This is a genomic window from Brevundimonas sp. NPDC055812, assembly GCF_053616535.1.
Map to the genome: position 1 here is coordinate 55,993 of NZ_JBSHDX010000003.1, position 56,632 is coordinate 112,624.

49 protein-coding genes (2 of these 49 running past the window's edge) are annotated in these 56,632 nt (G+C 68.4%); 22 read left to right on the forward strand and 27 right to left on the reverse strand.

Features of this window, described 5'->3' with window-relative positions; translation table 11 throughout:
- Together ACWGL1_RS05775 and pth are read left to right on the forward strand one after the other, a co-directional pair.
- Window positions 1-527: the 3' portion of a 50S ribosomal protein L25/general stress protein Ctc gene (locus ACWGL1_RS05775; RefSeq protein WP_343831250.1), read on the forward strand. It extends 91 nt beyond the left edge of the window; only the last 527 of its 618 coding nucleotides appear in the window; its start codon lies off the left edge, out of view; the stop codon is at window positions 525-527.
- A 127-nt stretch (window positions 528-654) separates the two neighbouring features.
- Window positions 655-1,260: an aminoacyl-tRNA hydrolase gene (pth, locus tag ACWGL1_RS05780; protein WP_452111436.1), complete on the forward strand. Its 606-nt coding sequence runs from the start codon at window positions 655-657 to the stop codon at window positions 1,258-1,260.
- Between the two features lie 25 nt (window positions 1,261-1,285).
- Here pth and ACWGL1_RS05785 read toward each other — a convergent pair whose 3' ends face one another.
- The gene (locus ACWGL1_RS05785) at window positions 1,286-2,890 is read right to left on the reverse strand and encodes a DUF4139 domain-containing protein (protein ID WP_452111437.1); all 1,605 of its coding nucleotides are present in this window, start codon (window positions 2,888-2,890) and stop codon (window positions 1,286-1,288) included.
- A 4-nt stretch (window positions 2,891-2,894) separates the two neighbouring features.
- Window positions 2,895-4,310: a DUF4139 domain-containing protein gene (locus tag ACWGL1_RS05790; protein WP_291776256.1), complete on the reverse strand. Its 1,416-nt coding sequence runs from the start codon at window positions 4,308-4,310 to the stop codon at window positions 2,895-2,897.
- A 131-nt stretch (window positions 4,311-4,441) separates the two neighbouring features.
- Between ACWGL1_RS05790 and ACWGL1_RS05795 the strand changes: the two genes are divergently transcribed.
- The 9 genes from ACWGL1_RS05795 (at window position 4,442) to ACWGL1_RS05835 (ending at window position 15,461) form a co-directional block, all read left to right on the forward strand.
- On the forward strand, window positions 4,442-4,828 hold the full coding sequence (locus ACWGL1_RS05795; RefSeq protein ID WP_452111438.1) for a DUF2946 family protein: 387 nt from the start codon (window positions 4,442-4,444) through the stop codon (window positions 4,826-4,828).
- Window positions 4,829-4,904: 76 nt separating this feature from the next.
- Window positions 4,905-6,974, forward strand: a complete 2,070-nt coding sequence (locus ACWGL1_RS05800; protein WP_452111439.1) for a TonB-dependent receptor family protein — start codon at window positions 4,905-4,907, stop codon at window positions 6,972-6,974.
- Window positions 6,974-8,386, forward strand: a complete 1,413-nt coding sequence (locus ACWGL1_RS05805; RefSeq protein WP_452111440.1) for a PepSY-associated TM helix domain-containing protein — start codon at window positions 6,974-6,976, stop codon at window positions 8,384-8,386. Before ACWGL1_RS05800 ends, ACWGL1_RS05805 begins: the two co-directional genes overlap by 1 nt.
- A 14-nt stretch (window positions 8,387-8,400) precedes the next feature.
- Window positions 8,401-8,895 carry a copper chaperone PCu(A)C gene (locus tag ACWGL1_RS05810; protein WP_452111441.1) on the forward strand — a complete coding sequence of 165 codons (495 nt, stop codon included), beginning with the start codon at window positions 8,401-8,403 and terminating at the stop codon, window positions 8,893-8,895.
- Window positions 8,896-8,968: 73 nt separating this feature from the next.
- On the forward strand, window positions 8,969-10,066 hold the full coding sequence (gene ychF, locus ACWGL1_RS05815; RefSeq protein WP_452111442.1) for a redox-regulated ATPase YchF: 1,098 nt from the start codon (window positions 8,969-8,971) through the stop codon (window positions 10,064-10,066).
- Window positions 10,067-10,194: 128 nt separating this feature from the next.
- Window positions 10,195-11,466 (forward strand): O-acetylhomoserine aminocarboxypropyltransferase/cysteine synthase family protein, encoded by a 1,272-nt coding sequence (locus ACWGL1_RS05820; RefSeq protein ID WP_452111443.1) that lies wholly within the window; start codon window positions 10,195-10,197, stop codon window positions 11,464-11,466.
- Between the two features lie 110 nt (window positions 11,467-11,576).
- Window positions 11,577-13,220: a M28 family metallopeptidase gene (locus ACWGL1_RS05825; protein WP_452111444.1), complete on the forward strand. Its 1,644-nt coding sequence runs from the start codon at window positions 11,577-11,579 to the stop codon at window positions 13,218-13,220.
- A 105-nt stretch (window positions 13,221-13,325) separates the two neighbouring features.
- Window positions 13,326-14,930 (forward strand): M28 family peptidase, encoded by a 1,605-nt coding sequence (locus ACWGL1_RS05830; RefSeq protein ID WP_338578362.1) that lies wholly within the window; start codon window positions 13,326-13,328, stop codon window positions 14,928-14,930.
- A gap of 54 nt (window positions 14,931-14,984) precedes the next feature.
- On the forward strand, window positions 14,985-15,461 hold the full coding sequence (locus tag ACWGL1_RS05835; protein WP_452111445.1) for a hypothetical protein: 477 nt from the start codon (window positions 14,985-14,987) through the stop codon (window positions 15,459-15,461).
- A 73-nt stretch (window positions 15,462-15,534) separates the two neighbouring features.
- Here the strand turns inward: ACWGL1_RS05835 and ACWGL1_RS05840 are convergent, their stop codons facing one another.
- From ACWGL1_RS05840 to petA, 3 genes are read right to left on the reverse strand one after another with little or no spacing between them, the layout of a single operon-like run.
- Complete coding sequence (locus ACWGL1_RS05840; RefSeq protein ID WP_312218145.1) at window positions 15,535-16,410, reverse strand: cytochrome c1; 876 nt, start codon at window positions 16,408-16,410, stop codon at window positions 15,535-15,537.
- Window positions 16,411-16,415: 5 nt separating this feature from the next.
- Window positions 16,416-17,714 (reverse strand): cytochrome b, encoded by a 1,299-nt coding sequence (locus ACWGL1_RS05845; RefSeq protein ID WP_291776280.1) that lies wholly within the window; start codon window positions 17,712-17,714, stop codon window positions 16,416-16,418.
- 17 nt (window positions 17,715-17,731) lie between these two features.
- Window positions 17,732-18,286 carry a ubiquinol-cytochrome c reductase iron-sulfur subunit gene (petA, locus tag ACWGL1_RS05850; protein ID WP_291776282.1) on the reverse strand — a complete coding sequence of 185 codons (555 nt, stop codon included), beginning with the start codon at window positions 18,284-18,286 and terminating at the stop codon, window positions 17,732-17,734.
- A 195-nt stretch (window positions 18,287-18,481) separates the two neighbouring features.
- Between petA and ACWGL1_RS05855 the strand changes: the two genes are divergently transcribed.
- Window positions 18,482-18,937 (forward strand): tRNA (cytidine(34)-2'-O)-methyltransferase, encoded by a 456-nt coding sequence (locus ACWGL1_RS05855; RefSeq protein WP_346487830.1) that lies wholly within the window; start codon window positions 18,482-18,484, stop codon window positions 18,935-18,937.
- A gap of 156 nt (window positions 18,938-19,093) precedes the next feature.
- Here the strand turns inward: ACWGL1_RS05855 and ACWGL1_RS05860 are convergent, their stop codons facing one another.
- Entirely contained in the window at window positions 19,094-20,380 is a 1,287-nt protein-coding gene (locus tag ACWGL1_RS05860; protein ID WP_452111446.1) for a dipeptidase, read from the reverse strand.
- 265 nt (window positions 20,381-20,645) lie between these two features.
- On the opposite strand from ACWGL1_RS05860, the gene hemF reads away from it, so the two are divergent.
- The gene (gene hemF, locus ACWGL1_RS05865) at window positions 20,646-21,500 is read left to right on the forward strand and encodes an oxygen-dependent coproporphyrinogen oxidase (RefSeq protein ID WP_452111676.1); all 855 of its coding nucleotides are present in this window, start codon (window positions 20,646-20,648) and stop codon (window positions 21,498-21,500) included.
- 10 nt (window positions 21,501-21,510) lie between these two features.
- Here the strand turns inward: hemF and ACWGL1_RS05870 are convergent, their stop codons facing one another.
- Both ACWGL1_RS05870 and ACWGL1_RS05875 read right to left on the reverse strand, forming a co-directional pair.
- Window positions 21,511-24,021, reverse strand: a complete 2,511-nt coding sequence (locus ACWGL1_RS05870; protein WP_452111447.1) for an ATP-binding protein — start codon at window positions 24,019-24,021, stop codon at window positions 21,511-21,513.
- A gap of 76 nt (window positions 24,022-24,097) precedes the next feature.
- Window positions 24,098-24,796 (reverse strand): glutamine amidotransferase-related protein, encoded by a 699-nt coding sequence (locus ACWGL1_RS05875; RefSeq protein ID WP_343831218.1) that lies wholly within the window; start codon window positions 24,794-24,796, stop codon window positions 24,098-24,100.
- Window positions 24,797-24,883: 87 nt separating this feature from the next.
- Here ACWGL1_RS05875 and ACWGL1_RS05880 point away from each other — a divergent pair, with 87 nt between their 5' ends.
- The gene (locus ACWGL1_RS05880) at window positions 24,884-25,219 is read left to right on the forward strand and encodes an antibiotic biosynthesis monooxygenase family protein (protein WP_452111448.1); all 336 of its coding nucleotides are present in this window, start codon (window positions 24,884-24,886) and stop codon (window positions 25,217-25,219) included.
- Here ACWGL1_RS05880 and rlmJ read toward each other — a convergent pair.
- Window positions 25,216-26,037, reverse strand: coding sequence for a 23S rRNA (adenine(2030)-N(6))-methyltransferase RlmJ (gene rlmJ, locus ACWGL1_RS05885; protein ID WP_452111449.1), 822 nt, complete (start codon window positions 26,035-26,037; stop codon window positions 25,216-25,218). The genes ACWGL1_RS05880 and rlmJ overlap by 4 nt on opposite strands.
- Window positions 26,038-26,112: 75 nt before the next feature.
- Here rlmJ and ACWGL1_RS05890 point away from each other — a divergent pair, with 75 nt between their 5' ends.
- Window positions 26,113-26,460 (forward strand): hypothetical protein, encoded by a 348-nt coding sequence (locus tag ACWGL1_RS05890; protein ID WP_452111450.1) that lies wholly within the window; start codon window positions 26,113-26,115, stop codon window positions 26,458-26,460.
- Between the two features lie 7 nt (window positions 26,461-26,467).
- Here the strand turns inward: ACWGL1_RS05890 and tdh are convergent, their stop codons facing one another.
- The 4 genes from tdh to ACWGL1_RS05910 are packed head-to-tail and all read right to left on the reverse strand — an operon-like array spanning window position 26,468 to window position 29,950.
- Window positions 26,468-27,514, reverse strand: coding sequence for an L-threonine 3-dehydrogenase (tdh, locus tag ACWGL1_RS05895; protein WP_452111451.1), 1,047 nt, complete (start codon window positions 27,512-27,514; stop codon window positions 26,468-26,470).
- 4 nt (window positions 27,515-27,518) lie between these two features.
- On the reverse strand, window positions 27,519-27,818 hold the full coding sequence (locus tag ACWGL1_RS05900; RefSeq protein WP_452111452.1) for a barstar family protein: 300 nt from the start codon (window positions 27,816-27,818) through the stop codon (window positions 27,519-27,521).
- Window positions 27,819-27,829: 11 nt separating this feature from the next.
- Window positions 27,830-29,032, reverse strand: coding sequence for a glycine C-acetyltransferase (locus ACWGL1_RS05905; protein WP_452111453.1), 1,203 nt, complete (start codon window positions 29,030-29,032; stop codon window positions 27,830-27,832).
- A 39-nt stretch (window positions 29,033-29,071) separates the two neighbouring features.
- Entirely contained in the window at window positions 29,072-29,950 is an 879-nt protein-coding gene (locus ACWGL1_RS05910; RefSeq protein WP_452111454.1) for a DUF4232 domain-containing protein, read from the reverse strand.
- A 143-nt stretch (window positions 29,951-30,093) separates the two neighbouring features.
- Between ACWGL1_RS05910 and ACWGL1_RS05915 the strand changes: the two genes are divergently transcribed.
- Both ACWGL1_RS05915 and ACWGL1_RS05920 read left to right on the forward strand, forming a co-directional pair.
- A complete protein-coding gene (locus ACWGL1_RS05915) occupies window positions 30,094-32,220 on the forward strand; it encodes a TonB-dependent receptor domain-containing protein (protein ID WP_452111455.1) in 2,127 nt (708 codons plus the stop codon).
- Between the two features lie 233 nt (window positions 32,221-32,453).
- Window positions 32,454-35,165, forward strand: coding sequence for a TonB-dependent receptor (locus ACWGL1_RS05920; RefSeq protein ID WP_452111456.1), 2,712 nt, complete (start codon window positions 32,454-32,456; stop codon window positions 35,163-35,165).
- Between the two features lie 40 nt (window positions 35,166-35,205).
- On the opposite strand, the gene mce is transcribed toward ACWGL1_RS05920, so the two are convergent.
- The 5 genes from mce to ACWGL1_RS05945 form a co-directional block, all read right to left on the reverse strand.
- Window positions 35,206-35,628, reverse strand: a complete 423-nt coding sequence (mce, locus tag ACWGL1_RS05925; protein ID WP_291776316.1) for a methylmalonyl-CoA epimerase — start codon at window positions 35,626-35,628, stop codon at window positions 35,206-35,208.
- Window positions 35,625-37,784, reverse strand: a complete 2,160-nt coding sequence (scpA, locus tag ACWGL1_RS05930) for a methylmalonyl-CoA mutase (RefSeq protein WP_452111457.1) — start codon at window positions 37,782-37,784, stop codon at window positions 35,625-35,627. Before scpA ends, mce begins: the two co-directional genes overlap by 4 nt.
- Window positions 37,781-39,154, reverse strand: a complete 1,374-nt coding sequence (locus ACWGL1_RS05935) for a methylmalonyl-CoA mutase family protein (protein ID WP_452111458.1) — start codon at window positions 39,152-39,154, stop codon at window positions 37,781-37,783. Before ACWGL1_RS05935 ends, scpA begins: the two co-directional genes overlap by 4 nt.
- A 208-nt stretch (window positions 39,155-39,362) precedes the next feature.
- Window positions 39,363-41,339 carry an acetyl-CoA carboxylase biotin carboxylase subunit gene (locus ACWGL1_RS05940; RefSeq protein ID WP_452111459.1) on the reverse strand — a complete coding sequence of 659 codons (1,977 nt, stop codon included), beginning with the start codon at window positions 41,337-41,339 and terminating at the stop codon, window positions 39,363-39,365.
- A gap of 9 nt (window positions 41,340-41,348) precedes the next feature.
- A complete protein-coding gene (locus ACWGL1_RS05945; protein ID WP_291776325.1) occupies window positions 41,349-42,884 on the reverse strand; it encodes an acyl-CoA carboxylase subunit beta in 1,536 nt (511 codons plus the stop codon).
- 154 nt (window positions 42,885-43,038) lie between these two features.
- On the opposite strand from ACWGL1_RS05945, the gene ACWGL1_RS05950 reads away from it, so the two are divergent.
- The gene (locus tag ACWGL1_RS05950; RefSeq protein WP_338578344.1) at window positions 43,039-44,451 is read left to right on the forward strand and encodes a short-chain fatty acyl-CoA regulator family protein; all 1,413 of its coding nucleotides are present in this window, start codon (window positions 43,039-43,041) and stop codon (window positions 44,449-44,451) included.
- 171 nt (window positions 44,452-44,622) lie between these two features.
- Here ACWGL1_RS05950 and ACWGL1_RS05955 read toward each other — a convergent pair whose 3' ends face one another.
- Window positions 44,623-46,125 carry a CoA-acylating methylmalonate-semialdehyde dehydrogenase gene (locus ACWGL1_RS05955; RefSeq protein ID WP_338578343.1) on the reverse strand — a complete coding sequence of 501 codons (1,503 nt, stop codon included), beginning with the start codon at window positions 46,123-46,125 and terminating at the stop codon, window positions 44,623-44,625.
- A 104-nt stretch (window positions 46,126-46,229) separates the two neighbouring features.
- On the opposite strand from ACWGL1_RS05955, the gene ACWGL1_RS05960 reads away from it, so the two are divergent.
- The 4 genes from ACWGL1_RS05960 to ACWGL1_RS05975 all read left to right on the forward strand — a co-directional run bounded on the left by ACWGL1_RS05960 (window position 46,230) and on the right by ACWGL1_RS05975 (window position 51,606).
- Window positions 46,230-47,138: a LysR family transcriptional regulator gene (locus tag ACWGL1_RS05960; RefSeq protein WP_452111460.1), complete on the forward strand. Its 909-nt coding sequence runs from the start codon at window positions 46,230-46,232 to the stop codon at window positions 47,136-47,138.
- 82 nt (window positions 47,139-47,220) lie between these two features.
- Entirely contained in the window at window positions 47,221-47,931 is a 711-nt protein-coding gene (locus tag ACWGL1_RS05965; protein ID WP_346487850.1) for a response regulator transcription factor, read from the forward strand.
- A 20-nt stretch (window positions 47,932-47,951) separates the two neighbouring features.
- Window positions 47,952-49,307, forward strand: coding sequence for a FecR domain-containing protein (locus ACWGL1_RS05970; protein WP_452111461.1), 1,356 nt, complete (start codon window positions 47,952-47,954; stop codon window positions 49,305-49,307).
- Between the two features lie 4 nt (window positions 49,308-49,311).
- The gene (locus tag ACWGL1_RS05975) at window positions 49,312-51,606 is read left to right on the forward strand and encodes a CHASE2 domain-containing protein (protein ID WP_452111462.1); all 2,295 of its coding nucleotides are present in this window, start codon (window positions 49,312-49,314) and stop codon (window positions 51,604-51,606) included.
- Here the strand turns inward: ACWGL1_RS05975 and ACWGL1_RS05980 are convergent.
- The 8 genes from ACWGL1_RS05980 to gspG all read right to left on the reverse strand — a co-directional run.
- A complete protein-coding gene (locus tag ACWGL1_RS05980) occupies window positions 51,603-52,103 on the reverse strand; it encodes a hypothetical protein (RefSeq protein WP_452111463.1) in 501 nt (166 codons plus the stop codon). The genes ACWGL1_RS05975 and ACWGL1_RS05980 overlap by 4 nt on opposite strands.
- 74 nt (window positions 52,104-52,177) lie before the next feature.
- On the reverse strand, window positions 52,178-52,645 hold the full coding sequence (gspM, locus tag ACWGL1_RS05985) for a type II secretion system protein GspM (protein WP_452111464.1): 468 nt from the start codon (window positions 52,643-52,645) through the stop codon (window positions 52,178-52,180).
- Window positions 52,642-53,745: a type II secretion system protein GspL gene (gene gspL, locus ACWGL1_RS05990; protein WP_452111465.1), complete on the reverse strand. Its 1,104-nt coding sequence runs from the start codon at window positions 53,743-53,745 to the stop codon at window positions 52,642-52,644. The genes gspM and gspL overlap by 4 nt, the downstream gene beginning before the upstream one ends.
- Window positions 53,746-53,755: 10 nt before the next feature.
- Window positions 53,756-54,712, reverse strand: coding sequence for a type II secretion system minor pseudopilin GspK (gene gspK / locus ACWGL1_RS05995; RefSeq protein WP_452111466.1), 957 nt, complete (start codon window positions 54,710-54,712; stop codon window positions 53,756-53,758).
- A 26-nt stretch (window positions 54,713-54,738) separates the two neighbouring features.
- Window positions 54,739-55,383: a type II secretion system minor pseudopilin GspJ gene (gene gspJ, locus ACWGL1_RS06000; protein ID WP_452111467.1), complete on the reverse strand. Its 645-nt coding sequence runs from the start codon at window positions 55,381-55,383 to the stop codon at window positions 54,739-54,741.
- Entirely contained in the window at window positions 55,380-55,745 is a 366-nt protein-coding gene (gene gspI / locus ACWGL1_RS06005; RefSeq protein ID WP_452111468.1) for a type II secretion system minor pseudopilin GspI, read from the reverse strand. Before gspI ends, gspJ begins: the two co-directional genes overlap by 4 nt.
- Complete coding sequence (locus ACWGL1_RS06010) at window positions 55,738-56,316, reverse strand: GspH/FimT family pseudopilin (protein WP_452111469.1); 579 nt, start codon at window positions 56,314-56,316, stop codon at window positions 55,738-55,740. Before ACWGL1_RS06010 ends, gspI begins: the two co-directional genes overlap by 8 nt.
- Window positions 56,225-56,632, reverse strand: partial view of a type II secretion system major pseudopilin GspG gene (gene gspG / locus ACWGL1_RS06015; protein WP_003169990.1) — the 3' portion only. 45 nt of this gene lie beyond the right edge of the window; only the last 408 of its 453 coding nucleotides appear in the window; its start codon lies beyond the right edge, outside the window — the gene reads right to left on this strand; it ends in the stop codon at window positions 56,225-56,227. Before gspG ends, ACWGL1_RS06010 begins: the two co-directional genes overlap by 92 nt.

Genomic DNA, 56,632 nt, shown 5'->3' on the forward strand with positions numbered 1-56,632 from the left:
TCCTGTACGGCGGCGACAAGGCCCCGGTGGCCATCTCCGTGAACGAGCGTGAATTCCGCAAGTCGCTGTACACCGGCAAGCTGATCGGCCACCTGGTGACCCTGAAGCACGGCAAGGAATCGCAGCCGGTCATCGCCAAGGACATCCAGTTCGACCCGGTTTCCGACCGTCCGCTGCACTTCGACCTGATGCGCGTCGGCGCCAAGGAAGAGATCAAGATCGAAATCCCGGTCGCCTTCATCAACGCTGACGAAGCTCCCTACACCCGTCAGGGCGGCATGCTGGAAGTCGTGCGCCACACCGTCGAGATCATGGTCCGCGCCGACCGTATCCCGTCGGAACTGGTCGTCGACCTGAAGGGCCGCGAGATCGGCGAGAACATCCGGATCTCGGACATCCAACTGCCGGAAGGCGCCGCGCCGACCATCGCCGACCGCGACTTCATGATCGCTGCGATCAAGAATTCGGCCGCTGGCCAGTCGGACGCCGGCGACACCACCGTCGAAGGCGAAGCCGAAGAAGCCTGACGTTTCTTCCCCTATCGCCCTGCGCGCGACGCAGGGCTGCTTGAGGGGATTGAACAGCGAGACACAGCCCCGCCCGGTTCGCCTGGCGGGGCTTTTCTTTGCCTGAAGCACGGGGCATGAGGACCGCATGATCATCATCGCAGGCCTGGGCAACCCCGGCGCCAAATACGAAAAGAACCGCCACAACATCGGCTTCATGGCCGTGGACGAGATCGCCAACCGCTGGCGCTTCGGCCCCGCGCGCGCCAAGTTCCAGTCCATCGTCGCCGACGGCGAGGTCGAGGGGACCAAGGTCCTGCTGATGAAGCCCCAGACCTATATGAACGAGAGCGGCCGGGCCGTCAGCGAGGCGGCGCGCTTCTACAAGGTGAAGCCCGAGCACGTCATCGTCTTCCACGACGAGATCGACCTGGCCCCCGGCCGCTTCCGCATGAAGAAGGGCGGCGGCGCGGCGGGCCAGAACGGCGTGCGCAGCCTGATCAGCCACCTGGGCGCCGACTTCCGCCGCGCCCGCATGGGCATCGGCCATCCTGGCGAACCGCAGTTGGTCATGCACCACGTCCTGGGCGACTTCCATAAGGCCGACAAGCCGTGGCTGGATGCGCTGCTGCAGGCCTGCGCCGACGCCCTGCCCTTCGCGGTGAACGGCGACGACGAACGCTATCAGGGCGAAGTCATGCGCCTGGCCCCCGCGCCGAAGTTCAGCCCCAGGCAGGCGGCCAAGGGCGAATAACCCTCTCCCGCTGGGAGAGGGTCGATCAATCCGTCGTCGTCCATGCCGCCTTCAGCGTCGTCGCGCCGTTCGCGGGCACGCTCAGCGTCCACACCGGATAGCCGGTGTCGTCCACCCGACTGCGCACCGACTGGCTGCGGATGCGGAAGCCGCGCTGCATGGCGGCGTCAGCGACCAGTTCGACCGTCACGGGCTCCGAACGAGCGTTGGTGACGGTCGTCTCGACTTCGGTGCGTTCGGTCGTGACGGCGCCGCGCGTCGACCTGCCCGACTTCACCAGCCGCGTCTGTACCCGCACGTCCGGCGATTCGCCGAAGGCCAACCGCACCGGCAGCCCCACGCCCTTGTCCTCGAACCGATCCTGACCGGCCAACAATACGCCGCCCGCGCCGTCCGGCTGCATCACCGCCACCGACCCGCCCGGCAGGGCCACGCCCAGCCCGGCGCCCTCCTCGTTGCGCAGCTTCATGACGATGGCCGTAGGCTGCGCCTCCTCGTCTGCGTTCAGCACTCCGGCGCGATAGACCCGCTCATAGGTCACGCCCTCGCGCTCCAGAAAGCGCACCTGCTTGGTCTGACGCGCGGCGACCGTCGTCGGCTCAGGCAGAGTGTAGATCTTGTAGTCCCCCAGTTCGCCCTGACGCGCCACACGGCTGCCGGTGACGACGATATCGGCTGCCGCTTCCTGAACCGCCATCCGCATCATCGGAGCAGGCGCAGGCGGCGGAGGGGGCGCCGGAGGAGCCGCCCCATAGTTCGCGAGTTCGCCGGACCCAAGCGTCGTCGTCCCCTGCGGCCAGCACTGGTTCTGCTGATAGCGGACCAGCGGCTCGACCGGCGTGGTGCCCGCATCCTTCCTCAGGGTGCCCGCCACCACCTGCACCGGCGCGTCGGGGAAGCCCGTGCCGCCGAAGTTGGCCAGCGTCACCCAGCCGGTCAGATCCAGCGTGCCGTCCGTCGGGTCCAGCCGCGCCACATAGTCGGCCGACCACTGCAGCCCCGTCGTCAGATAAGCCAGCGTCACCGTGTGCCGCCCCGCCCGCTCGGCGCGCGTGCGCACCGACAGGGTCGGCTGATCGCCCAGCCCCTCGGGAATGCGGTCGAACACGACCCGCTCGGTCTGGCCCGAGCAGTCCAGCGCCTCGAACCGGCCGTCGATCTCCAGCACCGCCCCTTGGGCGCCCGCGCGGATCACGGCGGCCTTCTCTACCTGTTCGCCGGTCGCGGGATTGGTGCGGACGACGCGCACCACCTCGCCGATGGATTTCTCCATCAGGCTGGCGGGCGACAGCAGGTCGAAGTCGGCGTTGCGCTCGACCACATGGGCGGGCAGGCCTTCCAGCACCGCGCTCTGCGGCACGACGCCGGTGGCCAGTCCGCGAAAGCGGATGATCCCCTCGCCCGCCGGAAGATCGACCGTGCGCGTCTCGACGATCAGAGCCAGCCCTTGCCGGTCCAGCCTGTTCCACGACTGGCGCGACTGTTCCATCAGGGCGACCGTATCGACCGGCCGGTCGCGATAGATCACCACCGTCGCCCCATCGGGACGCGCGGACACGCTTTCCGTCTGCGCCCAGACCGTGGGCGCCAGAAGACTCAGCGCTGTTGTGATCGCCAGAAGGCGGCGCATGAGATCAGCCGCCCGTGGTGATGGTCGCGGTCAGCTTGGTCTCGCCGTTGGCGGGCACCGGCACGCGCCAGACAACGGTGCGGGCGTCGCGCATCTCGCCCTCGATGCTCTGGTCCGTCAGTTCGGTGTCGCGGCCCAGACCACGCTGGCGCACCTCGACCGTCACTGGCTCAGGCCGGGCGTTGCGGACCGTGTATTCCATCGCATAGCGGGTGCGGAAATAATCGACCAACCGCTTGGACACCCGCTCGGACGACACCAGACGCGGCTGCACAGTCACGTCGAAGGCGTCGCCTGTCGTCACCACGATCTCGGACCCGGCGGGCGAGTGGTCGACCTGGCTTTCGCCGATAAAGCGCGGCTCGCCCGCCTCATCCTTCACATAGACGCGGATCACGCCGGCCGGCAGGGCGCGCGCCGCGTTCCCCGACTCGTTGGCGAAGATGACCCCGACCTCGGCCGCGATCGGCTCCTCGGCGCTGTAGAAACCGTCGACGACCCGCAGATAGCGCTTGGTCGCAGGCACGCCCGCCGCGTCGATCAGGCCGACCTGCTTGGTCTGGTTGTTGGCGACCGTGACGGCCTCGGGCAGCGGATAGACATAGACGTCGGCCAGCGCGCCCTGCCCGCCCGACTGGGTCCCATTGCCGCGCGTATTGGACACACGGACCGGCGGACGCGGATTATAGCCGCCCTGGTTGCCGATCAGATTGACATCGCCCGCCACCACCCGCGTCTGGGCGTTGCTGAAGGTCGCGCCCGAGTTGTTGGTCAGCGTCACCCAGCCGGTCAGATCCAGCTTGCCCGCCTTTTCGTCGAAACGGGCGACATAGTCCGCCTTCCACGTCAGACCGCTGGTCAGATAGGACAGCGTCGTCTCGCGGCGACCGGCCCCCTCGGCGTCCAGCGTCACGCTGAGCGTCGGGCGCGGGCGCAGGTTCTGCGGCACCCGGTCGAAGATGACGCGCGTCGGCACGCCGTCGTCGCGCAGCACCTCGATGCGGTCGCCGATCTGCAGCACCACGCCCTGATTCGCCGCCAGTACGCGGGCGCGCTCGGTCGATTGCGCGCCCGATCCGGGGTTGGTGCGGACGATGCCGATCTCATTGCCGACAGCGCTTTCCATCAGCTTGCCCGGCGTCAGCAGGTCATAGTCGAAGTTCTGCTCGACCACCGACAGACCGCGCCCCGACAGCCCCACCGTCTCGGGCCGGATGCTGGCCGAAACGCCCGGAAACTCCTGACGCGAACGGCCGGCGGGCACGTTCAGGTTCCGCACGTCCTCCACCAGGGCGATGTTCTGATTATAGACGGTCAGAGACACGCGGTCGGGACCGCCTGGCCCCTCCTCCACCTGTTGCGCGACTGCGGGCGCCGCGAGAAGCAGGGCGAGAGCGAAAGGTCCGATGGCGCGGATCATGCGTATCCTCGATGACTGTCCGACCGCTACGCTGGCACGGGAAAAGCGGCATTGTCGAGGCGTCGCGCGACCCCGCGTCGCCCCCGGCCGGTCTAGCTTCCCCGCGTGGGAAGGCTTAAGGGTCAGGCATCGTGACCCACTCTCAGGCAGAAAACTGGTCGACCTGGCGCTCGCTGGCCTTCCTGGCCGCGACGTTCGCCATCGTGATCGGCAGCCTGATGCCGTTCGCGGCGCTGGCGGCCTCCACGCCCGGCCAGCCCATCGTCATCTGCTCGGCCGACGGTCCCCAGACCATCCAGTCCGGCGGCGTCGACGGCCCGATCAAGGAGCATATGGGGGCCAAGTGCGCCGCCTGCGTCATGCCTCTGCTGGCCGCCCTGCCCGCGCCCGCCGCGCCGGAACCGGCGCCGGTCGTGCGCCTGGCCCAGGCCGTCGTCTACACCCCCTTCATCGCCAGCCCTCCGCCCCCGGCCCGCGCCCCGCCGCGCCCGCCGTCGCGCGCCCCGCCTCACGCCTGAAAACCAGACCCATCGACGCCGCGCGCCTGCTTGAAGGCCTGCGCGGCCGTACATCTGTTTTCAGGATACAAATTCCATGTCTCTCAAGACCGCTGCGGCGCCGTGCGCCCTGCTGATCGGCGCCTGCCTGGCGCCCGCCCTTGCTCACGCTGACAGCCTTCCGAGTGGTGACAGCCCTACCGTCGTCGACAGCATCATCGTCACCGGCCGCCGCAACGCCGAAGACCCGACCGTCGTGGCCGAAGCGCGCGACCGTCTCAGCCGCACCCCCGGCGCCGTCGCCGTGGTGTCGGCCGAAAGCTATTCCGATCGCTTCGTCCAGGGCTTCTCCGACACTCTTCGCAACGTGCCCGGCGTGTTGGCCCAGAAACGATACGGCGAGGAAAGCCGCCTCTCCATCCGCGGCTCGGGCATCGCCCAGGGCTTTCACCAGCGCGGCGTCCTGTTCGCCCAGGACGGCGTGCCCTTCGCCGACGCTGACGGCTTTTCCGACTTCCAGAGCGTCGATTCCCTCAGCGCCCGCTATGTCGAGGTGTGGAAGGGCGCCAACACCCTGCGCTTCGGCGGAGCGCAACTCGGCGGTGCCATCAACCTCGTCACACCGACCGGCCGCACCGCCCGCCAGCGCGCCCTGATGCAGGTCGAGGGCGGCAGCTACGGCTTCGTGCGTGCACACGGCGCCGTCGCCGAGACCTATGGCGACTGGGACGTCTACGCCGCCGCCACGGCCATGCAGGGCGACGGCTGGCGCGACCACAGCAAACAGTCGCAAGGCCGCCTAACCGTCAATGCGGGCCGTTCCTTCGGCGAGGACCGCGAGGTGCGCCTGATCGCCCAGGCCGCCGACATCAAACAGGACATGCCCGGCTCCCTGACCCTGGAAGAAGCACTGAACAAGCCGCGCAAGGCCTCCGCCAGCGCCCTGTCCGGCGATCAGGCCCGCGATCTGACGGTCAAACGGCTGACGCTGCAGACCCGCTGGCGCTTCAATGAATCCACCCTGTTCGAGGGCGCCGTCTGGGGCTGGGAGAAGTCGCTGTACCACCCGATCTTCCAGGTGCTGGATCAGGACAGCGCCACGCGCGGCGCCTTCGCCCGCATCGACTGGACGGGCAATGTCGGCGGCCTGCGCGCCGACGCCTTCTACGGCTTCTCGTGGCGCGAGGGAGAGGTCGAGGCCCTGCGCTATGTGAACCTGGCGGGCCAGCGCGGCGCCAAGACCGCCGATGCGCGTCAGGAAGCCTCTGGGCTGGACGTCTTCGCCGAGGGACGGCTGTTCGTTACCGACCAACTGGCCCTGGTCGCGGGCGGCTCATGGGGGCGCGCCACGCGCGACTATCTGGACCGCATGACCCCGGCCAATAACGCCAGCCGAGACTATGAGTGGTTCTCGCCGCGCATGGGCCTGTTGTGGGAAGCGGAAAGCGGCGCCCAGGTCTTCGCCAACCTGACCCGCTCGGTCGAGCCGCCGACCTATGGCGCCCTGGTGCAGGCGCCGCTGACCGGCTTCACCCCGGTCGAGGTTCAGGACGCCTGGACCGGCGAGATCGGCACGCGCGGCCGTCATGGCCCTCTGGCCTGGGATCTGGTCGCCTATCGCAGCCGGATCGAAGGCGAGATGCTGAACTTCATCACCAGCCCCGACATCCCCGCCGCCACCTTCAACGCCAAAAAGACCATCCACCAGGGGATCGAGGCCGGGCTGGACTGGACCCTGCCGCTCGAACTAGCGGACGGATCGCTGATGCTCCGTCAGGTCTATAACTGGAGCGACTTCCGCTTCGACGGCGACGCGCGCTGGGGCGACAACCGCCTGCCGGTCGTGCCGCAGCATCAGTATCGCGCCGAGCTGACCTGGCGCCACCCGACGGGCGTCTTCGTCACCCCGTCGGTCGAGTGGCGGATGTCCAGCCCCTATGTCGACTACGCCAACACCATGAAGGCGCCGGACTACGCCGTGCTGGGCCTGACCGGCGGATTCAACGTCAACGCCAACACCTCGATCTACATCGACGCGCGCAACCTGACCGACAAACGCTACGTCGGCGAGTTTTCGGCCGTGACAGACGCAAGCCTGGCGCAGACGGCCGTCTTCTTCCCCGGCGAGGGCCGTTCGATCTCCGTCGGCCTGCGGATGGCCTATTGATGGGCCGTTCCGCCTTAATACAGGCCAAGGCGCCGGACGTGATGTCCGGCGCCTATCGGGCCGTCTGGCGCTGGCACTTCTACGCCGGGGTGCTGGTCATGCCGTTCCTGATGCTGCTGACGCTGACGGGCGGACTCTATCTGTTCAAGGACGAGATCGACCACGTCCTCTATCGCTCCATGATCGAGATTCCGGCCCGTTCGCAGCAGGCCGATCCCGATCAGTGGCTGGCCGCCGCCGCGCTTGCAGGCGAAGGCCGGGCGGCGAATGTGTTGGTCCCTGACCGCGCCGATCAGGCCGTGCGCGTCCGCGTCGACCGGCCCGACGGCGCCAAGCGCACCGTCTTCGTCGATCCGCATACGGCCACGGTCACCGGCGTCACCGCCTATGGCGGCGTGACCGAGACGATCAAGAAGCTGCACTCCCTCAGCCTGTTCGGCGGCCCGATCGGCACAGCGCTGAACATTCTGGTCGAGATCATCGCGGGCTGGGCCATCATCCTGTGCGCCACCGGCCTCTATCTGTGGTGGCCCCGACGCCGCACCGGCGCCGTGCTGCGGCCGCGTGAGACGGACGCCCGCCGCCGCCCCTTCTGGCGCGATGTCCACGCCCTGACGGGCTTCTATGTCGGCGGGGTGATCATCTTCCTTGCGGTGACAGGGATGCCGTGGTCGGCCGTCTGGGGCGATCAGTTCATGGGCGTCATGCGCGGCACGGGTCTGGGCCGTCCGCCTGCGCCCGCCGCCGCCAGCCCCTGGAGCCACGCCAAGCCTCACGACGCCCCGGCGGGCGTGGGCTGGACGCTGGAGAACGCCGTCCTGCCCGCCGATAGCCACGCGGCGCATGGACACGGACATGATCACGGCCCGGCCGTCGCCCCCAGCCTGAACCGCGTGCTTCAGACGGCGCGCGAACAGGACCTGCCCCGCCCCTTCACCGTCAGCATCCCCCAATCCTCCGAACTCGCCTGGACCGTCGCCCGCCAGACCCGCAAGGCCGAGGACGCCCGCAGCCTCTATGTCGACGGCGCCAGCGGAGCGGTGAAGGCCGACCTGCGCTGGAGCCAGTTCGGCGTCATGGCCAAGAGCTTTGAGTGGGGCATCGCCGTCCATCAGGGAATGCAATACGGCTGGATCAACCGCATCGTCATGCTGATCGGCTGCATCGCCGTCTGGCTGCTGGCGATCAGCGGGCTGATCATGTGGTGGAAGCGCCGTCCGCCCAGCCTGTCGCGCGGCCTTGTCGGCGCCCCGCCCCCGCCGCCCGACCCCCGCGCGCGAATTGTCGTGCTTTGCATCGTCATCCCCCTGTCCATCCTCTATCCCTTGACGGGACTGAGCCTCGTGGCCGCCCTGCTGCTCGACCGAGCGGTGCGTGCGTTCGCCGGGTCCAAGCCCGTCGCAGCCTCTTGATAAGGAGCTTCAACATGAAACGTCTGTTCGCCCTGACCGCCCTGTCGGCCGCCACCCTCGCGCTCGCCGCCTGCGGCCAGCCCGCCGAGAAGTCGACCGAAGCCGCCAAGGACGCCACAGTCGCCCCCGGCACGGTTCAAGTCGCCGACGCCTGGTGCCGCCCCACGCCCAACGGCGCCAAGGTCGGGGGCTGCTACCTGACCCTGACCGCGGGCTCCGACGACCGTCTGGTCAGCGTCTCGACCGCCCTGGCCCAGTCGGCCGAGGTGCATGAGATGAAGATGGAGAACGGGGTCATGAGCATGGGCCACCTGGCCGACGGTCTGCCCCTGCCTGCCGGAACCCCGGTCGAGCTGAAGCCCGGCGGCAATCACATCATGCTGATGGGTCTGCGCGATCCGCTGGTCGACGGCGGCGTCGCCTCCTTCACCCTGACCTTCGAGAAGGCCGGTCCCATCGGCGTCCACGCGGCCGTCAAGCAGCCGCCGGTGGTGGATTCGGAGGAGTAAAACCCTCTCTTGGCGGCGCGAGCCTGACAAACCGGCCCGAACCGGCTAAAGGCTCGCGCTCACGAGGAATACCATGGCCCTGAAAGTCGCGATCGTCGGCTTGCCCAACGTCGGCAAGTCCACCCTGTTCAACGCCCTGACCAAGACGGCGGCGGCCCAAGCGGCCAACTATCCGTTCTGCACCATCGAGCCGAACACCGGCGACGTGGCCGTGCCCGAGGCCCGGCTGAACGCCCTGGCCGCCATCGCCGGGTCGAAGGAGATCATCCCCGCTCGCATCACATTCGTCGATGTGGCCGGTCTGGTGCGCGGCGCCTCCAAGGGCGAGGGTCTGGGCAACCAGTTCCTGGCCAACATCCGCGACTGCGACGCCATCGCCTTCGTGGCCCGCTGCTTCATCGACGACGACATCACCCACGTCGAGAACCGCATCGATCCCCTCTCCGACCTCGAGATCATTGAGACCGAGCTGATGCTGGCCGACCTCGAGAGCCTGGAGCGTCGCCGCGTCCAGATCGAGAAGCGCGCCAAGGGCGGCGACAAGGAATCCCAGCTCAACCTGAAGCTGATCGACGCCGCGCTCGAAAAGCTGCGCGACGGCAAGCCCGCGCGTCTGGCCGAGGTGTCCAAGGAAGACCGCAAGGCCTGGGACATGCTGCAACTGCTGACCGCCCTGCCCGCCCTCTACGTCGCCAACGTCGAGGAAGGCTCGGCCGCCGAGGGCAATGAGCTGTCGGCCAAGGTCGCCGAGCGCGCCAAGGCGGACAACGCCCAGACCGTGGTCATCTCGGCTCAGATCGAGTCCGAGATCGCCGTGCTGGACGACGCCGAACAGGCCGAGTTCCTCGAAACCCTGGGTCTGGAGGAGCCGGGCCTGAACCGCCTGATCCGCGGCGCCTACGACCTGCTGGGCCTGCAGACCTATTTCACCGTCGGGCCGAAGGAAGCGCGCGCCTGGACCATCCCCGTCGGCGCCACGGCGCCGCAGGCGGCGGGCGTCATCCACACCGACTTCGAAAAGGGCTTCATCCGCGCCGAAACCATCGCCTTCGACGACTACGTCGCGCTGAAGGGCGAAGCGGGCGCCAAGGAAGCGGGCAAGATGCGCGCCGAAGGCAAGGCCTACGTCGTCAAGGACGGCGACGTCATGCACTTCCTTTTCAACAACTGACGTCATCATGCGGGGCGGCCAGAAAATCTGACCGCTCTCGCAGAAAAACTGAAATCCCATTTCGCGGCGAGCTTTGCTAAGGCTGGTGTGAATCGGCGCGCCTTGCGTCGAAAGCTCCCGGGGAAGCCATGAAGTTCGACACCCTCGCCGTGCACGCGGGCTATGCGCCCGATCCGACCACCAAGTCGGTGGCGGTGCCCATCTATCAGACCACCAGCTACGCCTTCGACGACACCCAGCACGGGGCCGACCTGTTCGACCTGAAGGTGGCGGGCAACATCTATACCCGCATCATGAACCCGACGTCCGACGTGCTGGAGCAGCGTCTGGCGGCGCTAGAGGGCGGCGTCGCGGCCCTGACCGTGGCCTCAGGCATGGCGGCGATCACCTATGCGATCCTGACCATCGCCGAGGCCGGCGACAACATCATCGCCACGGGCGCCCTTTATGGCGGCACCTACAACCTGTTCGCCCACACCCTGCCTCAGTACGGCATCGAGGTGCGCTTCATCGACGCCGACGACATCGCGGCGGTGGCGGCCAATACGGATGAGCGGACCAAGGCGGTCTTCTGCGAATCCATCGGCAATCCGCTCGGCAATGTGGTGGACTTGGCCGCGCTTGCGGACGCCGCGCACGCGCAAGGCCTGCCGCTGATCGTCGACAACACCGTGCCGACGCCCTACCTGACCCGGCCGATCGAGCATGGCGCCGACATCGTGGTCCACGCCCTGACCAAGTACATCGGCGGACACGGCACCAGCATCGGCGGCGCAATCGTCGACGGCGGGACCTTCCCCTGGGCCGAGCACAAGGACCGCTTCGCGCGCCTGAACACGCCCGAGGTCAGCTATCACGGCGTGGTCTATACCGAGGCCTTCGGCCCTGCGGCCTTCATCGGGCGGGCGCGCACCGTTCTGCTGCGCAATACCGGCGCGGCCATCTCGCCGTTCAACAGCTTCCTGATCCTGCAGGGGCTGGAAACGCTCGCCCTGCGCATGGATCGCCACGTCGAGAACGCCACCGCAGTCGCCCAATGGCTGAAGGCCCACCCCAAGGTCGACTGGGTCAACTACGCCGGCCTTCCCGAGCACAAGGATCACGCCCTGATTCAGAAGTATTTCGGCGGCAAGGCGTCCGGTCTGCTGACATTCGGCGTCAAGGGCGGCCGCGAGGCCGGAGCCCGCTTCCAGGACGCGGTGAAAATCTTCACCCGTCTGGTCAACATCGGCGACGCCAAGTCGCTGGTCTGCCACCCGGCCTCGACCACCCACCGCCAGCTGTCGCCCGACGAACTGAAAAAGGCGGGCGTGACCGAGGACACGGTGCGTCTGTCCGTCGGCATCGAGCATATCGACGACCTGATCGCTGACCTAGACCAGGCTCTGGCCGCCGTCTGATCCTCCGCCCCTGTCCCAGCCAGGCGCCGTCGACGCGGCGCTTGGCTGTCGACTCCCGCGATCCGGCTCACTACGGTCCCGCCATCGAATTCTCCGAGAGGTGAGACTGTATGCGTCTTTCAACGTCCATCGCCGTTCTGGCGTTCGCCGCCTCGCTGGCCGGCGGCGCCGTCGCCCAGACCGCGCCCGCCTTCGACGCCGCGCGCATTTCCGAGGACATCCGCGTCCTGTCGGACGACAGCTTCGAGGGGCGCGGCATCGCCACCCCGGCCGAGCAGAAGGTCATCGACTATCTGAGCCGCCAGTATGCGGCGGCGGGCTTCGCGCCGGGCGGCGAGAACGGCGGCTGGACCCAGGCCGTCGGCCTGAACCGCTTCACCGTCTCCAACGTCTCGGGTCAGCTGAAGCTGGGCGACTGGAGCCAGCCGCTGACGCAGGGCCAGGAAGTCACCATGACGACCCGCCTGCCTTCCGACGACGTCGACCTGAAGGACAAGCCGCTGGTCTTCGTCGGCTACGGCATCAGCGCGCCCGAGCGTCAGTGGAACGACTTCAAGACCGACGTGCGCGGCAAGGTGATCGTCGTCCTGGTCAATGACGCCGACTTCGAAGACCCGTCGCTGAACACCTTCGGCGGCGAGGCCATGACCTACTACGGCCGCTGGACCTACAAGTTCGAGGAAGCCGCCCGTCAGGGCGCCGCCGGCGTGCTGATCGTCCACGAGACCAAGCCCGCCTCCTACGGCTGGACCACGGTCGCCAACTCCTGGGGCGTGCCGCAGTTCGATATCGTTCGCGCCGATCCGTCGGCCGAGCGCGTCGCCATGGAAGGCTGGATCCAGCGTGATCTGGCCGTCGATCTGTTCCGCCGCGCGGGTCTCGACTTCGAGCAGGAGAAGATCAAGGCGCGCAGCCGCGACTTCCAGCCCGTCGAACTGACCGGCGCGACCCTCGACGCCCGCATGGACGTGAAGTCCGAACGCATCGTCACCCACAACGTCGTGGCCAAGCTGGAAGGTTCGACCCACCCGGACGAGACCATCCTCTACACCGGCCACTGGGACCACATCGGCATGGGCGAGCCGGACGCCAACGGCGACCGCATCTTCAACGGCGCCATCGACAACGCCTCGGGCACGGCGGCCCTGCTGGAGATGGCGCGCCAATGGTCGGCCGGACCGCGGCCGGAGCGCACCATCGTCATGATCAGCTTCACGGGCGAGGAAAGCGGCCTGCTGGGTTCGGAATTCTACGCCGCCAACCCGCTGTACCCGGTGGAGAAGACCGTCGGCGGCTTCAACATCGACTCGGCCGCCGTCTTCGGTCGGATGAACAAGCTGGGCGTGACCGGCTACGGCCATTCAGAACTGGACGAGCCGGTGATCGCGGCGGCGGCGGCGCAAGGGCGCGGCTTCGTCGGCGACGCCGGTGCGGCGGCGGGCATCTACTTCCGCTCCGACCACTTCCCGCTCGCCAAGAAGGGCGTGCCGATGGCCTATCTGTCCTCGACGGGCGAGTTCGTCGACGCCCCGATCGAGCCGCGTCTGGCGCGCGCCGCCGACTATCGCGCCAACCGCTATCACCAGGCGGCGGACGAATGGGAATCCGACTGGGACTATTCCGGCATGCTCCAGGACCTGGAGGTCATGTTCAAGGTCGGCCAGGATCTGGCCAACAGCCGCACCTGGCCGGAATGGAAGTCCGGCTCGGAGTTCGGCCCGGAACGCGCCAAGAGCGCCGCTCAGCGCCGCTGATCCGGCCCGTCGGTCGAACATGACGAAAATGTAAGGGGCGGCCTCGCAAGGGGCCGCCCTAAGACTATAGGGAACGGCCTCGTGGGGAAGGCCGAAGGAAACGCCATGCACCATCGCTTCATTCGCGGCGTCGCCGCCGCCGCGCTGATCCTCGTCGCGGGCGCCGCCTCGGCCCAGGACTTCTCGGCCCAGCGCCTGTCCGACGAGATCCGCGTCATCAGCGCCGACGACTTCCAGGGCCGCTATCCCGGCACGGAGGGCGAGAAGAAGACGCTGGACTGGCTGCAGGCCCAGTATGAAGCCATGGGGCTGGAGCCCGGCGGTCCGAACGGCCAGTGGCTGCAAGTCATCGACCTGAAGCGTCTGACGCCCCAGGGCGAGCCCGCCCTGACCTGGGCCGGAGCGGCCACGACGGGCCGCGCCCTGACCGCCGGAACCGACTTCACCCTGCGGGCGATGAACGATGCGGCCGTGGGGCGGGTGATCGACGCGCCCGTCGTTTTCGCAGGCTACGGCATCCATGCCCCCGAGCGGGGCTGGGACGACTACGGCGATCTGGACGTGACCGGCGCGGTCGTCCTGGTCGTGGCGGGCGAGCCCGACGGCGAACTGTTCAACGGCCCCTACGCCACCACCTACCAGTCCGCAGCCTATAAGGCCGACGAGGCCAGGCGGCGCGGCGCTGTGGCCGTTCTGACGATCGTCGACGGCGATGCCGGTTCGGCCGCCTGGCGGCGCGAGACCGCCGGCGCCGAACGCACGCGCACCCTGACGCCCGGCTCGGCCGAACTGACCCTCAGCGGCGCCGTCAACCGCGACGTCGCCACCGAAATGGGCGTGGACCTGGCGTCGCTGAAGCCCCGCCTCGAGACCGGCGATTTCCGCGCCTTCGCGCTGGAGACGCGGATCACCGCTTCGGCTCAGGAATCGGTCGAAATCCTGCGCACCCACAATCTGCTGGCGCGCATCACCGGGACCGAGCGCCCGAACGAGGTCGTCATCTATTCCGCCCACTGGGACCATGTCGGCGTCAATGAGAACACGGCGGGCGACGACAAGGTGTTCAACGGCGCCTGGGACAACGCCTCGGGCACGGTCGGCGTGGTCGAGATGGCGCGCCAGCTGAAGGCCGCCCCGACGCCGAAGCGCACCCTCGTCTTCGCCCATATGGCGGCCGAGGAGATGGGCCTGCTGGGCGCCTACGCCTATGTCGCCGATCCGGTCTATCCGCTGGAGACGACGGTGGCCGACATCAACATCGACATGCTGCCTCTCAGCGGTCCGACCCACGACGTGCCCATCTTCGGCAAGGGCCAGAACAGCCTCGAGGACGACCTGCAGGCCCTGGCTGAACAGGAAGGCCGCTACGTCTCCGACGACGGCCAGCCGGAACAGAATTTCTACTATCGCTCGGACCACTTCCCGTTCGCTCGCGCGGGCGTGCCCGCCCTGATGCCCTGGCACGGGGTGGATTGGGTCGAGGGCGGCCGCGAGGCGGGTCTGGCGGCCTGGAAAGCCAAGTTCGGCGCCGACTATCATCGTCCCAGCGACGAGTGGTCGGCCGACTGGGATCTGCGCTCGGCGGTCGAGAATCTGACCCTGCTCTATCGCCTGGGCCTGGACCTGGCCAACGGCGACGAATGGCCGACCTGGAAGCCGACCTCCGAATTCGGCCAGGTCCGCGACCGCAGCGCGGCGGCCCGGCGTTGACGCATCAAAAGGCAGGGCGGCAACGCCCTCGCCTGTCCGCACGTTGAGCCAGGGATGAAGCGCTCTTCGCCCCCCTTGCTTGTCGTGCTGGCGACCTTGCTGACGGCCTGCGACCCGCCGGGCCAGGTCAACCCGCCCACAGAGCCGGCCCAGCCCATACAGGGTCCGGGGACTTCGGCGCCTCCGCCACAGCGCCCGCCGGGGATGGAGCCGCTTATGCGCGGCGCCGGCGCGACCAGCTTCATCGGCCGTTGGGCGCCCACGGCCGAAACTTGCGCCCAGCCCGGCGATCAGGCTGCGCTTCAGATCACAACCACCGATCTGCGTGGACGGGGACTGCGCTGCGTCATCGAAGCCATCGACGAGCGCGGCCAGGGTTATGACGCCCTTCTCGACTGCGAGACGGGAAGCGGGCGCTCCTCCCGGCAAGTCCGGTTCGAGGCGACGAACGAGACGCTGCGGCTGATCCGCCTCGACAGACCCGACGAAGCGCCCCAGCGCCTGATCCGCTGCACCGCCCTCGCCCGCTGACGCGGAGGCCGCCCATGAAAAAAACCCGCCGGATCGCTCCGGCGGGTCGTTTCGTCTGCAAGGAGAGGACGCCTTAGTGGGCGACGCCCTTCCAGATGCGGCGATAGCTGGCGTAGGTCACGCCCGCGAAGGCCAGCAGGAAGATCAGCACGCCGAAGCCCATCTGCTTGCGCTCGACCATCTTCGGCTCGGACGTCCAGGCGATGAAGGCCGCGACGTCCTTGGACATCTGATCCACCGTCGCCTCGGTGCCGTCGTCATAGGTGACCTGGCCCGCGCTCAACGGCGGCGGCATGGCGATGAAGCCGCCGGGCGGAACATGGCCCTCGCCCGTCCAGAACGGGGTCATGTCCCCGGCCATATAGGGGTTGTAGTGCTGGGTCTCGGTCATCTTCAGGCCCGCCGGCGGGGCCGAATAGCCCGACAGCAGCGAGTAGATGTAGTTGGCGCCGTCGTGACGAGCCTTGGCCATGACCGACAGGTCCGGCGGCATGGCGCCGCCGTTGGCCGCAGCGGCCGCCGTCGGGTTCGGATAGGGGTTGGGGAAGCGGTCGGCCGTGGTGGCGTCGCGCATCAGGGCCTCACCCGTCTCCGAGTCGATGTCGGCGACCTGGATCTCCTTGGCCAGAGCCTTCACGACAGGGTTGTCGTTCGGGTTCGGATACTTCGGATTCCAGAACGGGCCGTCCTTGTCGCCCAGGTTGCGGAAGTGCATCAGGTCCATGCCGTGGCAGGAGGCGCAGACCTCGCGATAGACCTTGTAGCCGCGTTGCAGCTGGCCCTGATCGAAGGTGCCGAACGGCCCGGCGAAGCTGAAGCCGCCGTCGCGCGGATGCTTGGCGCCCCCGGCGGCCATCGCCGGTGCGGCGATGGCGACCAGGCCGACAGCGGCCGTCACGGAGACGAGGATCTTGCGGAAGGACACGGTCTTTTTCTCGTTGCTCATCATCGCGCTCACGCCTTCTCGGCTGCGGTCGACGGGAGCACGGGCTCCGAGATCGTCGCCGGGATCGGCAGCGGCTTCTCACGCAGGCCGATGACCGGCATCAGCACCAGGAAGAAGACGAAGTAGTAGGCCGTCAGGAAACGCGTCAGCCACAGGTAGGAGTTCAGGTCGCCGTCGATCAGGGTGAAGGTCTTGAAGCTGCCGATCACCGGAGCGTCGGGCAGCTGCGCGCCGCACCAGCCCAGGCCGAAGCAGACGAACAGGAAGATGATGAAGAAGGTCTTCATCGTCGGGCGGTAGCGCATGGAGCGCACCTTGGACGTGTCCAGCCACGGCAGGACGAACAGCACCCCGATCGCCGCGAACATAGCCACCACGCCGCCGAACTTGTCGGGGATGGCGCGCAGGATCGCGTAGAAGGGCAGCATGTACCACTCAGGCACGATGTGCGCCGGGGTCTGCAGCGGGTTGGCCGGAATGTAGTTGTCGGCGTGGCCCAGGGCGTTCGGGTTGTAGAAGACGAAGACCGCGAACAGGATCAGGAACAGGATGATCGCGAAGCCGTCCTTGACCGTGAAGTACGGGTGGAAGGGCAGCATGTCCTTCTTGGCGCGGTCCTTCGGGATCAGGATGCCGACCGGGTTGTTCTGACCGGCGGCGTGCAGAGCCCACAGGTGCAGCACCACGCAGCCGGCGATGACGAACGGCAGCAGGTAGTGCAGCGAGAAGAAGCGGTTCAGCGTCGCGTTGTCGATCGCCGGGCCGCCGCGCAGCCAGATCAGGATCGGCTCGCCGACGACCGGAATGGCGCCGATCAGGTTGGTGATCACCTCAGCGCCCCAGAAGGACATCTGGCCCCACGGCAGGACATAGCCGAGGAAGGCGGTGGCGATCATCAGGAAGAAGATGACGCAGCCGACGATCCAGATCATCTCGCGCGGCGCCTTGTAGGAGCCGTAGTAGAGGCCCCGCAGCATGTGCAGATAGACGGCGATGAAGAACATCGACGCGCCGTTGGCGTGCACGTAGCGGATCAGCCAGCCGCCGTTCACGTCGCGCATGATGCGCTCGACCGAGGCGAAGGCCATGTCGACGTGCGGGGTGTAGTGCATGGCCAGGACGATGCCGGTGATGATCTGCGTCATCAGGCAGATCGCCAGGATGCCGCCGAAGGTCCACCAGTAGTTCAGGTTCTTCGGGGTCGGCAGGTTCGCATAGTCCATGCCGAAACGAATGATCGGCAGGCGGGTGTCCATCCACCGCTCGACAGCGGTTTTCGGGACGTAAGTGGATTCGTGATCGCTCATGGTTCCTCTGTCCGTCCTCAGCCGATCTTCACGCGGGTGTCGGACATGTATTCGTAGTTCGGCACGATCAGGTTCAGCGGCGCCGGACCCTTACGGATGCGGCCCGAGGCGTCGTAGTGCGAACCGTGGCAGGGGCAGAACCAGCCGCCGTAGTCGCCGGCGTTGAAGGTCGGCACGCAGCCCAGGTGGGTGCACGAACCGATGACGACGAGATATTTCTCGTGGCCGGCCTTGGTGCGCTCGGCGTCGGTCTGCGGCGGGCTGCCTACGGCGCCCTCGTCGATGACCTTGGTCAGCTCGGCCGGGGTGCGATAGCGCACGAAGACCGGCTTGCCCTGCCACTTGATGACGACCTGCTGACCTTCCTGAACCTTGGTCAGATCGAATTCGATCGACGCCAGGGCCAGGGTGTCGGCCGCCGGGTTCATCTGGTTGATCAAGGGCCACGCCACCATCACGCCGGCGCCGGCCGCAGCCGCGCCCGCCGCAATGTGGATGAAGTCGCGGCGAGTGGCGTCGCCACCCCCGTGTTGGCCGTCAGGCCCGTCAGCATTCACGACCGATTCGGCCACGCGTTTCACCTCTGCATCGCCGGCCGCCGCCCCGACATGGAGCGTCAACCGAATGGAACCCTATCATGCGACGGCAAATCCCTGCCCGTCCGGCCTCGGTTTCGTCCGTCCCAGACAAGTCGCGGAAGCGATTTGCGAAACAGTCGCAACAAAAGCCGCGACAAGGCCCCGCCCCGCGCGTATGAGGGCCTTAGAATGCGTCTCGCCCTTTTTCAACCTGACATCCCCCATAATGTCGGCGCCTGCATCCGTCTGAGCGCCTGTTTCGGCGTGGAATTGCACGTCATCGAGCCCACCAGCTTTAATTTCGACGACCGCGCGATGAAGCGGGCGGCCCTGGATTACGGGCCCTTGTCCCATATGACGCGGCATTCCGACTGGGACGCCTTTCAGCGCGAGCGGGCGCCGGGACGGCTGGTGCTGTTCACCACGCGCGCGGCCGAACCTCTGACGGATTTCGTCTTCCAGCCCGACGACGTCCTGCTGTTCGGCAAGGAGAGCGCCGGTTCGCCCGACTACGTCCACGCGGCGGCGGATGCGCGAATCTTCATTCCGATACGGCCCGAAACCCGGTCGCTGAACCTGTCGGTCAGCGCCGGGATCGGCCTGCACGAGGCGCTAAGGCAGCTGCACTCGCTGCCGACGCGGTAGTCCTTCTCCCCTTGTGGGAGAAGGTGGGCCCGAAGGGCTCGGATGAGGGGTGTCGGCGGGCCGTCCAAACATGAAGGCTGGGAGGGTGTTTCCTCGCACCCCTCATCCGTCCGGCTTCGCCGGCCACCTTCTCCCACAAGGGGAGAAGGATTCGACCTATTCCGGCGCGCCGTCGTCCGGCAGTTTGGCCAAGTTCGGGCGTTCGGCCCCCTTCGAGGCGGCGACGCGCTCGACGGCGCGCATGACGCGCAGCAGGTTCTCGCCCGAGATCTTGCGGATATCGGCTTCGCTCCACCCCCGGTTCATCAGTTCGGCCAACAGGCGCGGATAGCCGTCCACGCCCTCCAGGCCGACCGGCAGGCTGTCCACCCCGTCATAGTCGCCGCCCAGGCCCACATGGTCGACGCCCGCCACGTCGCGGACGTGCTGAATGTGGGCGATGACGTCCTCGATCGTCGCCTTGGGCGCGGGATTGGCCGCAACCCAGGCGTCCACGCCGGCCTTGACCGCGGTCGGATCGCCGGGATTCAGCGCCGTCAGCCGCGTGGTTTCGGCCGCGCGGGCGGCGCCCCAGGCGCGCACCGGTTCGCTGATGAAGCCCGGCACGAAGGTCACCATGACGATGCCGCCGTTGGCCGCCATCTGGCGCAGCACGGCGTCGGGCACGTTGCGCGGATGGGCCGTCACGGCCCGCGCCGAGGAGTGGGAGAAGATCACCGGCGCTTCGGACACCCGGATGGCGTCGACCATGGTGTCCTCGGACACGTGGCTCAGGTCGACCATCATGCCCAGACGGTTCATCTCCTTGACCACCTCCTCGCCGAAGGCGTTCAGCCCGTTCCATTTCGGCGCGTCAGTGCCGCTGTCGGCCCAGGTCGTGCTCTTGGAGTGGGTCAGCGTCATGTAGCGCGCGCCCGAATCATAGAATTCGCGCAGCAGGCCCAGGGAGTCGTCGATGGAGTAACCGCCTTCCATGCCGATCAGGCTGGCGATCTTGCCCGCGCGGTGGATGCGGACCAGGTCGTCGGCGGTGGTGGCGAGTTCGAAGGTTTCGGGGTGGGCGGCGACGATGCGCTTGACCGTATCGATCTGTTCGAAGGTGGCCTTGGCGGCGTCGACCGGCGCCATGCTGGCGGGAACGTAGACCGACCAGAACTGGCCGCCCACGCCGCCTGCGCGCAGACGCGGGATATCGGTATGCAGGCGCGTCGAGGTCGATAGATTCGCATTCAGATCAACGCCGTAAGGGTCGTTCCCGAAGCCCTGACGCAGCGCCCACGGCAGATCGTTGTGGCCATCGACCAGAGGCGTTCGCTTGAGGATCTGCATCACCCGCGCCTCTTGCGGCTGAGTTTGAGCCACGGTCGGTCCGGCCAGGACGGCGACGGAGGCGGCGGCGAGCAGGCTCGCGCGCAGTTTGGCGTTCAGGGCGATGCGGATCATGGTTTCCCCTCCTGGATACTCGGCCCGCTCGGTCGCCCCACGGCGCCGCTTCCTACGGGCGCGGTACGCTGGCACAGCTAAGGCGCTGAGGGAACCATCCGTATACCGCCCCGCAGGCCGCCCCTCCGCAGGCCGCCTTGTGATCTGGATCAAGGCCCCCTCGCCCGCGCTGCGGCATCAGGCTCGCATCCGCGCACCCCGCCGGACTGTTCAGAAAGGCCGCGTCATGGTTGAAGCCCTCATGATCCAAGCTGACCCCGCCCTGATGATTGAGCGCCGCGAGCGCGCCCGCGTCTGGTTCGAGACCCTGCGCGACAAGATCCACGCCGGTTTCGAGGCGCTGGAAGACGCCGCCCCCGCCGAACTGTTCGCCGGCGAGGCCGGCCGTTTCGTCCGCACGCCCTGGGACCGCAAGGAAGGCGGCGGCGGCGTCATGGGCATGATGAGCGGCCGCCTGTTCGAAAAGGTCGGCGTCCACTGCTCGACCGTCCACGGAACCTTCCCCGCCGACTACGCCAAGAACGTGCCCGGCGCCGAGGAAGACCCGCGCTTCTACGCCACCGGCATCAGCCTGATCTGCCACCCGGTCAGCCCGCGGGTGCCGGCCGTGCACATGAACACCCGCCTGATCTCGACGACCAAGACCTGGTTCGGCGGCGGCGGCGACCTGACGCCCGTGCTGGATGCGGACCGCCGCGACGACCACCCCGACACCGTCGACTTCCACGCCGCCATGCAGGGCGCCTGCGACGCCTTCGACCCGGTCTGGCACGCCAAATACAAGCAGTGGTGCGACGAGTATTTCTTCCTGCCCCACCGCAATGAGCCGCGCGGCACCGGCGGCATCTTCTACGACCACCACGACAGCGGCGACTGGGAGCGGGACTTCGCCTTCACCCAGGCCGTCGGCGAGGCCTTCCTGAAGGCCTACACGGACATCGTCGCCCGCCGCATGCAGGAGCCCTGGACCGACGCGGAACGCGAGGAACAGCTGATCCGGCGCGGCCGCTATGTGGAGTTCAACCTGCTCTACGACCGCGGCACCATGTTCGGGCTGAAGACCGGCGGCAATGTCGAGTCGATCCTCAGCTCCATGCCGCCCGTGGTGAAGTGGCCCTAAACGCCGAGGTTCAGGCCGAGACCTGATCGTTCGCCCGGTCCAGGGCTTCCGCGACCGCCCTGGTCAGGCCCGCCACGCTCAGCGGCTTGGTCAGATGGCCGTCGGCGCCCGCGCGATGGCTGGCCTCGACATGCTCGCTCATGGCGTTGGCGGTCAGCATCAGGATCGGCGTCGGCTCCGCGCCGATGCGGCGCTCGTGGGCGCGCATCTCGGTCGTGGCGGTCAGTCCGTCCATGACCGGCATCTGCATGTCCATCAGCACCAGGTCGAAGCCCCCCTCGCGGAAGGCGGCCAGAGCCTGGGCCCCATCCTCAACCGTCGTCAACTCGACTCCCAACGGTTCGAGCATGACCTCGACCACCTTGCGGTTGGCCGGATGATCATCGGCCAGAAGCACGCGCGGCGCGCCTGCACGTTCCATGGACGGCGGCGGCGCGGCCCGAACCGCCTCGTTCGGCGCCTCGTCTGTCGCCGTCGGCAGGGACAGGTCGAACCAGAAGCGCGCGCCCTCGCCCGGCGGAGAATCGCAGTCGAGCTCCCCGCCCATCAGCCGGACCAGATCGTCTGAAATCGCCAGCCCCAGCCCGCTGCCGCCGAAACGGCGGGTGATGGAGCCGTCCTCCTGCTGGAAGCGATGAAAGATGCGCGACTTGAACTCGGCGTCAAAGCCGATGCCCGTGTCGAGGACCGTGAAGCGCACGCGGTCCCCCTCTGTCCGGGCGACCTTCAACGTCACGCTGCCTTCCTGGGTGAATTTCAGCGCGTTGCTGACGAGGTTGGTCAGCACCTGGCGCAGGCGCACGGCGTCGCCGAGCACCCGGCGCGGCAAGGCTGGGTCATACTCCAGCCGCAGCTCCACCCCCTTGCCCATGGCCAGCGGCGCCCACAGTGCGGAGACGTCACGCGACGCCTCCTCCAGGTCGAAGGGCGCAGGCTCGATCGTCACCTTGCCCGACTCGATGCGGGCGACGTCCAGAATGTCCGAGAGCAATCGCTCCAGGGTGACGCCGGACGACCGGATGATGTTCACCAGCTCCCGGTCCTGCTCGCGCAGATCGCGACCGGCCAAGGCTTCGGCCATCGCCACCACGCCGTTGAGCGGCGTCCGGATCTCGTGGCTCATATTGGCCAGGAACTCGCTCTTTGCGCGGTTCGCGGCCTCGGCGTGGAGTTGGGCCTTCTTCAGCCGACGAGACTGCCGCCTCTGCCAGAACACCACCAGAAGGACCGACACGGCGAAGGCGAGGCTTATGCCCAGTATCCAGTTCTGTCCCCGGATCACCGCGTGTTGCAGCTGGGTGTTGGCGCGGGCCGTCTCCAACTGACGTCGCCGCTCGGCCAACTGCTCCTGCATGTCGCCCGTCACCTGATGAATGCCCGCGCTGAATCGCAGAGACAGGTGCAGGTCGCGCTGACGCTGATACTCGCGCAGAACGTCAAAAGCTTCGGCCGCCCGGCCGGAAGCGAACAGAAGCTCGGCCTCAAGCAGGCGTTCGGTCGGATCGACTCCGCCGTTCGGAGCCAACTCTCGCAGACGCTCCAGGTCGCTGCGCGCGCCTGCCAGATCGCCCAGCCGCGCGCGCGCCACGCCCCTGGCCGGCAGGATGTCGAGCGCCAGGAAGGCCTTGCCGTCGATCAGCGCTTCGTGCGGGGCCAGGCAGTCCAGCACTCCGCGCGAATCCCGCCGCGCATCGGCGAGGAAGGCGCACAGGGCGGCGTCATAGGCGCTGAGGCTTTCCAGGTTCGCGCGCTGGCTGAGCCGATGATGGGCCGCATAGTAAAGCTCCGCGTTCGACAGGTCCCCCACCTGAAGCGCCATCCGCGTCAGATTATAGAGGCTGTCGAAGTCGGGACGCGGATAGTCGGGATTGGAATCGTCGATCTCGAAACGGCGGAAGGCCGCCGCCGCTCCGGCCACGTCGCTCAGCTTCATCAGGCCCATGCCGGTCATTTCCCAGACCCCCGCGCGCGCAGTGGCGGCATAGGGGTCATGCACCGGGATCTCGCTTTCGGCCGTGGTCAGCAGGCGCAGGCCTTCGCCGATGCGGTCCTGATCCATCAGGGCCAGGGCGCTCAAGCGGGCCGCATGAGCCATGACGAACCAGTCGCGGCTCGTCCGCGCCGTGTGCGCCATCTCCTTCTCGACCGCCAGATCGCCCTGGTCGTAGCGGATGGTCAGGGCGTTCAGCCGCGCAATGGCCAGGTAGCGTTGGTCGTTCTGGGCCCGCGCCTGGGCCTCCAGGCGATTGTTCCAGAGGGTCGCCTCTTCGAAGTCCCCCTGGTTCAGAACCGTCCACGCGACGTGATAGAGCCGGTTCAGCCCCTCGCGGTCGCGCCGCTTCATGGCCTCCAGGCCAAAGGCCTCCAGCGCCGCGAAATTCGTGCGGCCGGCTCTCTGCTCCACGGCGCGGGCCAGCTCCGCAGCCTGTCCGACGCCGGCCATGGCGGGCGCGGCCGTCGCCAGTACGGCGACAGCGATCAGGGGCGCACGGAGAAGGGGCACGAGACGTACGGGGGCCATCCCCCCGACTCTAGACCTGCGGAAGTTGCCTAAGGCTTAGCGCCGTTCGATGAAGCGCGCCTCGCCAGGACCCCGTTCAAGCCGAAACGCCGAGGTAGGCCCGAATCCAGTCGGCCAGCACAGCGCGGTCGTTCGGCTGGGCCAAGCTGGCGTGGGCCTGATCGACCAGGGCGTCGTCGATGCGTCCCCGCCGACCTTCGGTCAGACGGGCGGCGAAGGCCGGGTCGAACTCGGGATGGCACTGGAAGCTGATGGCGTCCTGCCCCCAGGCCAGACCCGCATAGGGGGTGAACTCGCTGGCGATCAGCACGCGTGCGTCCGCAGGCGCGGCCACGACCTGATCCTGGTGCGATGCCGGAATGGCGATGGTCGACGCCGCCGGAGTCATCCAGACTTCGTCGCTCAGAACGTCATAGCGATGCAGGCCGACGCCCCAGCCCTTGTCGGACTTCTCGACCCGGCCGCCGAAGGCGTGGGCCAGAATCTGGTGGCCGAAGCAGACGCCCACCAGCCGCGTCTTGCCCCGCGCGTCGCGCAGCCAGGCGGACAGGGGCGCGATCCACGGCAGATCCTCATAGACGCCCGCCGCCGACCCGGTGACGATCGTCCCGGCGAAGGCCGACGGGTCTTCCGGCAGTTCCCCCGCCTGAACGTCGAATCGATGGGTGGTTGCGCCCTCGCCCAGCATGGCCCGGAACTGGGCGGTGTAGTCGCCGAACGCCTCGGCCAGAGGGGCGGGCGGACGACCGGTTTCGAGGATGGCGATGGCGGTCATGAAATCCACTTGATCGACGAGGGAGGAAGAAGCGTCAGCCCCTCGATTGCGGTAGAAGGAAGGCGAAAGCAATGAGACGAACCGCCCATGCCCTCTTCAGCCGAAATCCAGGCCGATGCGCCGCCTGAAGACCCGATCGTCCTGATCAATGTCTTCAAGTGCAACGCGCCCCATCTGGACGAATTGATGGAGCATCTGGCCGCTCTTGTGCGCATCCAGACCACCCTGCCCGGCTTCGTCTCCGCCACCCTGCATCGCGGACTGAACGGGCGGGTCGCCGCCAATCACGCCGTCTGGGCCAGCGCCGGCGCCTGGAAGGCCATGACGCGCCACCCTCAGGTCGTTGCGGCCATGGGGCCGATCCTGGCCATCGCCACCTTCGAGCCTCACCTCTACGAACCGGGCGAGGTCATCCAGGCCTAGCCCGCGCGCCAGACCTCGGCCCGGCCGCCGGGATCGCCCAGCGCCTGAACCGTCCAGCCGCAGATTTCGGCCGCCGCCGCATCGGCGCCCGAAGGCGCGTTGACGATCGTCATGGCGCAGCCGTTCATCTTCATCGGATTGTTCAGCGGACGCAGCCGCGCCTCGGCCACCAGCACGCGCGACAGCCCCGCCTGCTCCAGCCGCCGGATGAAGCCGTCGAAGGTCTCGAGATCCTTCAGCGGCGTCCAGATCGCCACACAGGCCGTCCGATCGGCGCCCAGAACCGCCGCCGCCGTCTCGGCCGAGCGGACATAGTCGTCGGGCCGCTCGAACGGCGGATCGATCAGCACCAGCGGCGCCTTCAGCCCCCGCGCCGCGCGCACCGCCTCCTCATAGCCGTCGCCCGCCTGCCCCGTCGCATTGGGCCACGGCGCCAGCGCCTCCTGCAGCAAGGCCTCGATCGGCGGGTTCAGCTCGAAGCCGCGATAGGAATCCTCAGCCCGCAAGGCTCGCGCCGTCAGCACCGGCGAGCCGGGATAGAAGCGCGCGCCGCCCTGGGGGTTCAGCGCGGCGACCTCGGCGGCCAGCGCCTCGATCAGCGGCGGCCGCGCCTCGGCGGTCATCAACCGCGCCACTCCGGCCTCGGCCTCACGCGAGCGGACCGCATCGCCCGACAGGTCATAGAGACCCGCCCCGGCATGGGTGTCCAGCACGCTCACAGGCCCGCGCGCCTGCCGCTCCTTCAACAGCCACAGCACAAGGGCGTGTTTGACCAGATCGGCGAAGTTTCCGGCGTGAAAGCTGTGACGATAATTCATGGCCGCTCGTCCCCCGCCCCCGTCATCAGGTCAAGTCGTATAAGAGGGGTCGACGCCCCGGCTTCAGGATACGCCATGCTGATCGACCATCCCGTTCTCTCCGACGATGACCGCACGCCCTCTCCGGCCATCGCCGAAACGGCGCAGGACGGCCTGATCCTGCGCGAACAGCACAGACGCGGCGGCACCGAGGTGGGCGTGCGCCGCGCCGAACAGCTGATGGCGCGCACCCCGCTCAGCGACCGCGACATCAAATCGATGTACAGCTATTTCGCCCGTCACGCGGTGGACAGGCACGGCCGCCACTGGGCCGATCCCATCAAGCCGTCGGCCGGCTATATCGCCTGGCGCCTGTGGGGTGGTGACGAGGCGCGCGACTGGATCAACAGCCTGCGCGCCCGCCTTTGCGAAGTCGGGATTTAGCGCTCGATCAGTCGGCCCAGTTCAGAACGACCTTGCCCGACTTGCCGGACTTCATCGCCTCAAAGCCCGCCTCGAAATCCTGATAGGGCATCTGGTGGGTGATCAGCGGCGACAGATCCAGACCCGCCTTCAGCAGGCCCAGCATCTTGCGCCAGGTGGTGAACATCTCGCGCCCATAGACGCCCTTGATGGTCAGGGCCTTCAGGATGATCGCGCCCCAGTCCGTCTCCATCGGCTTGGAGGGAATGCCCAGCATGGCCATGCCGCCGCCCATGATCAGGGTGTCGACGCACTGTTTGAAGGCGATCGGCGAGCCCGACATCTCCAGCGCCACGTCGAAGCCGACCTTCAGGCCCAGCTCGTGCATGACGTCGCGCAAGTCTTCCTTGGTCGTGTTCACAGTGCGCACGCCCGGCGCAACTTTTTGTGCAAGATCCAAGCGGAAGTCATTGATATCCGTAAGGACCACGGTGCGCGCGCCCGCATGACGCGCCACGGCGGCTGCCATCATGCCGATGGGGCCGGCGCCGGTGACGATGACGTCCTCGCCCAGCAGGTCGAACTGCTGCGCCGTATGCACGGCGTTGCCGAACGGATCGAGGATTGAGCCGATCTCATACGGCACCTCGTCCGGCAGCTCGATGACGTTGAACGCCGGGGCCACCACATATTCGGCGAAGGCGCCCTGACGGTTCACGCCAATGCCGCGCGTGTCGGGGTCCAGGTGGAAGTGACCGGCGCGGGCCGCTTCGGAGTTCAGGTCAATGACATGCCCCTCGGCCGAGACACGCTGGCCGACCTTCAGGCGGCGATCCACGTCCTTGCCGATGGCGACGATCTCGCCCGAAAACTCATGCCCGGTGATCATCGGTACGGGCACGTTCTTCTGGGACCACTCGTCCCAGTTCCAAATGTGTATGTCGGTGCCGCACACCGCGGTGCGATGCACCTTGATCAGCACATCCTCATCGCCCGCAACGGGAATGGGCGCATCGATCAGCTCCAGCCCCTCGGCCGGTTTCGTCTTGGCCAGAGCCTTCATCATGTCCGCCATCGGCCTACTCCCTGAACTCTGTTGTCGCGCCCTTGCACAGGCGCAGTCTGAAGCCTGATTTCGGCGCTTCCTCGGCATCGCGCAAGACGCCGACGACAATGCCGAAGTCCGCCCCCATCGCCTTGGCCGAAGCCTCTGCATGGGTCCACCGGATCGTCAGCGGCCCCGGCAGAACCGCCAGCACCAGATCGAACAGGGCGTCGAGGTTGCGCCCGAACCAGTCAGGCACGCCCTCGATCCGCTCGATCTGCGCATAGAAGTCGTCACGGCTCCGGATACAGCGACCGTCCAGCACGACTTCCACGCCCCGCTCCGTCAGATGACGCCCAGTTCCCTGCCCGCCTGGGTGAAGGCGGCCACGGCGGCGTCGATCTGTTCAAAGGTGTGGGCCGCCGACATCTGGGTGCGGATGCGGGCCTGACCGCGCGGCACCACCGGGAACGAAAAGCCGATGACATAGACCCCCAGCTCCAGCAGGCGCGCCGCCATGTCCTGCGCCAGCTTGGCGTCGCCCAGCATGACCGGAATGATCGGATGCTCGCCCGGCAGCAGGTCGAAGCCCGCCGCCGCCATGGCCGAACGGAAACGCGCCGCATTGGCGAACAACTGAGCGCGCAGCTTGTCGCCCTCATCTCCCGCAGCGATGCGGATGGCCTCCAGCGACGACCCGCAGACGGACGGCGCCAGAGCATTCGAGAACAGATAGGGCCGCGCGCGCTGCTTCAGCAGTTCCACGACATTCCTGCGGGCGCAGATGAAGCCGCCCATCGCCCCGCCCAGCGCCTTGCCGAAGGTGCCGGTGACGAAGTCGACCTCGACGCCGCAATGGGCGAACGAGCCCTTGCCCTTGTCGCCCAGAAAACCCGTCGCATGGCAGTCGTCGACCATGATCAGGGCCTGATACTGGTCAGCCAGGGCGCGGATCTGGTCGATCTTGCCGATGTAGCCGTCCATCGAGAAGGCGCCGTCGGTGGCGATGATGATGTTGCGGGCGCCGGCGGCGCGCGCCTCCTTCAGCTTGGCCTCCAGATCGGCCATGTCGGAGTTGGCGAAGCGATAGCGCTGGGCCTTCGACAGGCGCACCCCGTCGATGATCGAGGCGTGGTTCAGGCTATCCGAGACGATGGCGTCCTCGGCTCCGAACAGCGGCTCGAAGATGCCGCCGTTGGCGTCGAAGGCGGCGGCGAACAGGATGGCGTCCTCAAAGCCGAGGTAGTCGGCGATGGCGCGCTCCAGCTCCTTGTGGATTTCCAACGTGCCGCAGATGAAGCGCACCGAGGCCGTGCCCGCGCCCCACTTTTCCTGCGCCCCGATCCCGGCCTGGGTGACGCGTTCGTCGCCTGCCAGGCCCAGATAGTTGTTGGCGCAGAAGTTCAGCACATCGCGGCCGTTGACGGAGATCACCGGCCCCTGGCGCGAGGCGATGACGCGCTCGGGCTTGGTCAGCCCCTGGGCGTCGATGTCGGCCAGTTCGGCGGAGACGCGGTCATAGAAGGCTTGGTTGGTATCTTGGGTCATGTTTGCTCCGCTACGCTGAATTCGAGCAGGTTTGAACCCCTAGTTTGCGGCGACCGAGGCAGGCTGCGCCGAACCATCGAGGACGGGCCGCAGGGGACTGACCTCAACCTGCCCGCCGCAGGGCGTGAAGGCCAGCGGCAGGGCGATCGCCGTCGTCGCGCCCGGCGCCGTCACGCGCACGGTCTTGGCCGAAGGACAGGTCGTCTCGCCCTTGTCCTCGTGCGGGATGACGGTCCAGGCCAGGTCGAACCAGGCGGCTTGCTGCGGTCGTATTTCAACCGGCGTCGGGGCGCGACCCTGGGCGAAATAATTGCCCGGCGCCTGCACGGCCCGAACGCTGGTCAGCAGCTTGCCCTCGTCGTCCAGCAGGCTGACGGACGGATAGCCGGTCACGGTGCAGGCGTCGGCGCCGATGTTCCGCAGCGCCAGGGTGGTGAGGCGATGCCCCATGCCGGCGTCGCCGCCCTCGACCGCCAGGCGGAGGTTTTCGGCGGCGCAGGGCGCGCCCGACGGCGGCGGGGCCACGGCGGCGACCGGACGGCTGCAGCGCTCGACGATGACGCCGCCCGCCTGATCCCCCTGGCCTGCACGGCTCAATGTGCCGCTCTCCGTCTCGCCCCGGCTGGCCGTCCACCACTCCAGCCCCTGGCCTGCGTAACGGGCGCCGCTCGCGGAAACCACGCTGGTCAGGACATAGTCCTTGCCTTCGTAGGACAGGCGGGCGGTCTGGGCGTCGGGATAGGCGACGGCGATCGTCTTGCCGCTCTCACAGGCGTAGCCCACGGCGGCGGCGCTCTGAGCGACCGGCGCCTCGATCGGCGAAGTCGGTTCGGCTGGCTTCTGCTGAGAGCAACCGGCGGCCAGCAGCCCGAACCCGGCGGTCACGGCGATGGCTTGGAACGTGGCGGATCTGGTCATGGCGGCCCCCTTGAAGCAGCGACCCTGCTGCAACGTCGCGGGCTTGTGAAGGCTCCCCCAGGACGAAATCGTCAAGGGAGCGGTTGCGTAATGATATACTATAACATATCAAGCCTCACATCATTGTAACGGGGATGCGTGACATGCGATTTCGGACCTTCCTGCTGACCGCCGCGGGGGCGGCGGCGCTGACCAGCCTGGGCGCCGCTGCGCCCGCTTTCGCTGAGGACGCCGTGCAGCGTCAGTCGCAGGGCGACCCGCACGATCACGCCGCCCGCGACGCCGGCGCCTATGAGGTGGACGAGGTCGTGGTGCGCGCCCTGCCCCTGGGCCGCGCAGGCGACGACGTCGGTTCGCACGTCGCCCTGCTGAGCGGCGATGATCTGGTCCATCGGCGCCAATCGACCCTGGGCGACACCCTGAACAGCATTCCCGGCGTCAACTCCGACACCTTCGGCGGCGGCGCCAGCCGCCCGGTGGTGCGCGGCCAGACCTCGCCCCGCGTCAAGGTGCTGAGCGAGGGCGCGGGCCTGATGGACGCCTCCGAAGTCTCGCCCGACCACGCCGTGTCCGGCGAACCCCTGCTGCTGGAGGGCGTCGAGATCCTGCGCGGCCCGGCGGCCCTGCTCTACGGCGGCGGCGCCATCGGCGGCGCGGTCAACCTGCTGGACAAGAAGATCCCGACCCGCGTCCCGGCGAACGGCGGCGAGGGCGTGGCCGAATACCGTCGCGGCTCGGTCGACAACGAGGAAGCCGGCGTGGTCGGCATGACGGTGGGCGCCGGCAACTTCGCCGTCCGCGTCGAGGCGGCGGCGCGCAAGTCGGACGACTACAAGGTTCCCGGCTGGGACGAACCGCGCCTGGACGGCTCCTACAACGAGACCTCGACGGCGACGCTGGGCGCCTCCTGGATCGGGTCGCGCGGCTATCTGGGCGCGGCCTATACGGAACAGACCAGCCGCTATGGTCTGTCCGGTCACAGCCATGAATATGAGGGCTGCCACCCGCACGGCGACCACCTGCACTGCGGCGGCGGCCACGACCACGGTCACGACGACGATCATGGCCATGGCGACGACGATCACGGGCACGAGCATGAGGGCGACCACGACCACGCCGCTCCCGAGGTCCGCCTGAAGAGCCGCCGCGTCGACCTGCGCGGCGAACTGCGCGACCCGCTGCCGGGCATCGAGAACGTGCGCCTGCGCGCCGGCTACACCGACTATGAGCACAGCGAGCTCGAGGAAGGCGTCGTCTCGACCACCTTCACCAACAAGGGCTACGACGGCCGCATCGAGGCCCAGCACCGCGAGATCGCCGGCTTCCGCGGCGTGGTCGGCCTGCAACTGAGCAAGAGCGACTTCGCCGCCGTCGGCGAAGAGAGCTTCCTGGCGCCCAGCACGACCAAGAACACCGGCCTGTTCGTGATGGAGGAATACGAGATCGGCCTGTGGCACCTGGAAGGCGCCCTGCGTCAGGAATGGCAGGAGGCCTCAGCCATCGGCCTGCCCGACGTCGAACACAAGCCCTTCTCCATCTCCGGTTCGGCGGTGTGGCACTTCACCCCCGGCTGGTCGGGCGCCGTGTCGCTGTCGCGCTCGCAGCGCGCGCCCTCGGCCCAGGAGCTCTATGCCGACGGCGTCCACCTTGCGACCAACACCTATGAGATCGGCGACGCTGCACTGGACGTCGAGACAGCCAACTCGATCGAGCTGACCCTGCGCAAGACCGAAGGCTCCCTGACCGGCTCGGTCAGCGCCTACCACTACGTCTACGACGACTACATCTTCGCCCGGACGCTGGATCAGTACGAGGACTTCCGCCTGATCCGCTACAGCCAGGCCGACGCGACCTTCACCGGCATCGAGGGCGAGCTGACGCAACAGTTCACCCCGTGGCTGTCAGGCACGGTCTTCGGCGACTACGTCGAGGGCGAGCTCAAGGGCGACGGCGGGAACCTGCCCCGCATCCCGGCGGCGCGGGCGGGCGTGCGCCTGGCCGCCTTCCAGGGGCCGTGGTCGGGCGACGTCGAATACAGCCGCACCTTCAAGCAGACCGACATCGCCGCCTTCGAAACGGAGACGCCGGGCTACGACATGGTCAACGCCACCGTGGCCTATGACGTCGATCTGGGGCCAGTGCGCTCGCAGATCTTCCTGCGCGGGACCAATCTGCTGGACGAGACGGCGTTCAACCACGCCTCCTTCCTGGCCGAGACGGCGCCCCTGCGCGGGCGCAACCTAACGGTGGGCGTGCGCGCCCGCTTCTAGGTTTCTTCGCCGCTGCAAAAAACGAGGGACGGAATCCGACGGATTCCGTCCCTTCGTGCGTTGGAGTCTTGTCGGTTCGGACAGGACTAAGCCCCTTATTACAGGAGTTTAATCCTGAAGAGCGAACGCGCCCCTTTTCGGCGCACATCGTTCTTTATTCGAAGCGATGCGATCGACGAGACAGGGCGTCGAGCGCGAGCGTGCCTACTCCCCGGTTGTCTTTAGGACTCGACATGTCGCCAGTCGCCTTGCTGTTCGCCCTCGCCTCCCTGTCCCCTGCCGACACGGCGGCGGCCGTTCCGCCGCAATCCACGCCCGCCCAGACCGCGACCCCCGTGCCGCAGGAAGAGGTCGACGCGAACGCCTACGATCTGGGCACGCTGGAGGCCGTCACCACCGCCCGTCGCGGCGCGGCCCTGGGCGATTATGAACCTGAACTGACCCTCGACGAGGAGCAGATCAAGGCCTACGGGGCCAGCAGCATCGAAGAGCTGATGACCCTGCTGGAGCCAGTGACGCGCAGCTCGCGCGGCGGCTCGCCGGTCTTCCTGGTCAACGGGCGGCGCATCTCGGGCTTCCGCGAGATTCGCGGCATCCCGCCGGAGGCCATCGAGCGCACCGAGATCCTACCCGAGGAAACCGCCCTCTCCTATGGCTACAGCGCCGACCAGCGGGTCGTGAACTTCGTGCTGAAGGCCGACTTCCGGTCCGTCACCATGCAGGTCACCGCCCGTCGTCCCGACCAGGGCGGCCGCACCATGACCGACCTGGAAAGCAACGTCCTGCGCATCTCGGGCAAGCAGCGCTGGACGCTGGACCTGGAATACGAGCGCGACACGCCCCTGTTCGAGACCGAGCGCAACATCGTCCGCGACGGGACGCCCTATGATCTGATGGGCAACGTCACGTCGCCCGGCGGCGGCGAGATCGACCCCGCCCTGTCGGCCCTGCTGGGCCAGAGCGTGACGACGGCCTCGGTCGGCGCGGGTGCAGCGGGCGGCGCCGCCCTGTCCGACTTCGGCGTCGGACCCCGCACCGACGACCTGACCGCCTATCGCACCTTGTCGCCCAAGCGTGAGAACAGCTCCATATCCGGCTCCCTGGTGCGCGACCTGAACCAGACCATGTCGCTGACGCTCAGCGGCGAACTGGAGGATACCTCCAGCTTCTCCTACCTGGGCCTGCCGGGCCTCAGCCTGGCCCTGCCCTCGGCCAGCCCCTATTCGCCCTTTGCCAGCGACGTGCTGCTGCACCGCTACATCGATGCACCCGGCGCGCTTGGACGGCAGACCGACACCCTGTCCGGCCAACTGGGCTTCCTGGTCGACGGCTATCTGGGCGACTGGCGCTGGACGGTGAACGGCGGCTACGACCGCACCGAGACCAAGACCCGCACCGGCCGCGGCCTCAACGACGACGCCCTGCAGGCGGGCGTGACGGCCGGGACCATCGACCCGTTCGGCGACCTGGGCCAGTTGCCGGCCAATCCGTTCGACACCGCGCGCTCCATCTCCAGCAAGTCCAGCATCGAGGGCGTCATCAACGGCACGGCCTGGGAAGGCCCGGCCGGATCGCTGACCTCGACCTTCAAGGTCGGCTTCGACAGCCAGTCGCTGGACTCCGAGAACCTGCGCTTCTCCGAGGCAGAGCAGGCCAGCGTCTTCTCCGAACGCTCCCTGTCGCGCGACCGCACCAGTGCCTCGGGCAACTTCAACCTGCCTATCGCCAACCGCGACCGCGAGGTGCTGGGCGCGCTCGGCGACCTGTCGGCCAATCTGAACCTGGCCTACGAAGATCTGTCCGACTTCGGCGGCCTGTCGGCCTATACGGTCGGGCTGAACTGGTCGCCGTGGGAGCCGGTGAACTTCACCGCCAGCTGGGCCGACGAGCAGAAGGCCCCGTCGATGTCGCAGCTGAACGACCCTACGATCTCGACCCCGAACGTGCCCGTCTACGACTTCGCCACCGGCCAGTCGGTCAACATCGTCCGCATAGAGGGCGGCAACCCCAACCTGTCCGAGGAGACCAAGCGCGTCCTGAAGTTCGGCGTCAACCTGACCCCGCTGAAGGACAAGGATCTGCGCTTCACGGCCAACTACACCCGGACCGAGACGGAAGGCTCCATCGCCTCCTTCCCGACCATCACGCCGGAACTGGAAGCCGCCCTGCCCGAGCGCTTCACGCGCGACCTGGACGGCAACCTGGTGTCGATCGACGCCCGGCCCTTGAACTTCCAGAAGGCTGAGCAGCAGGAAATCCGCTGGGGCCTGAACTTCTCGACCGCCTTCGGCAAGCCGGATCCGGCGGCCATGGCGCGCATGAACGCGCGCAGCGGCGGCGGCCAGCGCGGACCGGGCGGCCCCGGCGGCGGCCCCGGCGCCGGCGGTCCGCCTCCCGGCGGCGGGATGCGAATGCAGGGCGGCGGCGGACGCGGTCGTGGCGGCGGCATGATGCCGGGCCAGGGGCGGTTCAACGTCTCGCTGTATCACACCTATCGGATCCAGGATGAGATCACGATCCGCGACGGCTTGCCGGTGCTCGACCTGCTGGACGGCGCCGCCATCGGCGCGCGCGGCGGTCAGTCCCGCAACGAGGTCCAGTTGCAGATGGGCGCCTTCAAGAGCGGCATGGGCGGCTTCCTGAACGCCAACTGGAAGGAGTCCACGCGGATCAACGGCGGCTCGTCGCCGGATGACGACCTGAGCTTCTCGGACCTGACGACGGTGAACCTGAACCTGTTCGCCGACCTGTCGTCGCGCGAGAACTGGGTGTCGCGCTATCCGTGGCTGAAGGGGGCCCGCGTCAGCGTCGGCGTCGAGAACATCTTCGACCAGCGGCTGAAGGTCCGCGACGGCCTCGGGAACACGCCGCTGTCGTATCAGCCCGACTACCTCGACCCGCTGGGCCGCACGTTCAGGATCAGCCTGCGGAAGATCCTGTACTGATCAATGAAAAGGCCCGGTCTCCCGACCGGGCCTTTGTCTTTTAGTGATCGCCCTTCGGCGTCTCCATCAGTTCGATCAGCACCCCGCCCATCTCCTTAGGGTGCAGGAAAACCACAGGCGTCCCGTGCGCGCCGATGCGGGGCTCGCCTGTGCCCAGAATAGTTACGCCCTTGGCCCGCATGTCGGCGATGGCGGCGTGGATGTCCGCCACTTCAAAGCAAACGTGGTGCTGCCCGCCCTTGGGATTTTTAGCCAGGAAGCCGGTGATCGGGCTGGTCTCGTCATACGGTTCGATCAGCTCGATCTGGGCCGTCGGCGTGTCGATGAAGCAGACCTTCACCCCCTGCGCGGGCAGGTCGAACGGCTCGCCGATCTTCGTCGCGCCCAGCACGTCACGATACAGCTTGATCGACTCGGCGATGGAGGGCGTGGCGACGCCGACGTGGTTCAGATTGCCGATCACTTCTTGGTCTCCGCAGGCGTGGGCTGGGCATAGCCCAGGCGCTGGTTCAGCTTTTCGATTAGGTCTACGGCCGTCTCGGCGATGACCGAACCGGGCGGATAGACAGCGGCCGCACCCATATCGATCAGGGGCTGCACGTCCGACGGCGGAATGACGCCGCCGACCACGATCATGATGTCCTCGCGCCCCAGCTTGGCCAGTTCAGCCTTCAGTTCAGGAACAAGCGTCAGGTGCCCCGCCGCCAGCGACGAGGCCCCGACCGCGTGGACGTTCTTCTCGACCGCATCGCGCGCGGCCTCGGCGGGCGTCTGGAACAGGGAGCCAGCCGTCACGTCGAAGCCGATGTCGCCGTAGCCCGTGGCGACGACCTTCTGGCCCCGGTCATGTCCGTCCTGGCCCAGCTTGGCGATCAGGATGCGCGGCGGACCGCCGTCGTTCTCGACGAAGGCCGCGACCATCGAGCGGGCGCGGGCGATCCTGGGGTCGTTCCCGGCCTCCTTGGCGTAGACGCCCGAGACCGTCTTCACCGTGGCGATGTGGCGGCCGAAGGCGGCCTCCAGCGCGTCAGAGATTTCGCCAACGGTGGCCTTGGCGCGGGCCGCCCGCACGGCCAGCTCCATCAGGTTCTCATCGCCGCGCGCGCCCTCGGTCAAAGCGTCCAGAGCGGCCTGCGTCGCCGCCTCGTCGCGCTCGGCCTTCAGGCGTTGCAGCTTCTCGATCTGGCGGGCGCGCACCTCGGCGTTGTCGACCTTCAGCATCGGAATGTCGTCGACCACGGGGTTCAGATATTTGTTCACGCCCACGACCGTCTGCTGGCCGGTGTCGATGCGGGCCTGGGTCTTGGCCGCGGATTCCTCGATCCGCAGCTTGGGAATGCCCGCCTCGATGGCCTTGGCCATGCCGCCGTAGGCCTCGACCTCCTCCATCAGGGCGCGGGCCTTGGTCGCCAGCTCCTGGGTCAGGCGCTCGACGTAGAAGCTGCCGCCCCACGGGTCGATGACGCGGGTCAGGCCGGTCTCGGCCTGCGCCAGAATCTGCGTGTTGCGCGCGATCCGGGCCGAGAAGTCGGTCGGCAGGGCCAGGGCTTCGTCCAGCGCATTGGTGTGCAGGCTCTGCGTCTGGCCGCCCGCCGCCGCCATGCACTCGACCATGGTGCGCGGCACATTGTTGAACACGTCCTGCGCCGCCAGCGACCAGCCCGAGGTCTGGCAGTGGGTCCGCAGGGACAGGGACTTGGGATTGACGCCGCCTTCGCGCTTCACCGCCTCGGCCCACAGCAGGCGACCGGCGCGCATCTTGGCCACCTCCATGAAGTAGTTCATGCCGATGGCCCAGAAGAAGCTCAGGCGCGGCGCGAAGCGGTCGATCTCCATGCCCGCCGCCTTGCCCGCGCGCAGGTATTCGATCCCGTCCGACAGGGTGTAGGCCAGCTCGATATCCGCCGACGCCCCCGCCTCCTGCATGTGATAGCCGGAGATGGAGATGGAGTTGAACTTGGGCGTTTCCTTCGCCGTCCACTCGAAGATGTCGGCGATGATCCGCATCGAGGGCGCGGGCGGATAGATGTAGGTGTTGCGGACCATGAACTCCTTCAGAATGTCGTTCTGAATGGTCCCGGTCAGCTTGGCGTGGTCGACGCCTTGCTCCTCGCCCGCCACGACGTAGAGGGCCAGGATCGGCAGCACCGCCCCGTTCATGGTCATGGACACCGACATCTGGTCCAGCGGAATGCCGTCGAACAGGGTCCGCATGTCCAGAATGCTGTCGATGGCCACGCCCGCCATGCCGACGTCGCCCTTCACCCGCGGATGGTCGCTGTCATAGCCGCGGTGGGTGGCCAGGTCGAAGGCGACCGACAGGCCCTTCTGACCGGCGGCAAGGTTGCGGCGATAGAAGGCGTTGGATTCCTCGGCGGTCGAGAAGCCCGCATACTGGCGGATGGTCCACGGCGCGCCCGCATACATGGTCGGATACGGCCCGCGCACGAAGGGGGCGAAGCCCGGCAGGCCGTGGATGAAGTCCAGCCCGTCCAGCGCATCCGGCCCATAGGCCGTCTCGACCGTCAGCCCCTCGGGCGTGGTCCACGGCGCGCGGTCAGGCCCGGCGCCGGTCGCGCCCAGATCAAGGGCGACCTTGGAGAAGTCAGGGAAACTCATTGGGCGGCCTCCTCGAAGGCGGCGGCGAAGCGGACAGGCGCCAGCGCCTCGAAAGTCCCGGCGACGGCAGGTGCAGCAGGCGCGGGCGTCACGGGCGCGGGACGCACGTCCGGGTCGACGAATTTGGTGACGCCGATGATCTGGGCGGCGCCGTCCTTGATGGCTTTTTCGGCCATGTCGCGAGCGCGGGCGATGCGAGGCTGGATCACTCCGCCTTCCAGACAGGCGATGACGCCGCCTTCAGCCTCATAGACCTGGAACTCGGCCCAGGCGGCCTCGGCCAGTTCGCGCGTGCGGGCGTCCAGATACCAGGAACCGCTGGCCGGATCGTCCACGCGACCCAGATTGGATTCCTCCATCAGGATCAGCTGGGTGTTGCGCGCTTGACGCCTGGCGAAGTCGTCCGGCAGGCCCGCCGCGCGGGTGAAGCCGTCCAGCACCACCGCATCGGCCCCGCCCACGGCCCCGGCGAACCCGGCGGAGGTCAGGCGCAGCATGTTCGGCCACGGATCGCGCGCCGACAGCATCCGCCGCGACGAGCGCACCTCGATGATCGCCGGAACCTCGGTGCCGAACGCCTTGGAGACACTGGCCCAGATCAGGCGCAGCGCACGGATCTTGGCCAAGGAGTCGAAGGTCTGGTCCACGGCCACGCTCAAGACCACGCCCTTCAGCGCCGCCTCAATCGTCATGCCCGCCTCGACCGCCGCCTTCACATAAGCCACGGCCGACGACGCGGCGAAGGCCAACTCCTGCGCGATGGAGCCGCCCGCCTCATGCGCCACGCGGCCCGAGGCCATGAACAGCGTCGCCTCAGAATAGGTCGCGGCATGGGTCGCAGCCGCCGTGGCCGCCTCGACCATGAGGGCTGCAAAGTCGCCCGGCGCCCCGCCTGCCTCGGCGTAGGCCGAGATCGGATCGAGGTGGAAGGCCAGCTTGGCGCGGGGCGAACCTTTGGCGACCGCCGACAGGGCCTCGGCCGCCTTCACGCCCTCGAACCCGGCATCCAGCGCCACCGGCGCCAGTTCCAACGCCACCCCGTCCAGCGCGCGCGCCAGCTTCGCAGCGTCCGCCGCGACCGGCCCGGCGATCAGGATCGACGCCGCCCCGTTTTCCAGATCGGTCAGGATGGCGCGGCTCAGGGCGTCCGCGTCCTCGCCCTCGTTCAGCGCCCGCACGTCCCACGCCCGGCCTTCGGAATCCGAGGGCCGGGGCGCGAACACCGGCTCGCCGCCGTTCGCCGCACCATACAGAGGCTTCGTCGCCAGATGGTCCGCATCCAGATGAATGAGGCTCTCCAGCGGACGCTCCTTCAGCGCCTTAATAGCGGCTTCACGCCACTCCAGCGGGGTGGGGTCTGGGAAGGTCATGCCGCCGCTCCTTCTTCCTTCGTCATCCTCCGGCCAGCCGCGCAGCGGCGCAGACCGGGGGACCCAGCGGCGCGCGAGAGCGCGAAGCTGTCACCCACGCCGCGCGCCCCATCGAAACGCGGCGTTGTCGCCTTCGCTTCGCTGCGGCGCCGCTGGGTCCCCCGGTCGCTCCTGCGGAGCGCCGGAGGATGACGAAAGAGGGAAAGCATCACTCGAACTCCACCAGCACGTCGTCGGCCGCCACCGGATCGCCGGCCTTGGCCTTGACCGCCTTCACCTTGCCGTCGCGTTCGGCCTTGAGGATGTTCTGCATCTTCATGGCCTCGATGATGGCGACAGTCTCGCCGGACTTGACCTCCTGGCCCTCGACCACGGGGATGTCGACCACCAGACCCGGCATCGGCGACAGCACCAGCCTGGAGGTGTCCGCCGCCTGCTTCTCGGGCAGCAGGGCGTAGAGGTGGGCCACCTCGGGGCGCAGGACGCGAACGCGCGCCCGGGCCGCGCGGTGGCGGATGTCGAAGCCGTCGGCGGCGCGCTTCACCTCGGCGGTGAAGGCGTCGTCGTCCAGCACCGCCTTGAACAGCGACAGGCCCGGACGCCAGTCGATCTCGGACAGGGAGACTTCCTCGCCGTCGATGGCGACGATCAGGTCTTCGGCCTCGTCATAGCCGACCTCGACCTCATAGGCTGTCTTGTCGATCAGGACGGTCCAGTCGGTGCGCTCGCTGGGATCGCCGTCCTGTTCGGCGATGACCTCGTTCATGGCCACGGCCGAGGCGATTAGGATCTTCACCTGCTCCGGCGTCGGCGCCAGGCCGTGGAAGCCGTCGGGGAACTCGTCCTTGATGTAGCTGGTCGACAGCTGGCCGGACTGGAAGCGCTCCTGGTCCATGACCGCCGCCAGGAAGGGCACGTTGTGGCCCAGCCCCGCCAGATGCGTGTCCTCCAGCGCGCGGGCCATGCCGCGCACCGCGTCGTCGCGCGTCTCGCCCCAGGCGCACAGCTTGGCGATCATAGGGTCGTAGAACATGCTGATCTCGTCGCCCTCGCGGACGCCCGAGTCATTGCGGACCGTATAGTCGCCCTGATCGCCTTCCTCGGGCTGCTCATAGCGCACCAGACGGCCGATCGACGGCAGGAAGCCGCGATAGGGGTCCTCGGCGTAGATGCGGCTTTCGATGGCCCAGCCGTTGATCGAGAGGTCGCCCTGCTTGATCGCCAACTGCTCGCCCCAGGCCGAACGGATCATCTGTTCGACCAGATCGACGCCGGTGATCAGCTCCGTCACCGGATGCTCGACCTGCAGACGGGTGTTCATCTCCAGGAAGAAGAACGACTTGTCCTGACCGGCGACGAACTCGACCGTGCCTGCCGAGTCATAGTTCACCGCCTTGGCCAGGGCGACAGCCTGCGCCCCCATGGCGGCGCGGGTGGCCTCGTCCAACAGGGGCGACGGCGCCTCTTCGATGACCTTCTGGTTGCGGCGCTGGATCGAGCATTCGCGCTCGAACAGGTGGATGACGTTGCCATGCTTATCGCCCAGCACCTGAATCTCGATGTGGCGCGGGTCGACGATGAACTTCTCGAGGAAGACGCGGTCGTCGCCGAAGGCGTTCAGCGCCTCGGCCTTCACGGCGGCGAAGCCCTCGGCCATGTCGTCGTCCGAATGGGCGACGCGGATGCCCTTGCCCCCGCCCCCGGCCGAGGCCTTGATCATGACCGGATAGCCGATCTCGCGCGCGATCTTCACCGCCTCGTCCGGCGTTTCGATCAGGCCCATGTGGCCCGGCACGGTCGAGACGCCCGCCTCGGCGGCGAATTTTTTGGACGTGATCTTGTCGCCCATGGCGTCGATCGCCTCGGGGTTCGGCCCGATGAAGGCGATCCCCTCGGCCTTCAACCGCCGCGCAAAGCTGGCGTTTTCCGACAGGAAGCCGAAGCCGGGGTGCACGGCCTGCGCCCCCGTCTGCTTCACGGCGTCCACGATCCTGTCCTGGATCAGATAGGACTGGGCGGCGGGCGACGGACCGATGTGAACCGTCTCATCCGCCATCTCGCACGCCAGCGAACCGGCGTCGGCGTCGGAGTAGACGACGACGGTTTTGATGCCCATGCGACGACAGGTCTTTATGACGCGAACAGCAATTTCGCCGCGGTTGGCGATCAGAATTTTATCGAACATTTCTGGGCCTTACAGCGGGATGTTGTCGTGCTTCTTCCAGGGATTTTCCTGGGTCTTGTTCTTCAGCGTCTTCAGCGCCTTGATCAGGCGACGGCGCGTGCCGTGGGGCATGATGACGTCGTCGATGTAGCCGAGCCCAGCCGCGACGAACGGATTGGCGAAGCGTTCCTTGTATTCAGCCTCGCGCGCCGCCAGGGCCTCGGGGTCGCCCGCCTCCTTGCGGAAGATGATCTCGACGGCGCCCTTGGCGCCCATGACCGCGATCTCGGCGGTGGGCCAGGCGTAGTTGACGTCGCCGCGCAGGTGCTTGGAGCTCATGACGTCATAGGCGCCGCCATAGGCCTTGCGCGTGATGACCGTCAGCTTGGGCACGGTGGCCTCGGCATAGGCAAACAGCAGCTTGGCGCCGTGCTTGATCAGTGCGCCGTACTCCTGCTTCGTGCCCGGCATGAAGCCCGGCACGTCGACGAACGTCACCAGCGGGATGTGGAAGGCGTCGCAGAAGCGCACGAAGCGCGCGGCCTTGCGGCTGGAGTCGATGTCCAGCACCCCCGCCAGCGTCTGGGGCTGGTTGCCGACGATACCGACCGGCTGGCCGTCCAGACGGCCGAAGCCGCAAATGATGTTCTTGGCGAAGTCGGCGCCGATCTCGAAGAAGTCGGCCTCGTCGACCGTCTTCAGGATCAGTTCCTTCATGTCGTAGGGCTGGTTCGGATTGGCCGGGACCAGGGTGTCCAGCGAGGCCTCGTCGCGATCCGGCTCGTCATAGGTTTCGCGGACCGGCGGCGTCTCGCGGTTCGACAGCGGCAGGAAGCCGATCAGGCGACGCACCTCCGACAGGGCCTCCAGGTCGTTCTCGAAGGCGCCGTCGGCGACCCCCGACTTACCGGCATGGACGCGGGCGCCGCCCAGATCCTCGTGGCTGACGACCTCATTGGTCACGGTCTTCACCACGTCGGGGCCGGTCACATACATGTAGGAGGTGTCCTTCACCATGAAGATGAAGTCGGTGATGGCGGGCGAATAGACGTCGCCGCCCGCGCACGGACCCATGATGACCGAGATCTGCGGGATGACGCCCGAGGCCAGGGTGTTCTGCAGGAAGATGTCGGCGTAGCCGGCCAGGCTCTCCACGCCTTCCTGAATGCGCGCGCCGCCAGCGTCGAACAGGCCGATGATCGGCGCGCCCGCCGTCAGGGCCATCTTCTGGATCTTGACAATCTTCGCCGCGTGGGCGCCCGACAGCGAACCGCCGAACACCGTGAAGTCCTTTGAGAAGACATAGACCAGACGGCCGTTGATCGTGCCGCGCCCGGTGACGACGCCGTCACCGGGGATGCGCTGATCCTGCATCCCGAAGTCGTGGCTGCGGTGCTCCACGAACATGTCGGTCTCTTCGAAGGAGCCTTCGTCCAGCAGAACGCCGATGCGTTCGCGGGCGGTCAGCTTGCCCTTGGCGTGCTGGCTGGCGATGCGCTTCTCGCCTCCGCCCAGACGGGCGGCGGCGCGACGGCGCTCGAGTTCCTCGAGGATGGCCTGGCTCATGATTGGAGCGACTCCCTGACTTCGTTCAGGCTCAACAAGCCGCTTCGTTGCAAAAAGGCAATCGCAACTTTGCAAAAGGTGCGTAAGTGCGTAAGCCTGCCAAGGCGCACAGGCGTTTTTGCAAAGTTGCAACGCCGATGACCGATGCAGGGCGATGGCTGAAAAACTCTACCTCGGGACCAAGGTCCGCAAGCTGCGCGAGACGCGCGGCTGGACGCTGGAGCAGTGCGCCGGGCGGCTGGCGCTGTCGCCGTCCTACCTGTCGCAGATCGAGACCAACCAGCGCCCGGCCACGGCCCGCGTGCTGATCGCCCTGACCCGCGCCTTCGACGTGGACGCCAGCCTGTTCGATCTGGACGGCGACGCCCGCCTGATCGCCGACCTGCGCGAGGCGACCACTGACGTCGCGGGCCACGCCGAGGCGCCGACGCCGGGCGAGCTGAAGCAAGCGGCCATGAACGCGCCCCGACTGGCGCGGCAGTTCCTGGCCCTGCACCAGGACTATCGCCGTCTGGACGAGCGGCTGAAGACACTGAACGAGACGCTGGGCCGCGACGAACACGCCGCCGACGCCGCTCCCGCCCTGCCCTATGAGGCGGTGCGCGACTTCTTCCACTATCGCGACAACTACATCGACGCCCTGGACCGGGCGGCGGAGGATCTGGCCGCGCGGCTGAATCTCGGCGACGGCGTCCATCCGGAGCGCGAGCTGGAGGCTGCTCTGAACGACCTGTGCGGCGTGCGCGTCGCCACGGGTCAGGGTCGCGGCGCCATGCGGCGTTTCGATCCGGGCGCGCGCATCCTCTATGTCGACGCCAGCCTGCCGGGCGCCACCCGCGCCTTCCAGATGGCGCACCAGCTGGTTCGCTTACGGTTCGAGGATCTGATCGAGCACGAACTGGACCGCGCCGCCTTCGACCTTCCCGCCGCGCGCGACGTTTGCCGGGTCGGTCTGGCCAACTATGCAGCTGGGGCGCTGCTGCTGCCCTATCGCGCCTTTCTCGAAGCGGCGCGGGAGTTGCGGCACGACGTGGACCGCCTGCGCAACCGCTTCCACGTCAGCTTCGAGCAGGCCTGCCACCGGCTGAGCACCTTGCAGAGGCCCGGCTGGCGCGGCGTGCCCTTCTACTTCGCGCGAGTGGACATGGCGGGCAACATCACCAAGCGGCACAGCGCGACGCGCTTCCAGTTCGCCCGCTTCGGCGGCGCCTGCCCGCTGTGGAACGTGCATGAGGCGTTCAGCGCACCGGACCGCATCCTGGTCAATCTGTCGGAAATGCCGGACGGCGCCCGCTACGTCTGCCTCGCCAAGAGCGTGTCCAAGCCAGGCGGGTCGTTCCTGGAGCCGGATCGGCGCTATGCGCTGGGTCTGGGATGCGAGATCGAGCACGCGGCCCAGTTGGTCTATGCGGACGGGCTGGACCTGAACGGCCCGCCGACGCGCATGGGGGTGAACTGCCGCATCTGCGAACGGACGGACTGCACCCAGCGGGCCTTTCCGCCGATCGACCGCACGCTGGCCGTGCCGGAGAATGAGCGAGGGGTGATCCCCTATACGCTCACCTGAATCCTTCTCCCGATGGGAGAAGGTGGCCCGAAGGGCCGGATGAGGGTTCCCGGCCGAAGTCGGCGTAAGCCGTCGCAAAACGGCTGACTGCGGAACCCTCACCCTTTCGCCTAAACCAATCGCTTCGCTCTTGGAGGCTCAAGCCCTCTCCCATCAGGAGAGGGTTTAGGCTTAGCTCATGGTCGGGATGATGAAGCTGGAGTCTTCATGCTCCAGCGCGCTGTCGGGCCAGCGGGCGGTGACGGTCTTGGTCTTGGTCCAGAACTTCACGCCTTCCATGCCGTACTGGTTGGTGTCGCCGAAGCCCGAACGCTTCCAGCCGCCGAAGGAGTGGTAGGCCACCGGCACCGGGATCGGCACGTTGATGCCGACCATGCCGACGTTGACGCGGGCGGCGAAGTCGCGGGCCGCGCGGCCGTTCTGGGTGAAGATGGCGACGCCGTTGCCGTACTGATGCTTGCTCGGCAGGCTCAGCGCCTCCTCAAAGTTGGCGGCGCGGACGATCTGCAGCACCGGGCCGAAGATCTCTTCCTGATAGGAAGACATGTCCGTGGTCACATGGTCGAACAGCGACGGGCCGATGAAGTAGCCCTTTTCGTGCCCCTGCAGGCTGAAGTCGCGACCGTCGACGACCAGTTCGGCGCCTTCCTCGACGCCCTTGCCGATCCAGCCGGCGACGCGGTCGCGGTGCTGGGCCGAGACAACCGGGCCGTAGTGGGCCTGATCATCGGTCGAGACGCCGACGCGCAGGGTCGGGATTTCGGCGACCAGACGCTCGCGCAGTTCATCGGCGGTCTTCTTGCCGACCGGCACCACGACCGGCAGGGCCATGCAGCGTTCGCCCGCCGAACCGTAGGCCGCGCCCGACAGGTCCTTGATCACCTGATCCAGGTCGGCGTCGGGCATGACGATGCCGTGGTTCTTGGCGCCGCCCATGGCCTGGACGCGTTTCCCGTGCTGGGCGCCGGTCTGATAGACGTAGTGGGCGATGTCCGACGAGCCGACGAAGCTGACAGCGTGGATGTCGGGGTGGGTCAGGATGGCGTCGACCGCCGTCTTGTCGCCGTGGACGACGTTCAGCACGCCCTTGGGCGCGCCCGCCTCCATCATCAGTTCGCCCAGACGCACCGGCACGGACGGATCGCGCTCGGACGGCTTCAGGATGAAGGTGTTGCCGACCGCGATGGCGACGCCGAACATCCACATCGGGATCATGGCCGGGAAGTTGAACGGGGTGATGCCCGCCACCACGCCCAGGGCCTGGCGCATGGAGTAGACGTCGATGCCAGGACCGGCGCCCAGAGTGTATTCGCCCTTCAGCGCGTGCGGGATGCCGCAGGCGAACTCGATCACTTCCAGACCGCGCTGGATGTCGCCCTTGGAGTCGGCGATGACCTTGCCGTGCTCGCTGGACAGCATTTCGGCCAGTTCGTTCATGTTCGCCTCGACCAGGCGCTTGAACTCGAACATGACGCGGGCGCGGCGCTGCGGGTTGGTCGAGGACCAGCCTTCGAATGCGGCCTGCGCCGACTGGACCGCGCGATCCAGCTCCGACGGCGTCGCCAGCTGGACGCGGGCCTGAACCTCGCCGGTGTTGGGGTTGAAGACGTCGCCGAAGCGGCCCGACGCCCCCTCGAAAGCCGCACCGTCGATGAAGTGGCGAATATCGCGCATTGAACGTCTCTCCCGATGATTATGGTTCTTCGTGAGCCTGCCCTAGCAGAGCGGGCTGGTCAGGCCCATTGCAATCTTGCAGATGATGATGTGCATATCTGCATATGTTCGACTGGGATGACCTGAGAGTGTTTCTGGCCGCCGCGCGCGCCGGGTCGCTGGCGACGGCGGCGCAGCGGCTGGGCGTGGACGCGGCCACCGTCGGGCGGCGCGTGGCGCGACTGGAGACGGCGCTGAAGTCGACCCTGCTGGTGCGCTCGGCCGCCGGGCTGCACCTGACGGCTGCGGGCGCCCAACTGCTGGAGCGGGCGCTGGACGCCGAAAGCGCGATGGAGGCCGCCGGACGCGTCACCCAGCCCGACCTGATCGCGGGCGCCGTGCGGATCAGCGCCTCGGAAGGCTTCGGCGGCGCCGTGCTGGCCCCCGCCCTGCCCGGCCTGCTGGCGGCGCATCCGGGGCTGAACGTCGAACTGGCGGCCAGTTCCGGCTTCCTGTCACCCAGTCGCCGCGAGGTGGACATGGCCATCACCCTCAGCCCCGCCGACAGTCCGCGCCTGATCGTCGAGCCGCTGACGACCTATCAGCTGGCGCTCTACGCCGCGCCCGAACATCTGGAACGCCACGGCGCGCCGGCCAGCATCGATGACCTGAGCCGCTTCGACATGGTCGGCTATGTCGACGATCTGATCTATGCGCCCGAACTGCGCTATCTGGACGAATTGCGGCCCAACCTGCGGCCGCGTCTGGCCTCCTCGTCGATTCGCGCCCAACGGGACATGGTGGCGGCGGGCGGCGGGATCGGCGTCCTGCCCTGTTTCCTGGCCGAAGGGCTGACGCGAGTTCTGCCCGAGCAGGTCCTGATCGAGCGGCGCTTCTGGCTCAGCACCCACCGCGAGGTCCACGGCACGGCGCGACTGAAGACCGTGCGGCGCTGGATCAAGACCCTGTGCCGGGATCAGGCCCGCCGCCTCGCACCCCTGCCGACATCCACGCCGAGACGCGCCGAGGGGTGACCATATTTTACATTTTACATTGCTCTAAAGCCAAGCATCCGGGGCTATGACTCCAGCGTTCTCCCCGGAGCTGCGTAAAAGTATGAAGATCGCAATATTAGACGACGATCCCGTCCAGTTGGAGTTCGTCTCCGAGGTGGTTCAAGACGCCGGATATCGCGCCACTCTGTTTTCGCGCGGTCAGGCGCTGATCTCCGCCCTGCGCAAGGACACCTTCGACATGCTGATCGTCGACTGGAACCTGCCGGACCGTTCGGGTCTGGAGGTGCTGGCCTGGGCGCGGACCAATCTGAAGCCCGCCCCGCCCATGCTGCTGGTCACCAGCCGCGCCGAGGATGAAGACGTAGTCGCCGGTCTGGACGCCGGGGCTGACGACTACCTGCCCAAGCCCCTGTCGAAGCCGGTTCTGGCGGCGCGCATCAACGCCCTGATCCGCCGCGCCTATTCCCAGCCGACGACGCCGGGCGTCGAAACCTATGACGGCGTCACCTTCCACGAGTCCGCCGGCGCGGTGACTCGCGACGGCCAATCGGTGGCCCTGACGGCCAAGGAATACGCCCTGGCCCTGCTGCTGTTCCGCAACCTGCACCGGGCGCTGTCGCGGACCTATATTCTGGAGACGGTGTGGGGCAATGAGCCGGACCTAAACAGCCGCTCGCTGGACATGCACATCTCGCGCATCCGCAACAAGCTGGAGTTGCGGCCCGAGCGAGGCTTCCGCCTGACCCCCATTTACAGCTACGGATACCGCCTTGAGCGCGTCGCGGGGGCAGAACCCGGCCAGGACGCCTGAATGAAGACGCAGGTGGCGAAATGAAGACGGATTGGGCGGCGGCCCTGGCGATCGCAGCGATGCTGGCCGCAGGAAGCGCCGTCGCACAGACTTCGGCCGCCCCGTCCGCTTCCCGGACGGCCGCCTCCGTCGAGACCCTCGACTATGTCGTCCAGCGCGGCGACACCCTGATCGACCTGGCGACCGCTTACATGCACCGGCCGCTCGACTATCGCCGGGTTCAGCGCGAGAACCGGGTCGCCAATCCGCGCCGCCTCGCCATCGGCCGCACCCTGGCCCTGCCCGTCGATCTGCTGCGCGCCGATCCGGATGAGGCGCGCATCGCCGGCTTTCGCGGCGCGGCGACCCTGAACCAGGACGGCCGATCCGCCGTCCCCGCCGCCGGCCAGGCCGTGCGTGAGGGCGCCGTCCTCAGCACCGGCGCCAACGCCTTCGTCCGCCTGGCCCTGTCCGACGGCAGCCATGTGGTCGTGCCCTCCAACAGCCGCGTGCGCGTCAGCCGCCTGCGCCGCTACGCCATCAACGGCGCCGTCGATCACGCCCTGACGGTCGAGGCGGGCCGCGCCGAGTCTCGCGTCACGCCCCGGCGCCGTCCCGGCGGCTTCGCTATCCGCACGCCCGTTTCGGTCTCGGCCGTGCGCGGCACCGACTTCCGCGTCTCCTTCGACGACGACGCCGACCGCTCGACCACCGAGGTGCTGGAAGGCGCCGTGACCATCGCATCGGGCGACGCCGAAGCCTTGGCCGGCGTCGATCAGGGTGTCAGCGCCGCCGCTGGAAGCGTGCGCCTTCTGCCCCTTCTGCCCGCACCCGCCCTGGTCCGCCCTGACGCGCCGCAGACCCAGGCCCAGGTCGCCTTCGACATTCAGCCCCTGCCCGGCGCCGAACGGTATCGCGGCCGCGTCGCCCAGGACGCCGGCATGATCGAGGCCTTCGCCGAAGTCGACAGCGCGCCCGGCGGCCCCCTGGTCTTCGGCGAGATGGAAGAAGGCGCCTTCTTCCTGCGTCTGACCGCCCTGTCGCCCGAGGGGCTGGAGGGCAAGGCCACGACCTACAGCTTCATCCGCGCCCGCAACGGCGTCGGCGGTCTGGCCTCGGCCATGGATCAACGCGACCGCCGCCGCTTCTACCGCTTCCGCTGGGAGGCCGAGGGCGTCGGCGAGGCGACCTTCCGTTTCCAGCTGTGGCGCGAGGCCGAGGACGGCGCCCGCGACGGCGCCCTGCTGGTCGACCAGCCCGGCCTGACCGACGAGGCCTTCACCCTCAGCGACCTGCCGACAGGCGTCTACAGCTGGCGGGTGCAGGGCGCGCGCCATCGTTTCGGCCGTCTGCTGGAAGCCTGGTCCGAACCGCAACAACTGCGTATCGGACGATAGCGCCGTGGCCGCTGGGCCCAAAGGCGGCTGGAAGCGTTGGCTCGGCGCCCGCCTGACCGGTCGGCGCGCCCTTGTCGAATGGGGCCTGGTGGCGGTTCTGTCCGCCCTGCTGGTCGGCTGGATGGCGCTGACGCCCGTCGCCGACGGCGCCGACAACCTGGTCTACGACGCCCTGATGCGCGCCGAGGCCGGGCCAGCGGACGCAGACATCGTCATCATCGCCATCGACGACCGCAGCCTGGAGTCGCTGGGGCAATGGCCCTGGCCGCGTGACCTGCACGCCCGCCTGATCGACCGTCTGACCCAGGCGCAAGCCGGGCCTGTCGCCTACGACGTCCTGTTCACCGAAGCTTCCCCGCAGGACGGCGCCCTGGCCGCCGCCCTGGCGCGCAACGGCAAGGTCCGCCTTCCGGTGGTTCTGGACGCCCCCGGCCTGAACGGCGCCGCCTTTCGCGAGGACGCCCCTGCGCCGATCCTGACCGAGGCGGCGGCGGGTCTGGGCCACGTCAACCTGACGGTCGACGACGACGGCGTCGTGCGTCGCCTGCCCCTCTATCTTCAGGCGGGCGACCGGACCTGGCCCCACCTGATCCTGCCCCTGGCCGCCGCCAAGGGCGCCGCGCCCGCGCCGCCCGCGCCGCACGACGGCGGCGACCTATTCGCCGCCACGCCCGAGGCCCTGGTCTATCGCGGCCCGCCCGGCGCCTTCCGCACCCTGTCCTTCGCCGACGTGCTCAGCGGCGAGACGCCCGCCGCCTTCCTGAAGGACAAGCTGGTGCTGGTCGGGGCGGCGGCGCCGGGCCTCGGCGACCGTTACGCCACTCCGGCCACGCCCCACGGCGAACTGCGTCCCGGCGTCGAGGTGCAGGCCGCCCTCCTCCAGACCCTGATCGAGGGCGGCGGTCCGCGCAGCCTGTCGCCTGGCTGGGTTCTGACCCTGTCCCTGTTGCCGCTCGGCCTGCTGGTCGCCGGCTTCCTGATGCTGCGTCCGGCGGCCAACATGGCCCTGGGCGCCGGGCTGATCGTCCTGACGCTGATCGCCGTCGCCGTCGCCTTTCTGGCGGGCGGCCTGTGGTTCCCGCCCTCGGCCGCCGTGGCCGGGCTGGCCCTGGCCTATCCCCTGTGGAGCTGGCGCCGCCTGGCCGCAGCCTCGGCCTATATGCAGAGCGAGGTCGAAGCCTTCGAACGCGACGGCGTGCGCCTGACCGGCCGCGCCCAGGGCGGCGATGTCGTCGCCCGTCAGGTGGACGCCCTGCGCGCCGCCGTGCGTCAGGTGCGCGACCTGGAACGCTTCATCTCCGACACCCTGCGAAGCCTGCCCGACGCCACCGTCGTCGCCGACCCTCACGCCCGCATCATCCTGTCCAACGACCGGGCCGAAGCCCTGTTCGGCGCGCGTCTGAAGGACGACGCCGACCTGCCCCTGCTGTTCCAGTCCCTGGGCGAACCGGCCTGGCGCCGCTTTCTCGATCCCGAGGGCGATCCCGGCGACATCACCACGCCCGACGGCCGCATCCTGAAGGCGGCCGCCGCCCTGCTGACCGACGCCGAAGGCCAACCGGTCGGCCACATCGTGCGCTTCGCCGACATGACTCGCTTCCGCGCCGCCGAGCGCCAGCGCGCCGAGGCCCTGCAACTGCTCAGTCACGACATGCGCGCGCCCCAGGTGTCGATCCTGACCCTGCTGGACGGCCCCGCCCCGCGCCTGGACCCCGCAGTCGAGCGCCGCATCGCCGACTACGCCCGCCAGACCCTGGACCTGGCCGAGGGTTATGTTCAGTTGGCCCGCGCCGAGAGCCAGCCCTATCGCTCAGAGTTGCTGGACCTGGGCCAGGTCGCCATGGACGCCGCCGACATCCTGTGGCCCCAGGCGTCGAAGAAGGGCGTCCGCATCCTGACGCCCAACGGCGAAGACGAGTTCCTGGTTCAGGGCGACCCCGCCCTGCTTCGCCGCCTGACGACTAACCTACTGGACAACGCCCTGAAATACGGCCCCGAGGGCGGCGTCATCCAGGTCAGCCTGGCCGGCGCCCAGGAGGACGGCCGTCCGGTCTGCGTTCTAAGGGTCAGCGACCAGGGACCGGGTCTGTCCGAAGAGGCCGCGCGTCGCCTGTTCCAGGCCTTCGGCCACGGCGGCGCCGATCATCGCGGCGCGGGTCTGGGTCTCGCCTTCGTCCGCACCGTCGCCGAACGCCACGGCGGAACCATCCGCCACCAGCCCGGATCGCCCGGCGCGACCTTCATCCTGACCCTGCCCAGGGTCACCGAGGACGCTGAACCCACAGACCGATCGGGCTAGTTCGCGCCCAACGTCTCCACGGCCGCTTCGGCCAGCAGGCCCGGCGCGTTTTCGGCCTGGCGCCGCCCCAGGACCGCGACCGCCGAGGCGCGATAGACCCCCGCTTCATCGCCCGGTCCGGTCAGGATCACGGTCAGGCTGTGCATCTGGCGGCTCTGGCTCCACCACTGAGGCAGGCGCGGCGCATCGGTCCATTCGCCTCGACGCGCGTCGTCATCGGTGAAGACGCCGGTCTTCTGGGGCCGCACCGCATAGGCCGTCTCGACCCGCCAGGCGGCCTTGTCATCCACCTCTCGCCAACCACGCGCAGCCAGCGCCTGACGCACGGCTTCAGTCGCCGCACGGTCGGCCTCGGTCGGCTCTTCGGTCTCCAGCAGGCGATAGGCGGTCACGTTCGCGGGAACGGCGGCAGACACCTGCGTCTCGACAAGCGGCGCAGAGGCGCAGCCCGCCAGGACGGCCGCGCTGACCAAGGGAAGAGCCAGACGAGAGATCATGGTGCGATAACTGCCCCGGCGCGTCCTTCAAGTCCACAACGGACGAATCCGGCAGAGCCGAAAAACGCAGCGATCTAGCCGCCGGACGCCAACGCCCCCGTCACCCCCAGCGTCCCATCCGGACTCTCGACGACGCCCAGTTCCTCGATACGCGCCCCGCCCTGCTCCAGCGCGGCCAGCCAGCCGAAGGCCTGCGCCGTCGTTACGCGATCCAGCCGGAAGCCCAGCCGCCCGCCCTCGGACATGCCCAGCGTCGGCTGCACCCCCGCCGCCGTCGCGGTGGAGGCGACCAGCGCCTGAAGATCGACCGCCTCGGTCGGTCGCGCGCCCCGCTGGGCCACAGCGGTCCGGATATGCACCAGTTGCCGCTCGGCGGCGACGCGGGCGCGCGCCTGATCCGCCTGCCAGCCGTCCAGCGGCCGCACCACGCCCAGCCAGCCGACGACGCCCAGCACCAGCGCCCCCATGATCGCCAGCATCCGCCGCTCGCGCAGCGACCGTCCGTGCCACCAGGCGGCGACGGAAGAGAACGGGGCCGTCATCGCGCGCCTCCGATGGTGAACGTGCTGACCATGCGCCCGCCTTCCTCGGCCGAGGCTTCGTCAACCACCGCCAGCCCGGCCTCCGCCAGATCGACGCGCACGGCGTCCAGATCGTTGAATGTCGGATGGCCCAGGGTGACGCGCAGTCCTTCGCCGCCCAGAGTCGCGTCATCCAGTTCGGCGCCCGGCACGCGCTCGACGGCGGCGAAGACGGCGGCCAGGGCGCGCGCCGTCCCCCCCGGCGGCGGCCCTGCGTCCAGACGGCGCAGCGCTTCCGGCGCAGGGTCGTCAGCCGTCGCCAGTTCAGGATAGAGCGTCACCGCTCCGCCCTTGGCGCCCGCTCCAGCGCGCTCAGCCGCCGCCCGGTCGCGCAGCCCCTCCGCCGCCATCAGCACCAAGGGCGAGATCAACAGGGCCGCCGCCAGACCGGCCGCCAGCCGCCAACCCCTGGCCGCCTGTCCCCGCTCACGTCGGTCGTGGACCTGCAGCAGGTCGACCGGCGCCGCCATCGCGCCTGTGGCCAGAGCCGGGTCCAGCGCCTCGCCCTCCAGCCAGTCCAGAGCGCGTCCAGCCGCGATCGTCTCGACCAGATCGGCCTGAATCGTCACGGCCAAGTCCGAACCGCGCAGGACCACGTCGGCGCCGACACGTGCGGCGGTCAGCGTCTCCGCCTCCAGCGGCGCGGGCAGACACAGATTGTCCGGCACGACCGCTTCAGGCCGGATGTCGAAGGTTTCCATCCAGCGCAGCCAGGCCTGCAACAGCTTGGTCGACACCGCCGCCGTCAAGCGCGGGCCGCCATCGACCGGCGCCGCGCCCAGGGCCATGTCCAGCCCCTCCACCTCGCCCGCCGCCTGATCACGCAACGCCCAGCGCGCGGCGGCTCTCGCCTGGGCCATATTGCCCGGCGGCAGGTCCAGCCAGCGCGTCATGACGTCCGCGCCCGGCGCCACGGCGATGGTGCGCATCGGCGGCGGCGGCTTGGCCTGATGCGGGTCCAACTCGCCGCGCCCGACGACGCGGCCTTCGCGATCGACCAGCAGGAAACGCGCGGGCAAGGTTGCGTGGGTCGGGATGAACAGGATGCGGGCGTGGCTCATTCTTCCAGGCTCATTCTTCAGGCGTCCAGCGGCGGATGACGGTGCGCGCCACGCCATCGGGCGCGACGTGGATCAGGGCGGTGCGGACGGCGCGGGCGTCGCCGTGCTCGATCTCGACCCGCAGGTTGAAATAACGGGTGGCCAGGATGATCTGGCCCTTGGTCTCTTCGTCGACGACCACGCCCGACAGGGCGGGCTGGGCCCAGAAGGCGTCCGGGCTACTCCAACCCGCCGCCGGGCGCGCGGCGATGGCCGCCTTAGCGGCGCTCAACCCCACCACGCCCCGACTGATCGCGATCAGAAGCACGGCGTCCTGCGGCTCCAGCGTGTTGACGTTCAGGGGCGACAGCCGCGCCTCGGGCAAGGCGCACAGATGCGGCCTCAACCGGCGATAGAGGGCGTCGTCCACCCCCGCCACGGCGCGCAGTTCGCTGACCTCGGCCAGCATGACCCCGCCGGTGCGATACGGCGTCGGGCGGCTGGCGTAGGCGGCGTCCTCCGCCCCCTGGGCCGAGACTTCGGCGTCACCGTCCATCCAATCGGTCAGGGCCGCCGCGACCGTCGCCATCCGCCCGCGGGGTACCCCCAACGCGGCGCCCAGGGCGATGAACTGGGCCGCCCCTTCGGGCCGCGCCATCAGATCCTCGCCCTGCCCCAGCACCAAGCTGTTCAGGTTGAAGCACGACTGACCGTCCCGGATCACCGCTTGACCTTCGCCGTCTTCCAGCGGCAGGGCGAAGACGCGACCGTTCCACTGGGGCTGTAACGGTGTGCGCGCGGAATCGGCGCGGACCAGATCAGACAGCCGCTGCCGCGCCAGCGCCTCCGCCCCCGCCGCATAGGCTTGCGCCTGCGCCTGGCTCTCGGCGTTGGTGGTGCGGCGCACGGAAAAGCGCACATCGTCCAGTAGCACCACACACAGCGCCGCCATCACCGCCACCAGCAACAGGACGGTCAGCAAAGCCATGCCCCGACGATCGCGCGCGCCCGGCTTCATGCAGCGGCGACCAGAAACAGCTGCTCGAACATGCCGAAGCCGTCCAACGTCAGCGTCACCCGCACGGCGTCCGGCAGGGGCCGGTCGCTGCTGGCGGAAAAGGCGGGCGCCTCGGACCCGTTCTGGATGAAGGCGATGCGAGCGTCCTTCACCCCGCGATACAGCACCTGCGGCGGCCCGGCCCGCGCCCCGTCCAGATAGGGCGCCACCCGCCGCTCCAGCCGGTCCTCGACCAGCCGGTATTCAACGCGCTGGACCGAGGCGCGCGGCGCGCCGTCCGGGTTGCTCCACCCGCTGCGGGCCAGGACCAGCAAGGGATCGCCCGGAGACTGCGGCCCCATGATCGCCTGAGGCGCCGGACGCCCCGTCGGCCCGCGCACCCGCCGCCCCGTCGCCTGCGCCAGATCGGCGCGCAGCAGGGCGCGGGTGCGTTGCAGCGCCGCCGTGCGGTCAGCGTTGGCCTTGACCGCGAACCGCGTCTCGATCGACTGCCCCAGCACCAGCGCGCCCGCCCCCGCCAACAGAGCGAAGATCAGCAGGGCGATCATGACCTCGACCAGGGTAAATCCGGCTCTTTTTCTTCCGCTATCGCTCGCCGCGCGGCGGCTCGCTGCTTGAGCGGATCGGCGATCTTTCCTCATGCCCCCGCCGCCCGGAACAGCACCCGCTCGGCGGCCTGTTCCTCGTCGGCGAAGACGCGCACAACGATGGTGCCTACGCCCGGCATATCCGTCGCGCTGACCACCCGCACCCAGCGCCACTCGCGCCCGCCCAGCGACGCCTGACCGCCCGTGCTGCCGCTGGGCAGGTCGCGCGCGATCATCGCCTCGGCGGCCACATTGTCAGCGACGATGCCGCCAAGCGTCCGCGTCTCGACCCGCGCCGCCGAGCGGGTGCTCTCGCCCGACAGGTTCAGCAACGCCATGGCCGCCAGACCGAACACGGCCAGAGCCACCAGACACTCGATCAGGGTGAAGCCCGCGCGGAGCGAACCGTCACTCATGGATCATCACCTCGCCCGCCCCATCGATGGCCACGGTGACAGTCTGCCCCTCGCGCTCCAGCCGCACGCTGGCGGCGTCGGCGCCGCCGGTGGGGTCGAACACGGCGCGCGCGGGCGCGGCGACGGCGCCGCACTCGCCCCAAGCCTCGGGCGCCAGCACGCCCGTAAGCGGCGTCCAGACGGCGCCGTCGAAACTCTCGAAGCCATAGCCCGCCGCATCGGCGCGCAGGGCCACCGGACGGTTCGTCATCACGGCCTCTTCGCGCGCCAGCGTCAGGCGCGCGGCGAACCGCTCGGCCTCGACGGCCAGCGTCGGGCGCGGGTCCGGCATGGACAGCATCACCGCCCCCGCCGCCACGCCGATGATGGCGATGACGACCATCAGTTCGACGAGGGTGAACCCTTGCCGTGCGCTACCGCTCCCCGCGCGGCGGCTCGCTGCTTGAGCGCATTGGAGCGAAGGCGTCTCTTGGGCGCGGTCAGCCCTGCCAGTTGCCGATGTCGGCATCATTCCCCTCGCCCCCTTCCTGGCCGTCGGCGCCGAAGGACCAGATGTCGAACTGGCCGCCATGGGCGCTGCGGCGGCGGTACTGGTAGGGATTGCCCCACGGATCTTCCGGCAGGCGACGGACATAGCCCCCCTGGCGATAGCGTTCCGGCCGCGCCAGATCGGCGGGCGGCGCGGTCAGGGCTTTCAGCCCCTGCTGGTCCGTCGGGAAGGTCAGGTTGTCGAGGCGATAGGTCTCCACCGCCTGCTCCAGCACCGAGATGTCGGCCCGCGCCTTGCCGACCATGGCCTTGTCCTGGCTGGGCAGGACATTGATCGCCACCACCGTCGCCAGAAGCCCGATGATGACGATGACGACCATCAGTTCGACAAGGGTGAA

What these genes read in the sequence shown, in the direction of transcription:
- ACWGL1_RS05790 (WP_291776256.1), bottom strand. Translation starts at nt 4,310, where the DNA reads ATGATCCGCGCCATCGGACCTTTCGCTCTCGCCCTGCTTCTCGCGGCG.
- ACWGL1_RS05935 (WP_452111458.1), bottom strand. Translation starts at nt 39,154, where the DNA reads ATGACCTTCCCAGACCCCACCCCGCTGGAGTGGCGTGAAGCCGCTATT.
- gspJ (WP_452111467.1), bottom strand. Translation starts at nt 55,383, where the DNA reads ATGAGGAAAGATCGCCGATCCGCTCAAGCAGCGAGCCGCCGCGCGGCG.
- ACWGL1_RS05960 (WP_452111460.1), top strand. Translation starts at nt 46,230, where the DNA reads ATGTTCGACTGGGATGACCTGAGAGTGTTTCTGGCCGCCGCGCGCGCC.
- ACWGL1_RS05810 (WP_452111441.1), top strand. Translation starts at nt 8,401, where the DNA reads ATGAAACGTCTGTTCGCCCTGACCGCCCTGTCGGCCGCCACCCTCGCG.
- ACWGL1_RS05820 (WP_452111443.1), top strand. Translation starts at nt 10,195, where the DNA reads ATGAAGTTCGACACCCTCGCCGTGCACGCGGGCTATGCGCCCGATCCG.
- pth (WP_452111436.1), top strand. Translation starts at nt 655, where the DNA reads ATGATCATCATCGCAGGCCTGGGCAACCCCGGCGCCAAATACGAAAAG.
- ACWGL1_RS05950 (WP_338578344.1), top strand. Translation starts at nt 43,039, where the DNA reads ATGGCTGAAAAACTCTACCTCGGGACCAAGGTCCGCAAGCTGCGCGAG.
- ychF (WP_452111442.1), top strand. Translation starts at nt 8,969, where the DNA reads ATGGCCCTGAAAGTCGCGATCGTCGGCTTGCCCAACGTCGGCAAGTCC.
- ACWGL1_RS05800 (WP_452111439.1), top strand. Translation starts at nt 4,905, where the DNA reads ATGTCTCTCAAGACCGCTGCGGCGCCGTGCGCCCTGCTGATCGGCGCC.
- gspI (WP_452111468.1), bottom strand. Translation starts at nt 55,745, where the DNA reads ATGAGTGACGGTTCGCTCCGCGCGGGCTTCACCCTGATCGAGTGTCTG.
- ACWGL1_RS05830 (WP_338578362.1), top strand. Translation starts at nt 13,326, where the DNA reads ATGCACCATCGCTTCATTCGCGGCGTCGCCGCCGCCGCGCTGATCCTC.
- ACWGL1_RS05875 (WP_343831218.1), bottom strand. Translation starts at nt 24,796, where the DNA reads ATGACCGCCATCGCCATCCTCGAAACCGGTCGTCCGCCCGCCCCTCTG.
- ACWGL1_RS05955 (WP_338578343.1), bottom strand. Translation starts at nt 46,125, where the DNA reads ATGCGCGATATTCGCCACTTCATCGACGGTGCGGCTTTCGAGGGGGCG.
- ACWGL1_RS05920 (WP_452111456.1), top strand. Translation starts at nt 32,454, where the DNA reads ATGTCGCCAGTCGCCTTGCTGTTCGCCCTCGCCTCCCTGTCCCCTGCC.
- ACWGL1_RS05910 (WP_452111454.1), bottom strand. Translation starts at nt 29,950, where the DNA reads ATGACCAGATCCGCCACGTTCCAAGCCATCGCCGTGACCGCCGGGTTC.
- ACWGL1_RS05905 (WP_452111453.1), bottom strand. Translation starts at nt 29,032, where the DNA reads ATGACCCAAGATACCAACCAAGCCTTCTATGACCGCGTCTCCGCCGAA.
- ACWGL1_RS05970 (WP_452111461.1), top strand. Translation starts at nt 47,952, where the DNA reads ATGAAGACGGATTGGGCGGCGGCCCTGGCGATCGCAGCGATGCTGGCC.
- ACWGL1_RS05915 (WP_452111455.1), top strand. Translation starts at nt 30,094, where the DNA reads ATGCGATTTCGGACCTTCCTGCTGACCGCCGCGGGGGCGGCGGCGCTG.
- ACWGL1_RS05855 (WP_346487830.1), top strand. Translation starts at nt 18,482, where the DNA reads ATGCGTCTCGCCCTTTTTCAACCTGACATCCCCCATAATGTCGGCGCC.
- rlmJ (WP_452111449.1), bottom strand. Translation starts at nt 26,037, where the DNA reads ATGAATTATCGTCACAGCTTTCACGCCGGAAACTTCGCCGATCTGGTC.
- ACWGL1_RS05840 (WP_312218145.1), bottom strand. Translation starts at nt 16,410, where the DNA reads ATGATGAGCAACGAGAAAAAGACCGTGTCCTTCCGCAAGATCCTCGTC.
- ACWGL1_RS05870 (WP_452111447.1), bottom strand. Translation starts at nt 24,021, where the DNA reads ATGGCCCCCGTACGTCTCGTGCCCCTTCTCCGTGCGCCCCTGATCGCT.
- ACWGL1_RS05940 (WP_452111459.1), bottom strand. Translation starts at nt 41,339, where the DNA reads ATGTTCGATAAAATTCTGATCGCCAACCGCGGCGAAATTGCTGTTCGC.
- ACWGL1_RS05965 (WP_346487850.1), top strand. Translation starts at nt 47,221, where the DNA reads ATGAAGATCGCAATATTAGACGACGATCCCGTCCAGTTGGAGTTCGTC.
- hemF (WP_452111676.1), top strand. Translation starts at nt 20,646, where the DNA reads ATGATTGAGCGCCGCGAGCGCGCCCGCGTCTGGTTCGAGACCCTGCGC.
- ACWGL1_RS05845 (WP_291776280.1), bottom strand. Translation starts at nt 17,714, where the DNA reads ATGAGCGATCACGAATCCACTTACGTCCCGAAAACCGCTGTCGAGCGG.
- ACWGL1_RS05835 (WP_452111445.1), top strand. Translation starts at nt 14,985, where the DNA reads ATGAAGCGCTCTTCGCCCCCCTTGCTTGTCGTGCTGGCGACCTTGCTG.
- ACWGL1_RS05945 (WP_291776325.1), bottom strand. Translation starts at nt 42,884, where the DNA reads ATGAGCCAGGCCATCCTCGAGGAACTCGAGCGCCGTCGCGCCGCCGCC.
- ACWGL1_RS05980 (WP_452111463.1), bottom strand. Translation starts at nt 52,103, where the DNA reads ATGATCTCTCGTCTGGCTCTTCCCTTGGTCAGCGCGGCCGTCCTGGCG.
- ACWGL1_RS05880 (WP_452111448.1), top strand. Translation starts at nt 24,884, where the DNA reads ATGCCCTCTTCAGCCGAAATCCAGGCCGATGCGCCGCCTGAAGACCCG.
- ACWGL1_RS06010 (WP_452111469.1), bottom strand. Translation starts at nt 56,316, where the DNA reads ATGGCGGCCAGTTCGACATCTGGTCCTTCGGCGCCGACGGCCAGGAAG.
- gspK (WP_452111466.1), bottom strand. Translation starts at nt 54,712, where the DNA reads ATGGCTTTGCTGACCGTCCTGTTGCTGGTGGCGGTGATGGCGGCGCTG.
- tdh (WP_452111451.1), bottom strand. Translation starts at nt 27,514, where the DNA reads ATGGCGGACATGATGAAGGCTCTGGCCAAGACGAAACCGGCCGAGGGG.
- ACWGL1_RS05825 (WP_452111444.1), top strand. Translation starts at nt 11,577, where the DNA reads ATGCGTCTTTCAACGTCCATCGCCGTTCTGGCGTTCGCCGCCTCGCTG.
- ACWGL1_RS05890 (WP_452111450.1), top strand. Translation starts at nt 26,113, where the DNA reads ATGCTGATCGACCATCCCGTTCTCTCCGACGATGACCGCACGCCCTCT.
- ACWGL1_RS05785 (WP_452111437.1), bottom strand. Translation starts at nt 2,890, where the DNA reads ATGCGCCGCCTTCTGGCGATCACAACAGCGCTGAGTCTTCTGGCGCCC.
- scpA (WP_452111457.1), bottom strand. Translation starts at nt 37,784, where the DNA reads ATGAGTTTCCCTGACTTCTCCAAGGTCGCCCTTGATCTGGGCGCGACC.
- ACWGL1_RS05860 (WP_452111446.1), bottom strand. Translation starts at nt 20,380, where the DNA reads ATGATCCGCATCGCCCTGAACGCCAAACTGCGCGCGAGCCTGCTCGCC.
- gspM (WP_452111464.1), bottom strand. Translation starts at nt 52,645, where the DNA reads ATGACGGCCCCGTTCTCTTCCGTCGCCGCCTGGTGGCACGGACGGTCG.
- ACWGL1_RS05805 (WP_452111440.1), top strand. Translation starts at nt 6,974, where the DNA reads ATGGGCCGTTCCGCCTTAATACAGGCCAAGGCGCCGGACGTGATGTCC.
- gspL (WP_452111465.1), bottom strand. Translation starts at nt 53,745, where the DNA reads ATGAGCCACGCCCGCATCCTGTTCATCCCGACCCACGCAACCTTGCCC.